43 protein-coding genes, 1 pseudogene and 1 riboswitch (2 of these 45 cut by a window edge) are annotated in these 57671 nt (G+C 67.4%); of the genes and pseudogenes, 19 read left to right on the forward strand and 25 right to left on the reverse strand.

Annotated elements, in window-relative coordinates:
* Together ACT6SE_RS15770 and ACT6SE_RS15775 are read right to left on the reverse strand one after the other, a co-directional pair.
* Window positions 1-2798 carry the 5' portion of an ATP-binding protein gene (locus ACT6SE_RS15770; protein ID WP_444811021.1) on the reverse strand. 730 nt of this gene lie to the left of the window's left edge, so the window shows 2798 of its 3528 coding nt (coding positions 1-2798); the start codon lies at window positions 2796-2798; its stop codon lies beyond the left edge, outside the window.
* A gap of 96 nt (window positions 2799-2894) precedes the next feature.
* A pseudogene (locus ACT6SE_RS15775) lies at window positions 2895-6438 on the reverse strand (ATP-binding protein).
* A gap of 164 nt (window positions 6439-6602) precedes the next feature.
* Between ACT6SE_RS15775 and ACT6SE_RS15780 the strand changes: the two are divergent.
* From ACT6SE_RS15780 to ACT6SE_RS15790, 3 genes are read left to right on the forward strand one after another with little or no spacing between them, the layout of a single operon-like run.
* Window positions 6603-7247, forward strand: coding sequence for a YceI family protein (locus ACT6SE_RS15780; protein WP_014648056.1), 645 nt, complete (start codon window positions 6603-6605; stop codon window positions 7245-7247).
* Window positions 7244-7816 carry a cytochrome b gene (locus ACT6SE_RS15785; RefSeq protein ID WP_032957065.1) on the forward strand — a complete coding sequence of 191 codons (573 nt, stop codon included), beginning with the start codon at window positions 7244-7246 and terminating at the stop codon, window positions 7814-7816. The genes ACT6SE_RS15780 and ACT6SE_RS15785 overlap by 4 nt, the downstream gene beginning before the upstream one ends.
* A gap of 3 nt (window positions 7817-7819) precedes the next feature.
* Window positions 7820-8392 (forward strand): YceI family protein, encoded by a 573-nt coding sequence (locus ACT6SE_RS15790; protein ID WP_014648058.1) that lies wholly within the window; start codon window positions 7820-7822, stop codon window positions 8390-8392.
* A gap of 118 nt (window positions 8393-8510) precedes the next feature.
* On the opposite strand, the gene ACT6SE_RS15795 is transcribed toward ACT6SE_RS15790, so the two are convergent.
* On the reverse strand, window positions 8511-8741 hold the full coding sequence (locus ACT6SE_RS15795) for a glutaredoxin family protein (RefSeq protein WP_014648059.1): 231 nt from the start codon (window positions 8739-8741) through the stop codon (window positions 8511-8513).
* 99 nt (window positions 8742-8840) lie between these two features.
* Here ACT6SE_RS15795 and ACT6SE_RS15800 point away from each other — a divergent pair, with 99 nt between their 5' ends.
* Together ACT6SE_RS15800 and ACT6SE_RS15805 are read left to right on the forward strand one after the other, a co-directional pair.
* Complete coding sequence (locus ACT6SE_RS15800) at window positions 8841-10223, forward strand: L-serine ammonia-lyase (protein ID WP_006464040.1); 1383 nt, start codon at window positions 8841-8843, stop codon at window positions 10221-10223.
* Window positions 10224-10426: 203 nt separating this feature from the next.
* Window positions 10427-11422: an alpha/beta fold hydrolase gene (locus tag ACT6SE_RS15805; protein WP_046432015.1), complete on the forward strand. Its 996-nt coding sequence runs from the start codon at window positions 10427-10429 to the stop codon at window positions 11420-11422.
* A 110-nt stretch (window positions 11423-11532) separates the two neighbouring features.
* Here ACT6SE_RS15805 and ACT6SE_RS15810 read toward each other — a convergent pair whose 3' ends face one another.
* Genes ACT6SE_RS15810 through metX form a run of 3 tightly spaced genes read right to left on the reverse strand, consistent with a single transcriptional unit; the run spans window position 11533 to window position 14860 of the window.
* On the reverse strand, window positions 11533-12600 hold the full coding sequence (locus ACT6SE_RS15810) for a homoserine dehydrogenase (RefSeq protein WP_046432017.1): 1068 nt from the start codon (window positions 12598-12600) through the stop codon (window positions 11533-11535).
* Complete coding sequence (locus tag ACT6SE_RS15815) at window positions 12597-13832, reverse strand: O-succinylhomoserine (thiol)-lyase (protein WP_046432019.1); 1236 nt, start codon at window positions 13830-13832, stop codon at window positions 12597-12599. The genes ACT6SE_RS15810 and ACT6SE_RS15815 overlap by 4 nt, the downstream gene beginning before the upstream one ends.
* Entirely contained in the window at window positions 13829-14860 is a 1032-nt protein-coding gene (gene metX / locus ACT6SE_RS15820) for a homoserine O-succinyltransferase MetX (RefSeq protein ID WP_014648063.1), read from the reverse strand. The genes ACT6SE_RS15815 and metX overlap by 4 nt, the downstream gene beginning before the upstream one ends.
* A 77-nt stretch (window positions 14861-14937) precedes the next feature.
* Window positions 14938-15056: riboswitch (SAM riboswitch) on the reverse strand.
* A 148-nt stretch (window positions 15057-15204) separates the two neighbouring features.
* On the opposite strand from metX, the gene ACT6SE_RS15825 reads away from it, so the two are divergent.
* The 4 genes from ACT6SE_RS15825 (at window position 15205) to ACT6SE_RS15840 (ending at window position 20615) form a co-directional block, all read left to right on the forward strand.
* A complete protein-coding gene (locus tag ACT6SE_RS15825; RefSeq protein WP_046432023.1) occupies window positions 15205-16089 on the forward strand; it encodes a M23 family metallopeptidase in 885 nt (294 codons plus the stop codon).
* A gap of 66 nt (window positions 16090-16155) precedes the next feature.
* On the forward strand, window positions 16156-17760 hold the full coding sequence (locus ACT6SE_RS15830) for a peptide chain release factor 3 (protein ID WP_014648065.1): 1605 nt from the start codon (window positions 16156-16158) through the stop codon (window positions 17758-17760).
* Window positions 17761-17920: 160 nt separating this feature from the next.
* Window positions 17921-18559, forward strand: a complete 639-nt coding sequence (trhA, locus tag ACT6SE_RS15835) for a PAQR family membrane homeostasis protein TrhA (protein ID WP_005410682.1) — start codon at window positions 17921-17923, stop codon at window positions 18557-18559.
* An 82-nt stretch (window positions 18560-18641) separates the two neighbouring features.
* A complete protein-coding gene (locus ACT6SE_RS15840; protein WP_032955910.1) occupies window positions 18642-20615 on the forward strand; it encodes an AsmA family protein in 1974 nt (657 codons plus the stop codon).
* Between the two features lie 483 nt (window positions 20616-21098).
* Here the strand turns inward: ACT6SE_RS15840 and ACT6SE_RS15845 are convergent, their stop codons facing one another.
* From ACT6SE_RS15845 to mtgA, 3 genes are all read right to left on the reverse strand, one after another.
* Window positions 21099-21530 (reverse strand): CBS domain-containing protein, encoded by a 432-nt coding sequence (locus ACT6SE_RS15845; protein ID WP_012511858.1) that lies wholly within the window; start codon window positions 21528-21530, stop codon window positions 21099-21101.
* Window positions 21490-22509, reverse strand: a complete 1020-nt coding sequence (locus ACT6SE_RS15850) for a glycosyltransferase family 2 protein (RefSeq protein WP_046432038.1) — start codon at window positions 22507-22509, stop codon at window positions 21490-21492. The genes ACT6SE_RS15845 and ACT6SE_RS15850 overlap by 41 nt, the downstream gene beginning before the upstream one ends.
* A gap of 64 nt (window positions 22510-22573) precedes the next feature.
* The gene (gene mtgA, locus ACT6SE_RS15855; protein WP_032957384.1) at window positions 22574-23323 is read right to left on the reverse strand and encodes a monofunctional biosynthetic peptidoglycan transglycosylase; all 750 of its coding nucleotides are present in this window, start codon (window positions 23321-23323) and stop codon (window positions 22574-22576) included.
* Between the two features lie 77 nt (window positions 23324-23400).
* Between mtgA and hslO the strand changes: the two genes are divergently transcribed.
* The 3 genes from hslO to ACT6SE_RS15870 all read left to right on the forward strand — a co-directional run bounded on the left by hslO (window position 23401) and on the right by ACT6SE_RS15870 (window position 28519).
* Window positions 23401-24294 (forward strand): Hsp33 family molecular chaperone HslO, encoded by an 894-nt coding sequence (gene hslO / locus ACT6SE_RS15860; RefSeq protein ID WP_014648070.1) that lies wholly within the window; start codon window positions 23401-23403, stop codon window positions 24292-24294.
* Between the two features lie 116 nt (window positions 24295-24410).
* Window positions 24411-25259 carry an XOO1806 family protein gene (locus ACT6SE_RS15865; protein ID WP_014648071.1) on the forward strand — a complete coding sequence of 283 codons (849 nt, stop codon included), beginning with the start codon at window positions 24411-24413 and terminating at the stop codon, window positions 25257-25259.
* A 383-nt stretch (window positions 25260-25642) separates the two neighbouring features.
* Window positions 25643-28519, forward strand: a complete 2877-nt coding sequence (locus tag ACT6SE_RS15870; protein WP_014648072.1) for a TonB-dependent receptor plug domain-containing protein — start codon at window positions 25643-25645, stop codon at window positions 28517-28519.
* A gap of 141 nt (window positions 28520-28660) precedes the next feature.
* Here the strand turns inward: ACT6SE_RS15870 and ACT6SE_RS15875 are convergent, their stop codons facing one another.
* Window positions 28661-29263, reverse strand: coding sequence for a TetR/AcrR family transcriptional regulator (locus ACT6SE_RS15875; protein WP_046432031.1), 603 nt, complete (start codon window positions 29261-29263; stop codon window positions 28661-28663).
* A 153-nt stretch (window positions 29264-29416) separates the two neighbouring features.
* Here ACT6SE_RS15875 and ACT6SE_RS15880 point away from each other — a divergent pair, with 153 nt between their 5' ends.
* The 3 genes from ACT6SE_RS15880 to ACT6SE_RS15890 all read left to right on the forward strand — a co-directional run bounded on the left by ACT6SE_RS15880 (window position 29417) and on the right by ACT6SE_RS15890 (window position 33351).
* Entirely contained in the window at window positions 29417-30334 is a 918-nt protein-coding gene (locus ACT6SE_RS15880) for an alpha/beta fold hydrolase (RefSeq protein ID WP_014648073.1), read from the forward strand.
* Window positions 30331-32808 (forward strand): acyl-CoA dehydrogenase, encoded by a 2478-nt coding sequence (locus ACT6SE_RS15885; RefSeq protein WP_444811022.1) that lies wholly within the window; start codon window positions 30331-30333, stop codon window positions 32806-32808. The genes ACT6SE_RS15880 and ACT6SE_RS15885 overlap by 4 nt, the downstream gene beginning before the upstream one ends.
* Window positions 32809-32883: 75 nt before the next feature.
* Window positions 32884-33351 (forward strand): hotdog fold domain-containing protein, encoded by a 468-nt coding sequence (locus tag ACT6SE_RS15890; RefSeq protein ID WP_014648075.1) that lies wholly within the window; start codon window positions 32884-32886, stop codon window positions 33349-33351.
* A gap of 479 nt (window positions 33352-33830) precedes the next feature.
* Here ACT6SE_RS15890 and ACT6SE_RS15895 read toward each other — a convergent pair whose 3' ends face one another.
* Complete coding sequence (locus ACT6SE_RS15895) at window positions 33831-34181, reverse strand: DUF1304 domain-containing protein (protein WP_032960857.1); 351 nt, start codon at window positions 34179-34181, stop codon at window positions 33831-33833.
* A gap of 76 nt (window positions 34182-34257) precedes the next feature.
* Window positions 34258-35586, reverse strand: coding sequence for an NTP/NDP exchange transporter (locus ACT6SE_RS15900; RefSeq protein WP_046432042.1), 1329 nt, complete (start codon window positions 35584-35586; stop codon window positions 34258-34260).
* Between the two features lie 284 nt (window positions 35587-35870).
* Between ACT6SE_RS15900 and ACT6SE_RS15905 the strand changes: the two genes are divergently transcribed.
* Window positions 35871-37271: a serine hydrolase domain-containing protein gene (locus ACT6SE_RS15905; protein WP_032960851.1), complete on the forward strand. Its 1401-nt coding sequence runs from the start codon at window positions 35871-35873 to the stop codon at window positions 37269-37271.
* 102 nt (window positions 37272-37373) lie between these two features.
* Here ACT6SE_RS15905 and ACT6SE_RS15910 read toward each other — a convergent pair whose 3' ends face one another.
* The gene (locus ACT6SE_RS15910; RefSeq protein ID WP_046432045.1) at window positions 37374-38132 is read right to left on the reverse strand and encodes an SDR family NAD(P)-dependent oxidoreductase; all 759 of its coding nucleotides are present in this window, start codon (window positions 38130-38132) and stop codon (window positions 37374-37376) included.
* A 114-nt stretch (window positions 38133-38246) separates the two neighbouring features.
* Here ACT6SE_RS15910 and ACT6SE_RS15915 point away from each other — a divergent pair, with 114 nt between their 5' ends.
* Window positions 38247-39140, forward strand: a complete 894-nt coding sequence (locus ACT6SE_RS15915; protein ID WP_014648080.1) for a LysR family transcriptional regulator — start codon at window positions 38247-38249, stop codon at window positions 39138-39140.
* Between the two features lie 124 nt (window positions 39141-39264).
* On the opposite strand, the gene ACT6SE_RS15920 is transcribed toward ACT6SE_RS15915, so the two are convergent.
* From ACT6SE_RS15920 to nudE, 8 genes are all read right to left on the reverse strand, one after another.
* A complete protein-coding gene (locus ACT6SE_RS15920) occupies window positions 39265-39759 on the reverse strand; it encodes a hypothetical protein (protein WP_014648081.1) in 495 nt (164 codons plus the stop codon).
* 775 nt (window positions 39760-40534) lie between these two features.
* Window positions 40535-40930, reverse strand: coding sequence for a glycine cleavage system protein GcvH (gcvH, locus tag ACT6SE_RS15925; RefSeq protein ID WP_014648082.1), 396 nt, complete (start codon window positions 40928-40930; stop codon window positions 40535-40537).
* A 93-nt stretch (window positions 40931-41023) separates the two neighbouring features.
* Entirely contained in the window at window positions 41024-42136 is a 1113-nt protein-coding gene (gcvT, locus tag ACT6SE_RS15930) for a glycine cleavage system aminomethyltransferase GcvT (RefSeq protein ID WP_046432050.1), read from the reverse strand.
* 157 nt (window positions 42137-42293) lie between these two features.
* Window positions 42294-42596, reverse strand: a complete 303-nt coding sequence (locus ACT6SE_RS15935) for a DUF962 domain-containing protein (protein WP_014648084.1) — start codon at window positions 42594-42596, stop codon at window positions 42294-42296.
* A 218-nt stretch (window positions 42597-42814) separates the two neighbouring features.
* Entirely contained in the window at window positions 42815-43144 is a 330-nt protein-coding gene (locus tag ACT6SE_RS15940; RefSeq protein WP_046432052.1) for a YnfA family protein, read from the reverse strand.
* Window positions 43141-43980, reverse strand: a complete 840-nt coding sequence (mazG, locus tag ACT6SE_RS15945) for a nucleoside triphosphate pyrophosphohydrolase (RefSeq protein ID WP_014648086.1) — start codon at window positions 43978-43980, stop codon at window positions 43141-43143. The genes ACT6SE_RS15940 and mazG overlap by 4 nt, the downstream gene beginning before the upstream one ends.
* A 13-nt stretch (window positions 43981-43993) precedes the next feature.
* Window positions 43994-44797, reverse strand: a complete 804-nt coding sequence (gene cysQ, locus ACT6SE_RS15950) for a 3'(2'),5'-bisphosphate nucleotidase CysQ (RefSeq protein ID WP_014038179.1) — start codon at window positions 44795-44797, stop codon at window positions 43994-43996.
* Window positions 44794-45357: an ADP compounds hydrolase NudE gene (gene nudE / locus ACT6SE_RS15955; RefSeq protein WP_005418435.1), complete on the reverse strand. Its 564-nt coding sequence runs from the start codon at window positions 45355-45357 to the stop codon at window positions 44794-44796. Before nudE ends, cysQ begins: the two co-directional genes overlap by 4 nt.
* Window positions 45358-45434: 77 nt before the next feature.
* On the opposite strand from nudE, the gene bioA reads away from it, so the two are divergent.
* Window positions 45435-46826, forward strand: coding sequence for an adenosylmethionine--8-amino-7-oxononanoate transaminase (gene bioA, locus ACT6SE_RS15960; RefSeq protein WP_014648087.1), 1392 nt, complete (start codon window positions 45435-45437; stop codon window positions 46824-46826).
* Window positions 46817-47554: a 16S rRNA (uracil(1498)-N(3))-methyltransferase gene (locus ACT6SE_RS15965; RefSeq protein WP_046432053.1), complete on the forward strand. Its 738-nt coding sequence runs from the start codon at window positions 46817-46819 to the stop codon at window positions 47552-47554. The genes bioA and ACT6SE_RS15965 overlap by 10 nt, the downstream gene beginning before the upstream one ends.
* Window positions 47555-47657: 103 nt before the next feature.
* Here ACT6SE_RS15965 and ACT6SE_RS15970 read toward each other — a convergent pair whose 3' ends face one another.
* The 4 genes from ACT6SE_RS15970 to ACT6SE_RS15985 form a co-directional block, all read right to left on the reverse strand.
* Window positions 47658-48122, reverse strand: a complete 465-nt coding sequence (locus ACT6SE_RS15970; RefSeq protein WP_014648089.1) for a chemotaxis protein CheW — start codon at window positions 48120-48122, stop codon at window positions 47658-47660.
* Window positions 48119-49456 carry a chemotaxis protein CheB gene (locus tag ACT6SE_RS15975; RefSeq protein WP_444811023.1) on the reverse strand — a complete coding sequence of 446 codons (1338 nt, stop codon included), beginning with the start codon at window positions 49454-49456 and terminating at the stop codon, window positions 48119-48121. Before ACT6SE_RS15975 ends, ACT6SE_RS15970 begins: the two co-directional genes overlap by 4 nt.
* Complete coding sequence (locus tag ACT6SE_RS15980) at window positions 49443-56174, reverse strand: Hpt domain-containing protein (protein WP_444811024.1); 6732 nt, start codon at window positions 56172-56174, stop codon at window positions 49443-49445. Before ACT6SE_RS15980 ends, ACT6SE_RS15975 begins: the two co-directional genes overlap by 14 nt.
* 100 nt (window positions 56175-56274) lie before the next feature.
* Window positions 56275-57671, reverse strand: partial view of a methyl-accepting chemotaxis protein gene (locus ACT6SE_RS15985; protein WP_014038185.1) — the 3' portion only. It continues 640 nt past the right edge of the window; only the last 1397 of its 2037 coding nucleotides appear in the window; its start codon lies beyond the right edge, outside the window; its stop codon occupies window positions 56275-56277.

The raw sequence follows: 57671 nt of genomic DNA on the forward strand, positions 1-57671 counted from the left end.
AGGTTCAGCAGGATCTGCCGCACGCGCATGGCATCACCGGTCGCCTGCAGGCCCGGCGGCAGCTGGTTGTCCAGGACGAAGCGCAGGCCCTTCTGTGCAGCCAGCGGGCCCATCAGCGCCGCCAGATCCTGCAGCAGGCCATTCAACGCAAACGACTGCGACTGCAGCTCCAGGCGCCCGGACTCGATCCGCGCCAGGTCCAGCGCATCGTTGACCAGATGCAGCAGGTGCTCGCCCGCATGCCGGATCGACTGCGTGTAGCCGCGCTGCTGCGGGTCCAGTGGCGAAGCCAGCAGCAGCTCGCTCATGCCCAGCACGCCGGTCATCGGCGTACGGATCTCATGGCCAAGGTTGGCCAGGAAGCGGGTCTTGGCCGCCGAGGCCTGCTCGGCCAGTTCCTGCTTGTGCAGCGCCAGCTGGTAGGCGTGGCGCCGCTGCAGGCGGCGTCGGTACAACCAGGCGAACCAGCTGGTCAGCAGCAACCCGACCGACGCCAGCACCAGCAGGCCGGACAGGCTGCGCCACCACGGCGGCTGCACGCGGAACTCCAGGCTCTGCACCCGCGACCACACATGGTCGGCCGAGCGTGCCTGCACTTCCAGCCGGTAGCTGCCCGGCGCCAGGCGCGAGAACAGGCGCTCACCCGCCGGACCGACTTCAACCCAATCCGGGTCGTAGCCGGCCAGGCGATAACGGTAGGTATTGGACGCCGAGTCGGCGAAGGACAGCAATCGCGCGACGATGCGCAGGTCGCGATCGCCATCGGCGATCTGCAACGGCGCATCGTGGGTCATGTCCAGCACCTGTTCGTTGCGGCGCACTTCCACCCGCTCGATCACCAGTGGCGCGCGACGTACCGAAGGCCGTACCTGCTCCGGGTCGAACACCACCGCGCCTGCCGCCGTTCCGGCCACCAGGTGGCCATCGGCCGCTGCGATCAGGGTGTGCTCGCGGAATTCCTGGCTTGGCAGGCCGTCGTGCACGCCGTACAGGCGCACGCTCTGCCCATCGGCACTGACACGTACCAGGCCGCGTGCGCTGGTCGCCCAAGCCACGCCCTGCGCATCCACCACCAGGCCAGAGGCGGAGATCGCCGGACAGCCCTGTTCGGCACCGACCACCGCCTGCCGTTCCAGCCGCCCCTGGCTCCAGCGGTATCGCGACAGGCGCCCGTCCTCGGACAACCAGACCTGGCCGTCACGGCCCACATGCAACGCATGGATGGCCGTTGCCGGCGCACCCGGCACCGGCTGGAAGCGTTCGCTTTCCGGCAGCCACTGCAGCAGGCCACGGCTGCTGGCCAGCCAGATATGGTCCTGCGGACCGCATTCCACATCGAGGTTGAGCTGGCCCTGCTGCAGGCCGCGCTGGCCATTGTCCAGCTGGCGCCGCAGGCGTCCGTCGAGATCACGTTGCTGCAGGCCCGCGGGAAGCATCAACCAGAGGCTGTCGCCGTCGCAGGTCATCATCGCTTCGATGACCCCTTCCATCGCCGCATCGGTACCGGCATCACGGCCCCAACGACGCAGTTCGCGCCGTTGCGGGTCGTAGCGCACCAGTGCATCGGTCGATCCGATCCAGACCTGGCCACGCCGGTCCTCGCGCACCGAGGTCAGCCAGTGCATGCCGTTGACCCAGGTGCGGTGCTGCTCGATCCTGCCGGTCTTCGGATCGAAGCGGTCCAGCGCGCCATGGCTGCCCACGGTCCAGACACCGCCATTGCTGGACGGGCTGGTGCCCAGCACGAGCGCATTGCGCAGCGAGCTGGGGTCGTCCTCCAGCCGCGACAGCACCGAGAACTGCCACCAGCGTGGCAGCAGGTGCCACAACCCGGCATTGGTGCTGGCCAGCCAGATGCCACCTTCGCGGTCCTCATAGGCACCGGTCCAGTTCGGCCGCACCGGACCGCGTGCGATCGCGCTGTACAGCGGCACGGTCTGGTACTGGCCGTCGACCGCACGTCCCAGCCCGGTGCGCGTATCCAGCCAATGCCCGCCCTGCTCGTCGCGCAGCATCATGCCCAGCACCTGCTCGCCTGGCGGCAGCTTCCACGGTGGTGCCTCGAAGCGGCCATCCGGGCGGCGCACGGTGGCCCCGGCCATCGTGCTGATCCACAGGCTGCCATCGGGCTCGGCGGTCAACCCGTTGATCAGCAGGCTGGGAATGATGTCCGTACCGACACGCTCGAAGTCGGTCCCGGTCCAGCGTGCCACGCCATGCTTGGTGCCGATCCACAGGCTGCCATCGGCCAGCGTGGCCAGGTAGGGCACCGACGACGAAGGCAGGCTGCGCGGATTGTTCGGCTCGGGCAGGAAGCGCTGCAGGCGGTCCTGGCTGTCCAGGCGGTACAGGCCGCCTTCGTGGGTACCGAACCAGATCGAGCCATCAGGCGTGCTGGCCAGGCTCCAGACCGTGTTGGTGCCCATCAACGGCTGGCTGCTGCGGTCGTAGAAGTGCAGCTGCCGGCGGTCGGCCGACATGCGCACCAGGCCAGCGTTCTCGGTGCCTATCCACAACTGGTTGCGGGCATCGACCAGCACCGTCCAGATGCGGTTGTCACGCAGTCCATCCTCGGAACGCCACACGCGGTAGGTGCGGCCGTCATAGCGGGCCAGGCCATCGTTGGTCGCGATCCACAGGTAGCCGTACCGGTCCTCGGCCATGCGGTTGACGGTATTGGACGGCAGGCCATCGAACACCGTCACCTGCCGCGGGCTCGGAGGCACCGGCTGTGCCGCAGCGGGCAACGCGCCGCACAGGAGGACCAGCAGCAGCATCGCCGCCCGCAGATACACCACCGATTGCCTCCTCACGCTGGTCCTGATGATTCCCGCGCTGCGGGCGTCGGCATGGTAAACCGAAAGTCGCGCCGTTCACGCCCGGCGCCGGCACAGTCACGCAGTCGCCTGCCGTTTCGCACGCGCCTGGGCGATGGCCGCCACCAGCAGGTCGCCGGTCACCGGCTTGCGCAGGAAGCCATCGAAGCCGGCGGCCAGCACCTGGGTTTCGGCGTAGGCATCGGAACGGGCGGTCACTGCCACCAGCGGCAGTTCATAGCCCATGGTGCGCAGCTGGCGGGCGATGGCCGTACCGTCCAGCGCGGGCAGATCGAGATCGAGCAGGCCGACGTCGAAACCATCGGTGGCGATCTCCGACAGCGCACCCAGGCCATGCAGCACGTGGACCACCTCATGCCCGCGCACCCGCAGCAGGCCGGCGATGACCTCGGCCACCGTGGCGTCGTCCTCGACCAGCAGGATGCGCAGCGGCGGCAGTTCCGGCAGGGCCGCCACCTCGCCCGCGGTGCCGGCGGCCTGGCGCGTCCAGGGCAGGGGCAGGCGCACGCGGAACCGCGCACCCTTGCCAGGCTGGCTGTCCACTTCGATACGCCCCCCCATCGCCACCGCCAGTTCCTGGCAGATCGCCAGTCCCAGGCCACTGCCGCCGTAGCGCGACGCGGTGCGCGGACCGTCGGCCTGTTCAAAACGATGGAACAGGCGCTGCTGCTGCTCGGCATTGATGCCCGGGCCACTGTCATGCACTTCGAAACACAGGCCGCCCTTCTCTTCCAGGCGCACGGCCAGGCCGACGTGGCCGCGCTCGGTGAACTTGATGGCGTTGCCGAGCAGGTTCAGCAGGATCTGGCGCACGCGCATCTCGTCTCCGCTGACACTGACCGGCCCTGCCGGGTTTTCACCGCGCCGGAATTCCAGCTGGCGCTGCTGCGCCATCGGCTGCATCAGGCCCTGCACCTGGTCAAGCAGTTCCTCCAGGTCGAACGGACGCAGATCCAGCTCAAGCCGCCCGGCTTCGATGCGGGCCAGGTCCAGCGCATCGTTGACCAGCCGCAGCAGATGGCTGCCGGCCTGCTGGATCGACCCCGCGTAGCCACGCTGCACCGGATCCAGCGGAGTCGCGAGCAGCAGTTCGCTCATGCCCAGCACGCCGGTCATCGGCGTGCGTACTTCGTGGCCCAGCGTGGCCAGGAAACGGCTCTTGGCCTGCGAGGCCTGCTCGGCCAGCTGCTGCTTGTGCACCGTCAGCTGCCATTGCTGGCGACGGCGCAGCCGCGCGCGGACCGACCAGACCAGGACCACCAGCAGCAGCGACCCCAGCAGGATGTAGCCGAAGATCGCCATGCCGCTGCGCCACCACGGCGGCAGCACCTTCACCTGCAACTGCTGCGAAGGCGTCCACGCGCCCCGGGCGGTCGCTGCCTGCACCTCGATGACGTAGCTGCCGGTCGGCAGCCGCGACAGGGTGCGCTGGCCATCGCCCCCCCTGCTCCACCCAGTCCTGGTCATAGCCCTGCACGCGGAAGCGGTAACGGTTGCCCTGCGGGCTGGCATAGGACAGCAGCCGCGCATCGATCTGCAGATCGCGGTCATCCGGTCCCAGCAACAGGGTGCCGGTGAGCGGCAACGGTTGCCAGCCGCGCGCGTCGTCGCGGCGTACGCGCACTTCGGCGATCACCAGCGATGAAGAAGGCAGCACCGTGTCGTCGGCATTCACATCGAAGGCAACCAACCCGGTCTGGGTGACGGCCAGCACGCGACCATCTGCATTCACTGCCGGTGGCCGGCCGGTGAACTCCGCATCGGACAGTCCATCGCGCTCGTTGAACTGCTGCAGGCGCCGCGTTTTCGGGTCCCAACGCAGCAGGCCGCGCGGCGTCGTCGCCCACAGCTGGCCGTTGCCGGCCAGCGCCAGCCCGCCCATGGTGACCGGCGGCACGCCTGCACTGCCGTCGATGCGCTGGATGAGGCGCAGGCTCAGGCCATCCCACTGGTAGCGCTCGAACGCGCCTTGGCGCGCCAGCCACAACTGTTGCGGATCGATCCACACCAGGTCGTAGATGGGCCCGCGCGAAACGCCCGGTACTGCCTCGAAGCGTCCAGCCTGCTCGCGCCAGATGCCCATGTCACCCATCACCCAGGGCCGGCCATGGGCGTCGAAGCGGATCTGCTCGATCGGCGCATCGGCGGTCCCGCGGAAATGCTCCAGCGGATAACGGTGCAGCAGCCGGCCCTCTGCATCGCGCTGCTGCAGGTCCAGGCCCATCACCGACACCCACACCGTGCCATCAGGCGCCTGCCGCATCAGGTCGATGCGCTGGCGCAGGTCGGCACTGCCATCGATCCGCAGATCGCGCAGCGCGCCGGTAGCCGGATCGTAGACGGTGATGCGGCCGCCGCGTCCCAGCCACAGGCGCCCATCCGGGCGCGGCAGCACCGACCACACCACGCCGCTGCCGAGCTGCCGGTCGCTGGCCAGCAGGCGCAGGGTGCCCTGCGCATCGAGCTGGTACACCCCTCGCGCCGAGCCGACGTAGTAGTTCTTCCCATCGCTGGCCGCGCTCAACAGGTACTGGCTGTCCAGCGGCTTGCCGTCGAGCTGGTTCCAGATCGAGAAGCGCCGCCAGTCCGGTGGCAGATAGGCCAGGCCCTGGGTCAGCAGCGCCACCCACAATCCGCCCTCGTGGTCCTGCAGCAGATCGAGCACACCGCTGTGCGCGGTCAGGAAGCCGCTGCCGCGGTCGCCCTCCAGCCGGCGCAGCGCCGCCGCATCCCCCCGCAACAGGCCATCGGAGGTGCCAGCCCAGTAGCCCCCCTGGCGATCGGCCAGGACCAGGGCCGAGCGCAGCTGGGCGCTGTCGGCCCATCGCGGACGACTGACCCGGTCCTGCCCATCGATGCGGTACAGGCCATCGTTCTGGCTGCCGACCCAGATCGAACCCTCCGCATCCCGGCTCAACCGGAGCACGCTCAGCGTGCTCAGTTCCCGCGCGGCCACCGGCTCGAATCCGCTGCCGTTCCAACGCGCCACGCCCGCTTCGGTGCCCAGCCACAGGCGGCCCTGCGCATCGACCAGGCTGGTGAAGATGCTGTTGCTGGGCAGGCCCCCCGGCTGCGCCGGGTCATGGGTGTAGAGGCGCACGCTGCCGTCCTCGCCAAGCCGGCAGACGCCATGGTTGTTGGTCCCGATCCACAAGGCGTCGTCGACATAGGCCAGCGCCCAGAACTGCCCCTGGCAGGTGGAATTGACCGTGTCGAAGGTCCGGAAGCGCTCGCGGTCGGCATCCAGGCGGGCCACGCCCTTGCCGTTGATGCCCACCCAGACCCGGTCCAGCGGATCGATCAGCAGGGTCTCGATCTCGTTGCCGGGCAGCGAGCCCGGCTGTTCCGGATCGTGCTCCCAGACCCGCAGGCTGTTGCCGTCATAACGGGCGAGTCCACCATCGGTGGCGGCCCAGATGTGGCCCTGGCGATCCTCGGCCAGCGCCACCACCATGCGTGACGGCAAGCCTTCGGCGGCACCGAAGCGGCGCAGGCGCGGTGTTTCTGCCATGTCCAGGGTCGCAGCCGCCGTGGCCATCGCCATCAGCAGCAGTCCCATACCTGCGATGCCACGGCACCACCGGCGCCAGCCGCTCGTCATCCTGAACCCCCTGTCCTGGGCCGATTGTCACACAGGGCCGGGTTCATGGCTGCAACAGGCTGTTTCCAGCGGCGGCACCACCACGAACTGTTGCAGCCATGCACGCAACGTTGGCAGGGGGCTGTGCGTATGATCACAGCGTCACCTTCCGGAGCCCGCCATCGATGCGTCCCTGCCTGGCCCTGCTGCCGATGCTGCTCGCCACCGCCCCTGCCTGGGCGGCCGCCGACACCTATCGCCTCGATCCGGTGCACACGCGGGTGCTGTTCTCCATCGATCACGCGGGCTACTCGCAGGCCATGGGCACCGTGTCCGGCAGCGAGGGCCGCGTGCTGTTCGATCCCGACAACTGGCGCGACGCCACCCTGGAAGTGGACATTCCGGTGTCGCGTCTGGACCTTGGCGACGCCAAGTGGAACCAGGCCACGCTGGCCCGCAGCCTGCTCGATGGCGAGCGATTCCCCAGCGCACGCTTCGTCTCCAGCCGGGTCGAACCGATCGACGCCAAGCGTGCGCATGTGATCGGCACGCTGACCCTGCGCGGGGTCAGCCAGGAAGTCACCCTGGACGTGACCCTCAACGCGCTCAAGCGCTACCCGCTCCCTCCATTCCGACGCACCGCCGGGTTTTCCGCCAGCACGACGCTGAGCCGGCGCGCGTTCGGCATCACCGCCTGGCCGGGGGTCATCGGTGATGCGGTACAGGTGCGGATCGAGGCCGAAGCCACCCTCGACCGCAGCGACGCCCCGGGAACTCCCGCTCCCGTTCCACACTCCGACCACACGACGGCCCCCAAGGACCCTTCATGACCGCCAAGAACACCCCCGCCGCGTGGGGAAGTGTCAGCCAGCTCCTGCACTGGTTGATCGCACTGCTGATCCTCGCCCTGGGCGTGGTCGGCCTGACCATGGGCGAACTGCCCAAGACGCCCAAGTACTTCTGGGTCTACACCGCGCACAAGTCGATCGGCATCACCGTGCTGGCGCTGGTGCTGTTCCGTCTCGGCTGGCGCCTGTATGCCGGTGCGCCGAAGCCGGTGCCGGGCGTGCCCAGCTGGCAGGAACGCATCGCCAGTGCCACCCACGTGCTGCTGTACGTGCTGATGTTTGCCATTCCGCTGTCGGGCTGGCTGTACGACTCGGCCAGTGGCCTGCGCCCGTTCCGTTGGTTCGGCCTGGTCGACGTGCCCAAGCTGAGCGGCCCCGACCCGCAGGTCGTCGCGGTGTCCCATGCCCTCCACGAATACGGCTTCTGGCTGTTGATCGCGGTGGTGCTGGCCCATGCCGGCGCTGCCTTCTACCACCACCTGTTCCAGCGCGATGCAACGCTGTCTCGCATGTTGCCGCGCGGCTGGCTCGCCTCCCCTCAGAAGGACTGACCGATGAACCTGAAACTGACCACTCCGGCCGCCGTGGCCGCCGCCCTGGCCGGCATGCTGGCCACCGCCCCGGCGCTCGCTGCCGAGTATGCGCAGGCCCCCGGTGCCGGCTCGATCCTGGTGTTCGCCAGCAAGTACGACGGCGAAGTGTTCACCGGCAGCTTCCCGGGCTTCGCCACCAAGCTCAGCTTCGACCCGGCCAACCCGGCTGCCGGTTCGCTGGATGTAGTGATTCCGCTGGCAGGCGCCAGGAGCGGCAACAGCGACCGTGACTCGACCCTGCAGGGCGCCGACTTCTTCAATGTCGGCAAGTTCGCCACCGCGCGTTACACCGCCAAGGGCTTCCGCGCCGTGGGCAACGACCAGTTCGCCGCCGATGGCACCCTGGAACTGCGCGGCGTCAGCAAGCCGGTCACCCTGACCTTCACCTGGAAGCCGGGCACCCAGCCGGTACTGACCGGCAAGGCCACGGTCAAGCGCCTGGACTTCGGCGTCGGCGGCGGTGACTGGGCCGATACCAAGACCATTCCGGACGACACCGCGATCAGCACGATCGTGAAGTTCGACGCGAAATAAGACCATCCGGTGATGCCGTGCCCGTGGCCGGCATCACCGGGCATCGCAACGCATCCGGTAGTGCCGGCCGCTGGCCGGCATCACCGGGAACAGAGGGGTTGCCGGCCAGCGGCCGGCACTACTGATCGACGGCCAACCAGGCCTGCACCGTGGCCGCATCGAACGGCCAGTCCAGCTCGCGCTCGCCGCGCTCGTCGCGCAGCACCGGCACCCGCGTGCCATAGCGCGCTTCCAGCGCCGGCTGGTCATCCAGGAACACCGATTCGAACTCCGGCGCCCGCGCCTTGGCCAGCTCGGCCAGGGCCAGGTCGCACAGGTGGCAATCGTCACGCTGGATCAGGGTCAGCACCAGTCAGGCTCCCGTGGCGGAAATGCTGCGCCGCAGCCATCGGATGGCCCGGCAAGCCGCTAGAATAGCCGCTTGTCCGGTACCCGCAGTTTGGCATCCATGGCTGTCAGCACGTTCGACGTTTTCAAGATCGGCATTGGCCCGAGCTCCTCGCACACCGTCGGACCGATGAAGGCCGCCGAGCGATTCATCCATCGCTGGCTGCTCGACCCGGGCCGCCTGCACGAGGTCGCGCGCATCCGCGCCGATGTCTACGGCTCGCTGGCCTTGACCGGCCGCGGCCATGGCACCGACAAGGCGATCCTGCTGGGCCTGGAAGGCCAACGGCCTAACCTGATCGACCCGGACATCATTCCGGCCACCCTGGAGCGCATCCGCAGCAGCAAGCGCATCCAGCTGATGGGCCAGCACGAGATCGCCTTCGACGAGAAGCGCGATCTCGGCATGAACAAGCGCCAGAAGCTGCCCTACCACACCAACGGCATGCGCTTCACCGCGTACAACGCCGACGACGAAGTGATCGCGACCCGCGATTACTACTCGGTCGGTGGTGGCTTCGTGGTCAACCAGGACGACGCGGCCGATGACCGCATCGTGCCCGATGAAACCCCGCTGCCCTACCCGTTCAAGAGCGGCGACGAGCTGCTGGCACAGACCGCGCGCAGCGGCCTGAGCATCGCCCAGCTGATGTTCGAGAACGAAAAGTGCTGGCGCAGCGAAGACGAGATCCGCGCCCAGCTGCGCGAGATCTGGAGCGCGATGCAGTCGTGCGTCACCCGCGGCATCCGCGAGGAGGGCGTGCTGCCGGGTGGCCTGAAGGTCGGCCGTCGTGCACCGGCGCTGTACCGCGAGCTGTCGTCGAAGCCGGAAGCGGCGATGCGCGATCCGCTGACGACGCTGGACTGGGTCAACCTGTACGCACTGGCAGTGAACGAAGAGAACGCTGCCGGTGGCCGCGTGGTGACCGCACCGACCAACGGTGCGGCCGGCGTACTGCCGGCGGTGCTGCATTACTTCGACCGCTTCTGCCCCGGCGCCAACGAACAGCGCGTGTTCGATTTCCTGCTGACCTCGGCGGCGATCGGCATCCTGTACAAGGAAAACGCTTCGATTTCCGGTGCCGAAGTGGGCTGCCAGGGCGAAGTGGGCGTGGCCTGCTCGATGGCGGCCGGTGGCCTGGTCGCGGCGCTGGGGGGCAACCCGAGCCAGATCGAGAACGCCGCGGAAATCGGCATGGAACACAACCTGGGCCTGACCTGCGACCCGATCGGCGGCCTGGTGCAGATTCCCTGCATCGAGCGCAATGCAATGGGCGCGGTGAAGGCGATCAATGCCTCGCGCATGGCGATGCGTGGCGACGGCAAGCACAAGGTGTCGCTGGACAAGGTCATCAAGACCATGCGCGATACCGGCCGCGACATGCAGGACAAGTACAAGGAAACCAGCCGCGGTGGCCTGGCGGTGAACGTCATCGAGTGCTGAGGGCGACCGGCTCCGGCGCGATGGCGACGGGCCACAGGTAGAGTCGACTGTCAGTCGACCATCGCGCGCAGCGCGGGATTTCCGCGGCCTGAGGGAAGAGCAGTCGACCAACAGTCGACTCTACCCGGTCACCCTTGCCCGTACGGGCGACACCGTCACCGCGTTCCGGTTAGGCTCGGGGCTTCCCCACCCCGGATTGCCCCATGCGCGTGATCGCTGCCGCCCTGCTTGCCTGCCTTCCGCTGGCCGCCCTGGCCGCCCCCACCTACGGGCCTCGGCTGGAGGGTTTCGACTACGGCTATCCGGTGAAGACCTTCGCGCTGGAATCGCAGCGGCAGCCGCTGGAGATGGCCTACCTGGACATCGCGCCGAAGAAGGCACCCATCGGCGTGGTGGTGCTGCTGCACGGCAAGAACTTCTGTGCCGCCACCTGGAAGGAATCGATCAAGCCACTGGTCGCCGCCGGCTATCGGGTGATCGCCCCGGACCAGGTGGGCTTCTGCAAATCCAGCAAGCCCGAGCGTTACCAGTATTCGTTCGCGCAGCTGGCCGCCAACACCCATGCCCTGCTGCAACAGCTGCAACTGGGTGACGTCCCGGTGCACCTGGTCGGTCATTCGATGGGCGGCATGCTGGCGGTGCGCTACGCGCTGATGTTCCCGCAGGACCTGCGCAGCCTGTCGCTGGTCAATCCGATCGGGCTGGAAGACTGGAAGGCGCTGGGCGTCCCCTGGCGCAGCGTCGACGCGTGGTACGCCGGCGAAATGAACACCAGCTATGACAGCATCCGCCGCTACCAGCTGGAGGTGTACTACGACGGCAAATGGAAACCGGCCTACGAACCGTGGGCGCGGATGCAGTCGGGCATGTACGAAGGCCCGGGCAAGCAGGCCGTTGCATGGAGCCAGGCGCTGGCCTCGGACATGGTGTTCAACCAGCCGGTGGTCTACGAACTGAAGCACCTGCAGGTGCCGACCACGCTGTTCATCGGCCAGAAGGACCGCACCGCGATCGGGCGCGACCTGGCGCCGCCTGCGGTGAAGGCGACGCTGGGCAATTATCCGGTGCTGGGCAAAGCAGCGGCCGCAGCGATTCCCGGCGCGACGCTGGTCGAGTTCGCCGAACTGGGCCATTCGCCGCAGGTGCAGGACCCCAAGCAGTTCAACAGCGCGTTGTTGAAGGCCCTGAAGTCCCGCTGACCGGCAGGCGTGCCCTCTGTAGAGCCGAGCCCACGCTCGGCTCATGCGGCAGGACCGGGGTTCTGTCAGGAGCAGCCGAGCGTGGGCTCGGCGCTACAGGAACAATGCGATCAACCCACGATCCGCAGCACGTCATCCAGCAACGCAGCCGCAGTGACTTCCGCGCCGGCACCCGGTCCCTGGATCAACAAGGGTTGGTGGCGGTAGCGATCGCTGTGGATGGCCACGCGGTTGTCGGTGCCGGCACCCTGCGCCAGCGGATGATCGGCCGGCAGTTCGCGCAGGCCCACCTGCGCACCTTCGCTGTCAATACGGCCAACGAAACGCAGCACGCGGCCGTTGTCACGTGCCTGCTGCCAACGCGCCTGCAGCGGCGCATCCAGCTGCTCCAAGGCAGCCACGGCATCCTCCAGCGGCAACGCTGCCAGCGCTTCAGGCACCAGTGAATCCACCTGTACCTGCGACGCATCCAGCGCCAGCCCGCTGCTGCGCGCCAGGATCAGCAGCTTGCGGCGCACGTCCTCGCCGGACAGGTCCAGACGCGGGTCTGGCTCGGTATAACCGGCCGCCAGCGCCTCGCGCACCGCCGCCGAGAACGGCGACTGGCCGTCATAGCGATGGAACAGCCACGCCAGCGAGCCGGACAGCACGCCCTCGATGGCATGGATGTGATCGCCACCGGCCACCAGCGCGCGCAGGCTGCTCAACAGCGGCAGCCCGGCACCAACGGTCGCACTGTCGCCATAACGCGCGCCACTGTCGGCACAGCTTTCGGCAATGGCCTGCGCGCGGGCGAGCTGCGCGCCCCGGCCCAGCTTGTTGGCGGTCACCACATGCACGCCGCGCGCCAGCCATTGCACGTGACGGGCGGCCACGTCTTCACTGGCCGTGGCATCGACCACCACGTCGCCACGCTCCAGCCCTTCGGCGCTCGCCCATGGTGGCGAACTGTGGCCATCGCGGGGGGCTCGACGTGCCAGTTCCAAGGGCAGCGCCAGGTCGCGATCGATCTCCAGCGCGGTGCGCGAGTTGGCCAGCCATTGCACGCTGGGCAGTTCCAACCCGCGTGCCTGCAGCGCCTGGTAGCGCTGTACGAAGGCCGAACCGACCGTGCCCGTACCGAGCAGCGCCAGGCGTCCCGCCCCCAGCGCAGGAATGTCAGCGGCGAGTGCGCTCATGCGTCCACCACCTGTTTGCGGCGGGCGGCCGCATCGATCACCGCTTCGGCGCGCTGCAGCGCGGCGCCGAGATCGGCCAGCAGGTCACGCTCGGCCTCGATGCCGACCGACAGGCGCAGCAGCCCTTCGCTGATGCCGGCGGCTGCACGCGCTTCGGCGGTCATCGCCGCATGAGTCATCGTGGCCGGATGTGCGATCAGGCTTTCGACGCCGCCCAGCGATTCGGCCAGGGTGAAACAGCGTAGCCCGTCCACAAATGCACGCACCGCCGCATGCGGATCATCACCGGCGCAGTGCGCCAGTTCGAATGACAGCATCGCGCCGAAGCCATTCTGCTGGCGCGCGGCGATGGCGTGGCCCGGGTGATCGGCCAGGCCCGGGTAGTACACCGCGCCGACCGCCGGATGCTGGTCCAGCAGGGCAACGATCGACGCCGTGTTTTCCTGGTGCACGCGCAGGCGCGCATCCAGCGTGCGCAGGCCGCGCAGGGTCAGGAAGGCATCGAACGGCGAACCGGTCAGGCCCAGCGCGTTGCCCCACCACACCAGCTGCTCGTGCAGCGCCGGATCGCGCGCGACCACCGCCCCACCCACCACATCGCTGTGGCCATTGATGTACTTGGTGGTGGAATGCAGCACCAGGTCCGCACCAAACGACAGCGGCTGCTGCAGCGCCGGTGACAGGAAGGTGTTGTCGACCACCACGAGGGCACCGGCCTTGTGCGCGGCATCGATGACGAAGCGCAGGTCGGTGATGCGCAGCAGCGGGTTGGACGGGGTTTCCACCAGCACCAGCTTTGGCTGCGTGGCCAGCGCCTGCGCCAGCGCTCGCGGATCGGTCAGGTCGGCGGTGACCAGTTCGAAGTGCCCCTTCTTTGCCAACGCGTTGAACAGCCGCCAGCTGCCGCCGTAGGCATCGTGCGGCACCACCAGGGTGTCGCCCGGCTGCAGCAGCGCGTTCAGCACCAGGTTGATCGCGCCCATGCCGGTCGCGGTGATGACGCCGCCGGCGCCGCCTTCCAGTTCGGCCAGCGCTTCACCCAGCAGGTCGCGGGTCGGGTTGCCACTGCGCGTGTAATCGTACTGGCGCTTGTTGCCGAAGCCTTCAAAACTGAAGTTCGACGACAGCACGATCGGCGGCGTGACCGCGCCATGCGCGGTGTCCCGATCGATGCCGGCACGGACGGCGGCAGTGGTACGACTACAGGACGGCTCGTTGGCGTGCAGGCTCATGCGGACTCTCCAGAAGTGCGGAAGGCGGTGGCGAGGATCGCATCGATGCGATCGGTTTCTTTGAGGAAGGCATCGTGGCCATAGGGCGAGCGCAGCACGCGCAGGCTGCCGCGCGGGCCCAGCCCTTCGACCAGGCCGACCAGGTCGGCCAGCGGCACCAGGCGGTCGCCCTCCACGGCCACCACCACGGTCGGCGGCAGGATCGCGGTGGGATCGACGCGGTGCAGGTCGATTGATTCGGACAGGCGCAGGTAAGCGGTCACCGGCGTGCGCGCGACATACTGCGCACCGGCCGCGTCGAGATAGTCTTCGGCAGCCACGCGCACGCGGCCATTGATGACCTCCGGCGCAGCATCAAAGCGCTCGCCGAACTCTTCCGGGGTGCGGTAGCTGAGCATGGCGAACTGCCGGGCCAGGGCCAGGCCGTGGTCTTCGCCGCACTGCAGCTGGCCCAGCGCGACCGCGCGGCGCTGCAATGCGCGCCAAGCGGCGGCATACGGATGCGGTCGGTGCGCACCGCTGGCCAGCACCAGCTGGCGCACGCGGGCACGATGACGGATCGCGAACTGCTGGCCGACCAGCGCGCCATACGAATAGCCAACGAAGGCCTTCAGCGTGCGGATGCCGAGATGGTCCAGCAGCAGCGCCAAGGCATCGGCCTGGTCGGCGGTATCGATCGGCACATCCAGTGCACCGTCGGCGCCGATGAAGTCGAAGGCCAGCACGCGCAGCTGCTGCGGATCCAGCGCGCGGCCGCTGCCCACCAGGTCTTCGGCCCAGCCCTTCTCGCGGAACTGCGTGTTGGACGCCACGTGGCGATGGGCGGAAATGCCGCCGGCCAGCACCACCACCGGTGCATTGGCCGGACCGACCCACTCATAGCGCAGGCGCACCGGGCTGGGGCCGGCGTGGCGCATCGACAGCACCGCCGCGAACTCACCGCGCTCGGCATGCACGCGGTCTTCGACCGGCACGCTGACGGGGACAAAGGGTTCGGGGCGAATGGCGGTACTGGCGGCGAAGCTCATGGCGGGATCCGGTTGGGGAATCGGCCATCGAGCCTTCGCGGGGCCCGCGTTCGAGATGCACGTGTGGTGCATGGTTCGAACCATCTTTCGGTGGACGCCACGGTCCCCGCAGGATTTGGCACCTACGCAGACGCTTGCGCGCCTGCGGGCTGCCCCGGCTTCAAAGGGCCTGTCCCTCTGCCGGTCTCGATGGTGGGGCCACGATGCCAGCCCTTTCCGGCACTGTCAATCCCTTCATGCGGATAAAGCGATGAATATTCTTGGGACAGCTATGCGAAGGCCGTCCCGGTCGCCCTGTTCAGGATCGGGTACAGTCCGGGCGGTCCATTCCGCTGGAAACGCCGATGTCGCGCCTGCCCCTGTCCTGCCTGCTGCTGCCTCTGCTGGCGAGCGCGACCGCACACGCCGGCGACTGGCGCCAGGGCTGGGGACTGGCTCCCCCTTCCGCCCCGGCCACCCGCGCAGGCAGTGCCGAGGGCGCCGCCCCCATGGCCCAATTGCGCCTGCAGCCGGTCGGTACGCAATGGCAGGCCCGGATCGACAACGGGCTGGCAGGGCCGCTGCAGATCCAGCTGCGCGCCGCCCCCGGGCACCCGGTCGAAGGCCTCCCGGTCGAGTCGCTGATCCAGGGCGACAGCAGCCTGGTAGTCGGCCACCTGCCCGCCCCGATCGATGGCCGCATGCTGGATCTGCGCCTGCAGTCGGTGCCGGGCAACCCGGCCGCACAGGCCGAAGATGTCGCCTACCGCCTGCCATTCGATGCGGCGCGCCTGCGCGTGGACCAGGCGCCGCAGGGACGATTCAGCCATGACGACGAGGAGAACCGCGACGCGGTCGACTTCGCACTGCCGGAGGGCACCCTGGTGCTGGCCGCGCGCGAGGGTACGGTGATGCAGATCCAGGATGGCTTCCGTGGCAACGGCCAGGACCGCGAACGCGATGGTGCCCGCGCCAACTTCATCCGCGTGCTGCACAGCGACGGCAGCATGGCACTGTACGGCCACCTGCAGGCCGGCGGCATGCGCGTGCGTCGTGGCCAGGCGATAGGGGCCGGACAGCCGATCGGCCTGTCTGGCAACAGCGGCTACAGCAGTGCCCCGCACCTGCACTTCGTGGTGCAGGTCAATCGCGGCATGGGCCTGCGCTCGGTGCCGGTGCGCATCTTCGCCGAGCAGGGCCAGCTGCAGTTCGCCCGCCAGGGCGAGGCCGAAGGCGGTACCGGGCGCTGACCGCCCCCGGCCGGTATAATCGGGCGCTTATCTCTTTGAAAAGCGCCCCGGGCGGGCGCCACTGCCATGTCCGAAGTCGCCAACGAAGCGTCGCGTCGCCGCACCTTCGCCATCATTTCCCACCCTGACGCCGGAAAGACCACGCTGACCGAAAAGCTGCTGCTGTTCGGGGGCGCGATCCAGATGGCCGGTTCGGTCAAGGGCCGCAAGGCTGCCCGCCACGCCACCTCCGACTGGATGGCGCTGGAAAAGGAGCGCGGCATCTCCGTCACCTCCTCGGTGATGCAGTTCCCGTATGAAGGCAAGATCGTCAACCTGCTCGACACCCCCGGCCACGCCGACTTCGGCGAAGACACCTACCGCGTGCTGACCGCGGTGGACTCGGCGCTGATGGTGATCGACGTGGCCAAGGGCGTGGAAGAGCGCACCATCAAGCTGATGGAAGTGTGCCGCCTGCGCGACACCCCGATCATGACCTTCATCAACAAGCTCGACCGCGAGGGCAAGGACCCGATCGAGCTGCTGGATGAAGTGGAAACCGTGCTCGGCATCCAGTGCGCGCCGGTCACCTGGCCGATCGGCATGGGCCAGCGCCTGAAGGGCGTGGTCCACCTGCTGACCGGCGAAGTGCACCTGTACGAACCGGGCCGCAACTTCACCCGCCAGGACTCGACCATTTTCCCGTCCATCGATGCTCCCGGCCTGGCCGAGAAGATCGGTGCACAGATGCTGGCCGACCTGCGCGACGAGCTGGAACTGGTGCAGGGCGCCAGCCACCCGTTCGACCTGCAGGCCTACCGCGAGGGCAAGCAGACGCCGGTGTTCTTCGGCTCGGGCGTCAACAACTTCGGCGTGCAGCCGCTGCTGGACTTCTTCGTCGAACACGCACCCGCACCGCAGGCGCGCTCCACCACCGGCCGCGAGATCGCCCCGGAAGAAAACAAGCTGACCGGCTTCGTGTTCAAGATCCAGGCCAACATGGACCCGCAGCACCGCGACCGCGTGGCCTTCATGCGGGTCTGCTCGGGCCGCTTCAGCGCCGGCATGAAGACCTTCCACGTGCGTACCGGCAAGGAAATGAAGCTGGCCAACGCGCTGACCTTCATGGCCAGCGACCGTGAGATCGCCGCCGAGGCGTGGCCGGGCGATGTGATCGGCATCCACAACCACGGCACCATCTCCATTGGCGATACCTTCACCGAAGGCGAAGCGGTCACCTTCACCGGGATCCCCAACTTCGCCCCGGAACTGTTCCGCCGCGCCCGCCTGCGCGATCCGCTCAAGCTCAAGCAGCTGCAGAAGGGCCTGGCCCAGCTGTCCGAGGAAGGCGCGACCCAGTTCTTCCGCCCGCTCACCAGCAACGACCTGATCCTGGGTGCCGTCGGCGTGCTGCAGTTCGACGTGGCCGCCTACCGCCTGAAGGACGAGTACGGCGTGGAAGCCACCTTCGAGCCGGTGAGCGTGACCACTGCGCGCTGGGTCCACTGCAGCAACGAGAAGAAGCTGGAAGAGTTCCGCGAGAAGAACGCGCTGAACCTGGCGCTGGATGCCGCCGGGCACCTGGTCTACCTGGCGCCGACCCGGGTCAACCTGCAGCTGGCCCAGGAACGCTCGCCGGACGTGCGCTTCTCGGCCACCCGCGAAGCGGCGCATACCGTTTCGGCAGGCTGATGCCACGGGGTCGGATCCCTTTCCGGCAGGAAAGGGCTCTGACCCCAGCCAACGCAAGGCAGGCATTCACCCACCATACGGTGACAGGCGTGCACGCATCGCCCATCGCGGCGATGATAGGGGGGTGCGGGTCCCCCTCCCCGCGAACAATGCCTACGCCATGTCCACGACGTCCATTGCTTCGATCCGTGAAGAAATCGCCAGCGCCCTGACCCATGGCCTGGGCGCGGTATTCGCCCTGGCAGCCAGCGCGGTGTTGATCACCCTGGCGGCGATCTACGGCGACGGCTGGCAGCTGGCCAGCGCGATCGTATTCGGTATCGCGCTGTTGCTGCTGTACACCGCCTCCACGCTGTACCACGCCATCCAGCATCCGGTCGCCAAGGGCCGGTTGAAGGTGTTCGACCATTGCGCGATCTATGTGCTGATCGCGGGCACCTATACCCCGTTCACCCTGATCGGCCTGCGCGGTCCGTGGGGCTGGGGCCTGTTCACCGCGATCTGGGCGCTGGCGCTGGGCGGCGTGGTGTTCAAGCTGTTCTACACCGGCCGCTTCAAGGTGCTCTCAACGGTGATCTACATCGCCATGGGCTGGCTGGTGGTCGTGGCGATCAAGCCGATGTGGGCCTCGATCGATGGCGGCACCCTCACCTGGCTGTTCGCCGGCGGCCTGTCGTACACGCTGGGGACCTATTTCTACCACCGTGAATCGATCCCGTACTCGCATGCCATCTGGCACCTGTTCGTGATCGGCGGCAGCGTCTGCCACTTCGTCGCGGTCACCATGCAGGTGCTGTAACGGCCGCTCGACGGCAGCGCGTGCACACCATGCACATGGTCGCTTCGCGCCCTGTCCACGAAGAGGGGGCAACCATGGCAGCGTGAATGCTGCCGCCTCCCCTGCCGCAAAGCGCACGCCCCGCTGGCGCCTCCGCCGCCCCGGCCCACGAGGCCGGCGCTGGCTCACGATCCTGATCTTCCTGCTGGCGGCGATCCTGGTACTGATCGCGTTGTGGGACTGGAACTGGTTCAAGGGGCCGGTGGAGCGCGCGGTGCAGGCACGCACCGGCCGCGTGCTGCACATCGGGAACCTTGATGTCGACCTCGGCCGCACCAGCACGATCCGCGCCGATGCGGTCACCTTCGCCAATGCCAGCTGGGCGAAACAACCCGATATGGCCAGCGCCGACCGCGTCGAGATCGACGTGCGGGTCTGGCCCCTGCTGCGCGGCAGCGTGCAGCTGCCCGAAGTGCGCCTGACCCGGCCGGACGTGCTGCTGGAAACCGCCCCGCGCAAGGGCGAACCGGGCAACTGGGATTTCCTCGGTGACAGCGCCGGCGGGACCAGCCCCCAGCTCAAACGGCTGCGCGTCGATGACGGTCGCCTGCAGTTCCTCGATGCGCTCGGCCGCACCGATATCCGCGTGGACGTGCGCAGCGGCCAGCCGAAACAGGCCGACGCGGCGCCACCGCTGCTGGTGCAGGGCAAGGGACGCTGGCAGGGCAATCCATTCACCCTGCGCGGTGGTACTGAATCACCGCTGGAGCTGACCGACAGCGGCCACCCGTTCCGCATCCACCTCGACGGTCGCGCTGGCGCCACCCACGCCGTCGCCAGCGGCACATTGACCAATCCCTTCCAGCTGCGCGTGTTCGACCTGCAGTTCGCGCTCAGCGGCCAGGACCTGGCCGACCTCTACCCCTTGCTCGGCATCGCCATTCCGCCGTCCCCGCCCTACGCGTTGAATGGTCGGCTCAAGCGTGACCACGACCTCTGGCGTTACGAGCAGTTCACCGGCAAGGTCGGCGACAGCGACCTCGGTGGCAACCTGCAGTTCGAAGTGGGAGGCGCGCGCCCGCGACTGACCGCCACGCTGGAATCCAGACGCCTGGACTTCGATGACCTGGCCGGCTTCGTCGGTGCGCCACCGAAGACCGGCGGCGGCGAAACCGCCAATGCAGAGCAGAAGGCCGAGGCCGCACGGCTCGCCGCGCGAGCGCGTGTGTTGCCGGACACGCCCTACAACCTCGGCAAGCTGCGTGCGATGGATGCCGACGTGCGTTGGAAAGCCCACCGCATCAACGCGCCGTCATTGCCATTGGACGACATGGATGCACACCTGTTGCTGGATGACGGTGTGCTGCGGCTGGACCCACTGAACTTCGGCGTCGCCGGCGGCGACATCCGCAGCACGATCCGCATGGACGCGCGCCAGCCGCAGATCAGTACCGCGCTGAAGGCCAGTGTGCGCGGCGTGCAGCTTGGCCAGTTGTTCCCCGACGCCAAGCTGGCCGAACAGGCCAAGGGCGGCATCGGCGGCGAGGTGGACCTGAGTGGCCGCGGCAATTCGATCGCCGCGATGCTCGGCAGCAGCAGCGGCAAGGTCGGCCTGGCAATGGGCCGTGGCCATGTCGGCAACCTGGTGATGGAACTGGCCGGCCTGGACATCACCGAGTCGCTGAAATTCCTGGTGACCGGCGACAAGCAGATTCCCCTGCGTTGCGCCTTCGCCGACTTCGGCGTGCGCGACGGCCTGATGACCAGCCAGGCGCTGGCGGTGGATACCACCGACACGATCCTCATCGGCGAAGGCACGGTCAGCCTGCGCGACGAGAGCCTGGACCTGCTGTTGAAGCCACGCCCGAAGGACAAGAGCATCCTGGTGCTGCGCTCGCCACTGCACATCGCCGGCACTTTCAAGGACCCGTCGTTCCGCCCGGACTTCAAGGCGCTGGGCATCCGCGGCGCGGTGGCCCTGGCACTAGGCAGCATCGCCCCGCCGGCGGCATTGCTGGCAACCATCGAACTGGGGCCGGGCAAGGATGCCGACTGCGGGGGGCAGTATGCGAAGTAGGGTTACAGCGTTGTTCGCGGCGCCTGCATTGATGGTGGCTTGAGGGGGACGGGTGACGCAGGCAGGACACGCCGCAAGTACGTCCCTGTAGGCTCGATGGCGCCATCCATGGCGCCAACGGTCCTGCCTGCGTCACCCGTCCCCCTCCTGACAGTTTCCTGCGCGCGCGGAACGAGAGCGGAAATTCAAAGTCAAAAAAAAAAGCAAAGTCAAAAGCTGTTGCCAACCAAGGTTGGCGGCTACCAAAGGCGAGGCACCGCGCATGTACGCACCGCGCTCGCGGAAATGTTTCCAGAGGCGGAGGGCATGGGCGTGCAGGACCGTTGGCGCCATGGATGGCGCCATCGAGCCTACAGGGACGTACTTGCGGCGTGTCCTGCACGCCCATGCCCTCCGCCTCTCCGACGTATCAGGAAGGCGCCGCTTCTGCTTCTGCACTTGCTGTTGGCGGGCCGGCGGGCCGCAGGCCCGCCAGCGAACACCTCACCCCGCCACGATGTACTGCTGCAGCTGGTCCAGCTCGCGCCGCTGCGCATCAATCACCGACTTCACCAGGTCGCCGATGGAGATCACCCCCAGCACCTGCGCGCCCTCCACCACCGGCAGATGGCGGATGCGGTAGTCGGTCACCAGTTGCAGGCAATGCTCCACCTGCTCACCGGGCGACACCGTCACCACCTGCGCCGTCATGATCTCCGCCACCGCGGTATCGCGCGATGAACGATCACGCAGCACGATCTTGCGTGCGTAGTCACGCTCGGACAGGATCCCGACCAGCCGCGGCCCGTCCATCACCAGTACCGCACCGATGCCCTTTTCCGCCATCAACCGGATCGCATCGATCACCGCCGCGTCCGGCGCGACCGCATGTACTTCAGGAGACTTGCCATCCAACAGTTGTCGTACCGTCGTCATCTGCCTGCCCTCCGAGGGTGGGTTGCAGGGCCGAGTCTGCCACGGCGGATGCTAGCCACGCGTCAACCAGGTACAACGGCCGCTGCTTGGACTCTTCGTACAGCCGCCCCAGGTACTCTCCCACCAGCCCCAGCGCGATCAACTGCACTCCCCCCAGGAACAGGATCACCGCCATCATCGTCGGCCAACCCGCCACCCGGTCGCCATACAGCGCCGCCTTCACGATCACCCACAGGCCGAACACAAACGCGACTGCGGCGGTTGCCAGTCCCAGGTAGGTGGCAGCCCGCAGCGGAACAGTCGAGAAGCCGGTGATGCCTTCGAGGGCGAAATTCCACAGCCGCCACAGGCTGAATTTGCTGGTGCCGGCCACGCGCGCGTGGCGGTGATAGGGCACGGCAATCCGCTTGAAGCCTACCCAGCTGAAAAGCCCCTTCATGAAACGGTGGCGCTCACGCATCCCGCGCAGGGCGCTCAGCGCGCGCGGGGACAGCAGGCGGAAATCTCCGGTATCGGCCGGAATCGGCGTACGCGACAGGCGACCCATCACCCGGTAGAACATCGCTGCCGTGGCGCGCTTGATCCAGGACTCGCCATCGCGGGCCATGCGCGTGCCGTAGACGTTGTCATGGCCCTCCCGCCAGCGCGCGACGAATTGCGGCACCAGCTCCGGCGGGTCCTGGCCGTCGGCATCGAGGATCATCGCTGCCCCCTCGTGCACCAGATCCAGGCCCGCGGTCAGCGCCGCCTCCTTGCCGAAGTTGCGCGACAGCTTCAGCGCCGAGACGCGCGCATCAGCCTGGGCCAACCCCGCGATCACCTCCCATGTGCGGTCATGACTGCCGTCATCCACATAGAGGATGTGGCCGTCGATGTCGGGCATGCCGTCCAGCACCGCGCACAGCCGTGGATGCAGCAGCGGTAATGCCAGGGCCTCGTTGTAGGCGGCGATGACAAAAGTGAGCCGTTCGCGGGTCATGCCCGGATTGTACATTGCCGGCCAGGCGCACGACCCGTCGCCCGCCGCTCACGCCACGCCTGCCTCAGTCCTCCGACAAGTATGACGCGCCTCCCAGCTGGCGCGCCTGGCGCTGGATCCATGCGGCGCGCCGCTGCACATACGGCCCCGGTGCGGCCGCGTTGTAGCGTCGCGGTGCCGGCAGTACCGCCGCCAGTCGCGCACTCTCGGCCGGGCTCAACCGGGCCGCGTCCTTGCCCCAGTATTTCTGGGCTGCCGCCTGCGCACCGTACACACCATCACCGAACTCGGCGATGTTGGCGTACATCTCCAGGATGCGCTCCTTCGGCCACAGCGCCTCGATCAGCACCGTGTACCAGACTTCCAGGCCCTTGCGGATCCAGCTGCGGCCCTGCCACAGGAACAGGTTCTTGGCCACCTGCTGGCTGATCGTGCTGGCGCCACGCAGGCGCCCTCCCCTGGCGTTATGGTCGCGGGCCTTTTCGATGGCCTGCAGATCGAAGCCATTGTGGTCGGGGAAGCGCTGGTCCTCGGCCGCCACCAGCGAGATCGGCAGGCTCGGTGCCATCTGGTCGAGGTCGCGCCATTGGTAATGCAGCCGATAGGACCAGTCGGCCTCGCCCAGCGCCTCGCCATAACGCCACAGCATCACCGTGGACACCGGCGGGTCGATGAAGCGCAGCACCAGCACCTGCAGGCAGCTGAAGGCGGCCAGCAGCACCGGCAGCCACAGCAGCCGCTTCCAGCGCCAGCGTCGCCGGCGCGGTGCGGCCACCTCCGCCACTACCTTGTGCTGCTCTCCCGCTGCCCCCATTACTGGTGCATCCTTCTTCTATCTGGTTGTCGGCGCATTATCCGGCAACCGCCCCCGTTTACGCGCGATGTGAGCCGATGACCGCCAACTCCGATTCCCTGATCCGTTTCCTGCTCCCCGACGCCGGCGTCCGCGGCGTGCATGTGCACCTGCAGGCCACCTGGCAGGAAATCCTGTCCCACGCCGTGTACCCGGACGCCGCTGCCGAGCTGCTCGGCGAGGCCTGTGTCGCCTCGGCCCTGTTCACCGGCCACACCAAGATCGACGGCCGCCTGTCAGTGCAGCTGCGCAGCAGCACTGCCCTGCGCACCCTGTTCGCCGAATGCACCGCGGGCGGCACCCTGCGTGGCATCGCCCAGCTCAGCGAAGGCGCCGACGCGCCGCGTGACCTGTCCAGCCTCGGCGATGACGCCATCCTCGCCATCACCATCGAGAACCCCGGCCTGGACCCGCGCGAGCCGCAGCGCTACCAGAGCCTGGTCGCGCTGACCGCGCCGGAACTGGACGAGGCCTTCGAGGACTACTTCCGCCAGTCGGAGCAGCTGCCCACCCGCCTGCTGCTGGCGGCCGACCGCAACGGTGCCGCCGGCCTGCTGCTGCAGAAACTGCCGGGCGACGAAGGCGACGAAGATGGCTGGGCGCGCGCCAGCGCCCTGTTCGAGACCCTGGGCAAGGCCGAACTGCTGGCGACCCCGGCCGAGCAGCTGCTGCACCGCCTGTTCCACGAGGAGCGGCCGGAGCTGCTGGGTGAAAAGCCGCTCTCCTTCGCCTGCTCCTGCTCGCGCGAGCGGGTGGCCGGCATGCTGCAGTCGCTGGGGGAAGAGGAGGCCCGAGCGGCCGCCGAGGACACTGGCGCCGTCGAGGTGCGTTGCGAATTCTGCGGACGCGAGTATCACTTTCCATTGACGGAGTTCGGCATACTGTTCCACGGCGCCCAGGGGGCTGTACCGGCGCCTGAACGACTTCAGTGAACGGCAGTCTTGTACCTGGGGAGGATCAAGGCTTGTTAAGAATTCATAAACACCCTAGGATCGAGTTCCCGTCCCCACGGGAACTTCCGTTGTCTGTCCCTGTCTGAACTGGTCCGATGCGTACCTTCCTGCGTCTACCGCTGGCCCTGCTGATCGCCCTTGGCGCGATCACGGGCGTGCATGCGCAGAGCAAGGACACCCGCACCGTGCTGCCGGTTTGGAACAAGGGCAGCGGCAAGGTCGAGGCGCTGCTGTACCTTGAGCCGACCGGCGAACAGGCGGCCGGCGCCCGCTGGCATTTCGGCCGCAACTCGCTGGACGCGGCCTTTGGCCTGTCCTCCGGCGATTCGCTGGGCCTGCTCTGCAACAGCAGCAGCGGCACCAGCATCAGCGGTCTGGCCAGCCATTGCATGCTGGCCAGCCTGGGCGACGAGGATGATCTGAACAGCCGTCGTTTCAGCGGTACCGCCGCGCTGAACCGCGGCAACAGCCGCCTGGGCATCACCGCCGGCACTGGCCGTGAAACCCTGCCCGCCTGGTTGTCGGGCCCGAACAAGACGCCCTCGCTGCGTGCCGAGCAGAACGATCTGACCGTGTTCGCGCAGAAGAACATCGGTCGCGAAGGCTTCGTCTCCATTGCCGGTACCTACGCCAAGGCGCGCCTGGTTCCGCTGGCCGACGCCTCGCCGGCCATCGTCGATCGCTGGGACAGCAAGAGCCTGAGCATCGGCGCCGGTTACGGCAACTTCACCGGCAGCATCATCGGCCGCGTGGTCGACGTCCCGGGCAAGCCCGGCAAGTGGGAAGGGCTGGGCATCGGCCTGACCTGGCGTACCCCGTGGTCCGGCCAGCTCACCGTCGGCGCCGAGAATGTGATCAGCCGCGGCAAGAATCCGTTCTCCCCGCGCAATGAAAGCAACGACGACGGCACCGTGCCGTATGTGCGTTACGAACAGGATCTCTGATCCCGGTAAACAGGCTCAGCAACGATATTCCCAAAGGCGCCGAAAGGCGCCTTTTGCATGTGCAAGCCTGCCGCGCACTTGCGTAACCGGTATCGCCGCTGGGCAATGAAACGCTGCGCACCGACATAGTGAGATACATTTCAATCGAAACTTTTTTCATCATTCTGCGTTAACAAACGAGGCAGAGCGCTCTGACCATGCCGGTAAACTATTGAGTGGCATGGGAAAAGCGCATCTTTACCAAAATCACAGGCTTGATTAACACAGCTTTAATTCTTGGCGAACGCCCGTTACTATCGGGTCAGCCTCGCGATTTGGGAGCGCTTTTTCGCTCCCCCGCCGGGCATTAACCCCAGCCAAGATTTCTTGGAGAGAGAGAGCCAATGAAACTCAAGTCCAGCCAGCTGCGTGACGCAGTTGTGATCGCGCTTGTCGCCGGTGCCACCACCGCGACGGCGCACGCCCAGGAAGCCACCAACCTCGACCGCATCGAGGTCACCGGTTCGCGCATCCGTCAGGTCGATACCGAAACCGCCCAGCCCGTTCTGAGCATCAGCCGCGCTTCAATCGAGAAGAGCGGTTTCAAGACGGTCGCCGACGTCCTGCAGAACATCGCCGCAGCCGGCAGCCCGGCCATCAGCCGTTCCGAGCCGCTGTCCTCCGGTGAAGCCGTCGGTGGCTTCTACATCGACCTGCGCAACCTCGGCGCCGAACGCACCCTGGTGCTGGTCGACGGCAAGCGCCTCGGCGCCAGCGTCAGCGGCCTGCAGGACGTGTCGCAGATTCCGTCGGCCATCGTCGAGCGCATCGACGTCCTGAAGGACGGCGCGTCGTCGATCTACGGCTCCGACGCGATCGCCGGTGTGATCAACATCATCACCCGCAAGAACTTCCAGGGCCTGGAAGCCAACGCCTACGTCGGCCAGTACGGCGAAGGCGACGGCCAGAAGACCAGCTACGACTTCGTGGCCGGCTTCACCGGTGACCGCGGTTCGATCACCATCGGCGCCGAGTACGCCGAAGAAAAGGAAGTGTGGGCCAAGGATCGCTGGTTCAGCCGTTATCCGCGCACCACCTTCCACCCGGCCCAGAACTGGAGCCCGGTCAGCCAGTGGGGCACCATCATCGATCCGGATACCGATGACTGGCTGGTGCTGAACCGCGGTGGCGACTACCGCGACGTCAACCAGTACCACGACCAGGACTTCGCCGGCATCACCGGTGACACCAGCAACTCCAATACGCAGATGCACCTGCTGACGCCGACCAAGCGTCGCTCGGTGTTCGCCAACGTCCAGTACGACCTGACCGACAACATCCGCTTCGTCTCCGACCTGCTGTACACCCGTCGTGAGTCGCAGGCCCAGGTCGCAGGCTATCCGTTGCAGTCTGCGTCGTATGAGCGCCTGGGTGCCAAGTGGGATGCCGACAGCTACTACAACCCCTTCGGCAAGGACATGGGCTTCATGCGCCGTGGCTGGGAAGTGCCGCGCCTGTCGACCAACAAGCTGACCACCTTCCGCTTCACCGGCGCCCTGCAGGGCAGCTTCCAGTTCAATGACAAGTACTTCGACTGGGAAGCCGGCTACATCTACCAGAACTCGGAGAACCAGCAGAGCCAGACCGGCAACTACAACGTGCTGGCGGTCAATGCCGCCACCGGCCCGTCGTTCTACAACCCGGCCACCGGCCGCGTCGAGTGCGGCACGGCAGCAGGCCTGGTCGATGGCTCCAACCCGATCTATGGCCCGGGCGCCGGCGGCTGCCTGCCGTGGAACCCGGCCATTCCGTACGGCCGTACCGGTGACGGTGGCCTGACCGGCAACCCGGATCTGCAGCAGTTCCTGTTCCCGACCACCAAGAACACCGGTGAAGTCACCACCAAGACCTACTACGCGAACATCGCCGGCAGCCTGTTCACCCTGCCCGCCGGCGACCTGGGCTTCGCGCTGGGTTACGAGTACCGCGAGGACAAGGGTTCGTACAATCCGGACGCCCTGTCGCAGACCGGCTACTCGACCGACCTGGCCGCCGGCCCGACCGGTGGTGGTTACGACGTCAACGAAGTCTATCTGGAGCTGAATGTTCCGATCCTGGCCGACCTGCCGGGTGCCAAGGAACTGAGCTTCAACGCCGCGACGCGCTACTCGAAGTACAGCACCTTCGGCAACACCACCAACAACAAGTTCGGCCTGAAGTGGAAGCCGATCGACCAGCTGCTGGTGCGTGCGACCTACGCCGAAGGCTTCCGTGCGCCGACCATCGACAATCTGTACGGTGGCAGCTCGCAGACCTTCGCGTACTTCACCGATCCGTGCGATACCGACTTCGGTTCGACCGGCCAGCCGGGCGTCGCTGCCCGTTGCGCCGCGGCCATCGGCCCGACCGCCAGCACCTTCCGCCAGCTGCGCCAGGGCTACGTGCCGGCCAGCGGTCCGGATGAGCAGACGCCGGACCCGTTCAACGCCGTCTCCAACCCGAACCTGACTCCGGAAAAGTCCAAGTCCAAGACCGTTGGCCTGGTGTGGAGCCCGACCTTCGCCCAGGGCCTGAACATGAGCCTGGACTGGTGGAACATCAAGATCACCAACACGATCGTCACCGACAGCCCGGATGACCAGCTGAACGACTGCTACGTGCTTGGCATCGCCGAGCGCTGCAACTCGTTCACCCGTGATCCGAACCGTCACAACGTGATCAACCTGACCTACGCACCGCGTAACGCCGGTTACCAGGAAACCGAAGGCTTCGACTTCGACGTGGCGTACCGCTTCGAGACCGACAGCTGGGGTACCTTCAACGCCAACCTGCAGAACAGCTACGTCACCAAGAACGTGCTGAAGACCACCAATGCGCAGCAGGTGCCGGTGTCGATCCTCAACGGCTTCGGCAGCAACTTCCGCCTGCGTTCGAACCTGGTGCTGGGCTGGGAGCGTGGCGACTGGGGCGTGACCTGGGGCACCCGTTACTTCTCCAGCGTCAAGGAGCGTTGCTACTACAGCGACGAGTGCAGCCTGCCGGACTTCGGTTCGCCGGATCCGGTGCGCGACCAGCCGATGAACAAGCGTGGTTCGACCATGTTCCACGACGTCCAGGTTTCCTGGAACGCACCGTGGAATGCGACCATCGCCGTCGGCGCACGTAACGTGTTCGACCACTACGGCCCGCAGATGTACTCGGCACCGAACTCGCAGTTCTCCTACTACGGTGGCTACGACATCGGTCGCTTCATGTACATGCAGTACAAGCAGAAGTTCTGATCGGCACTCTGATCAGCTGATGCAGCAACGGCCCCGCAAGGGGCCGTTGTTCTTTGTGCGCCATGGACGGAGGCTGGCCGGCGCGCAACAAAAAAGGCCGCGGTGTCGCCGCGGCCTTCCTTCGACATCATTCTCGGGCGCTCATCCGTTCGGAATCAGCGTCTCGATCAGATGCTCGACGTACGCTTCGAAATCCTCGCGCGCCTGCTTGGGCTGCTGCAGCTGCAACGACAACTGCAGGAAGCCGACATACGCGGCGTAGGCAAGGCGTGCCCGATGACGCGCATCGGTCGAGCTGAGGCCGGCCTGGCGGAACGAGGCGACCAGATAATCGAGGCGGCGCTGCGAGACGCGGTCGATCACCGGCCGCACCATCGGATGATCCAGTGCCTTCAGCAGCTCGCTGTAGATGATGTGCGGCTGCACTTCATGCGCCACCATCTGGAACAGCTGGCGCAGGCGCACGCGCGGATCCGGTACGTCTTCCAGGCTGCCGAACACCTGTTCCTGTTCGAACAGTTCCCAGCGTTCCAGCGCCGCCTGCAGCAATGCATCGCGCGAAGGGAAATGCCAGTAGAAACTGCCCTTGGTGACGCCGAGCCGCCGTGCCAGCGGCTCCACCGCGACGGCGCCGACACCTTGTTCAGCAATCAGATCGAGGGCCGCCTGGGCCCAGTCTTCGGCACTCAGGCGGCTGTTGCGGCCGGCGCGCGGTTCGCCGGCGGAAGTGTCAGGTTGATTCATGGGCTGATTTAACCATACGCCGGGGTTCGTTGCAGTACGCGGTTGCGGTCGAAACCGTCGCAGCCTCCCAGGCGAGGTCCATTCAGGGGACTTCCGCAGCGCACCATACCGTGCAGTATTGACTTCCCCCCGAACCGATCCATACTAGCAAGTATGGTTACGTCCCCACCTCCCGCTGCGTTCCATGACCTGCGCCTGGACGCCGCCCATGGCGCCCGCCTGGCAGCCACCGCCAGCGACCATGGCCGGCGCGGCCGGGTGCTGTTCGCGCATGGCTTCGGCCAGACCCGCCACGCCTGGAATGCCACTGCCCGCGCACTGAATGCCGCCGGTCTGCAGACGCTGGCCTACGACGCCCGCGGCCACGGCGATTCGGACTGGAATGCCGCCAACCTGCCCTATCACGGCGAACAGTTCGCCGATGACCTGATCGTGCTGGCCGGCGAGCAGCCGCGCCCGCCGGTACTGGTTGCCGCATCGATGGGCGGGCTGTTCGGCCTGCTGGCCGAGTCGCGCTGGCCCGGCCTGTTCTCGGCGATGGTGCTGGTCGACATCACCCCGCGCTGGGATACCGCCGGCGTCGAGCGCATCCTCGCCTTCATGACCGCCCATCCCGACGGCTTCGCTTCGCTGGCCCAGGCCGCCGACGTGATCTCGGCGTACATGCCGCACCGTCCGCGCAAATCCGAGCAGTCGCTGCGTGCGCTGCTGCGCGAGGACGGCCGCGGCCGCTGGCGCTGGCACTGGGATCCGCGCCTGGTGGCCGAACTGGCCCGCGACAGCGAACAGCACCAGGACGCACTGGCCGAGGCCGCGCGCCAGGTGAAGTGCCCGCTGCTGCTGGTCAGCGGCGGACGCAGCGACCTGGTCACGCCGCAGACCGTGGCCGAGTTCCTGGCGTTGGCGCCGCATGCGCGCCATGTGCAGCTGCCGCAGGCCACCCATATGGTCGCCGGCGATGACAACGACGCCTTTACCGCTACTGTGTTGGACTATCTGGACGTGTTGCCCGCAGCGGACGCTGCGGCTTCGTCCGCCACAAACGAGCACGTCACCGGAGCACGCTCATGAGCATCGTTCTTCCCTTCCTCGCCCTGCTGCTGGCAGGCGCGTTCGTCGCCTACCACCGCATGCGGCTGGTTACCTGGACGCTGATCAGCGTGGCCCTGCTGGCCGCCTGCTGGTTCATTCCCTACGTCAACCAGACCGCCACGATCGTCGCGGCCGCCGTGTTGGCCGTCATCGCCGTGCCGCTGCTGCTGCCGTTCATCCGCAAGCCGCTGCTGACCGGCCCGATGATGAAGGTGTTCCGCAAGGTGCTGCCGCCGCTGTCGCAGACCGAGCGCATCGCACTGGAAACCGGTTCGGTCGGTTTCGAGGGCGAACTGTTCACCGGTGATCCGGACTGGAACATCCTGCTCAACTATCCCAAGCCGCAGCTGACCGCCGAGGAACAGGCCTTCCTCGATGGCCCGGTGGAAGAGCTGTGCGCGATGGTCAACGACTGGGAAATCACCCACGTCCATGCGGACCTGCCGCCGGAACTGTGGGCCTTCATCAAGAAGAACAAGTTCTTCGGCATGATCATCCCGAAGGAATATGGCGGGCTGGGCTTCTCCGCACTGGCCCACCACAAGGTGATCCAGAAGCTGGCGTCGGTGTCTTCGGTGGTCAGCTCCACCGTCGGCGTGCCCAACTCGCTGGGCCCGGGTGAACTGCTGGTGCATTACGGCACCCAGGAACAGAAGGACCAGTACCTGCCGCGCCTGGCCGATGGTCGCGAAGTGCCCTGCTTCGGCCTGACCGGTCCGTTCGCCGGCTCCGACGCCACCTCGATCCCGGACTACGGCATCGTCTGCAGGGGCGAGTGGAACGGCGAGCAGGTGCTCGGCGTCAAGCTCACCTTCGACAAGCGCTACATCACCCTGGCCCCGGTCGCTTCGCTGATCGGCCTGGCGTTCCGCATGTACGACCCGGATGGCCTGATCGGCGATACCCGCGACATCGGCATCACCCTGGGCCTGCTGCCACGCGACACCGCCGGCGTTGAAATCGGCCGTCGCCACTTCCCGCTGAACTCGACGTTCCAGAACGGCCCGATCCGCGGCAAGGACGTGTTCATTCCGCTGACCCAGCTGATCGGTGGCGCGGCCATGGCCGGCAAGGGCTGGAACATGCTCAACGAGTGCCTGGCCGTGGGCCGCTCGATCACCCTGCCGTCCACCGCCAGTGGTGGTGCCAAGGCCGGTGCCGCGGTGACCGGCGCCTATGCGTGCATCCGCAAGCAGTTCGGCCTGTCGGTCGGCCGCTTCGAGGGCGTGGAAGAAGCGCTGGCCCGCATCGGCGGCAAGGCGTACAAGATCAGTGCGCTGTCGCAGGCCACCGCCGCCGCGGTTGACCGTGGCGACGTGCCGTCGGTGCCGTCGGCGATCGCCAAGTACCACTGCACCACCATGAGTCGCGAAGTGATCTCGGACATGATGGACGTGATCGGCGGCAAGGGCATCATCCTGGGGCCGCGCAACTTCGCTGGCCGCAGCTGGCAGGCCGCGCCGATCGCGATCACCGTGGAGGGCGCCAACATCATGACCCGCAGCCTGCTGATCTTCGGCCAGGGTGCCATCCTGTGCCACCCGTGGGTGCTGAAGGAAATGAAGGCCGCGCAGGATCCGGATACCCGCGCCGGCCTGCAGGACTTCGACCGCAGCCTGTTCGGTCACATCCGCTTCGGCATCTCCAATGCCGTGCGTTCGTTCTGGTTCGGCCTGACCGGCGCGCGCTTCGGTGCCGCCCCGGGCGACGCCTATACCCGCCGCTACTTCCGCAAGCTGGACCGCTACTCGGCCAACCTGGCGCTGATGGCCGACATCTCGATGATGACCCTCGGCGGCAAGCTGAAGTTCAAGGAATCGCTGTCCGGCCGCCTGGGCGATGTGCTGAGCCACGTCTACATGACCAGCGCCATGCTCAAGCGCTACCACGACGAAGGCGCACCGCAGGCCGACCAGCCGCTGCTGGCCTGGGCCTTCCATGACAGCGTGCACAAGATCGAAGAGTCGCTGTCGGCCGCACTGCGCAACTTCCCGATCCGTCCGATCGGCTGGCTGATGTGGGCACTGATCTTCCCGCTGGGCCGTCGTGCCGAGGCTCCGGGCGATCGCCTGAGCCGTCGTGTCGCCGCCCTGCTGATGGCGCCGAATGAAGCCCGCGACCGTCTGGCCAGTGGCGTGTTCCTGACCCCGTGCGAGAACAACCCGGGCGGCCGTATCAACAGCTACCTGAGCAAGGCGATCATGGCCGAGCCGGTGGAGCGCAAGTTCCTGAAGGCGCTGAAGAGCAAGGGCATCGAGGCGCTGGACTTCAAGGCGCAGCTGGACGAAGCCGTGGCCGAGGGCGTGATCACCCAGGATGAGCGCAGCCTGCTGGAAGAGCTGCGCACGCTGACCCTGGACACCATCACCGTGGACGACTTCGACACCCACGAACTGCGCGCGGCCAGCTACTACGACCGCCAGCACAAGGACCCGCATTCGCAGGCAGCCTGATCGCCCGCGACACGCGTTGCTTCGACGGCGGGCCTCGGCCCGCCGTCGCTTTATCCGCCGACCGGAATACCCACCATGTCCACGCCCCTGCTCTCGCTTTACCACCGGCTGCAGCGCTGGCCCGCCGGCACCTGGCTGTTCTCGCGCGCGGTGTGCTTCAAGGCGCCCTACTTCGCCAGCATCGCGCCACGCATCACCCGCCTGGAACACGGCCGCTGCGAAGGCACGCTGGCCGACCGCCGCAGGGTGCGCAACCACATCGGCACGGTGCACGCGATCGCGATGTGCAACCTGGCCGAACTGACCGCCGGGTTGATGGTCGATGCATCGCTGCCGAAGGGCATGCGCTGGATCCCGAAGGGGATGCAGGTGCAGTACCTGGCCAAGGCACGTGGCACGCTGCAGGCGGTGGCGTTGCCAGCACAGCCGATTGTCGTCGCGGCCGAGGGCTATGCGCTGCCGGTGACGGTGAGCGTGCGCGACCGTGCGGGCACGGAGGTGTTCAGCGCGGTGATCGACATGTGGTTGTCGCCGGCGAAGTAGGTCCCCGCGAACGGCGCAGCCCCTCGTGGGTGGACGGTTGATCGCGGAAAGCCCTGGTTAGGCTGGGGACGGTGGGTTCGCGGGGGACGCCGTGAACCCATCCCTGGGGGCTTGGCCGCGGCATCCATGCCGCGGACACCCCCGCGAACCCACCGCCCCCAGCCTCGGACGCATCTCTGCGGCGTCCACCCACGCAAGAGAAAAAAGAAGGGCAGAAGCAAAAGCAAAAGCGGCCCACCGGCCGCTTTTTGCTGTTGCTGTTGCTCTTGAACTTCTTTTTCTTCTCCGTGGGCTGGCCGCGCCCTGAAACTGTCAGGGGTGTGGCGGGTGGGCCGTTCAGGGGCGTTGGCGCCATGGATGGCGCCATCGAGCTTACATGGACGTACTTGCAGCGTCCCCTGCACGGCCCACCCGCCACACCCAACACATGACCCGCTCCACGCGACCAACCCACGAGGGGCTGCGCCGTTGGCTGGAAACTACGCCAGCGCGCGAAACACCAACGCCAGGATCGCCGGCATCGCCTGGATCATGAAAATACGGCGGCTCACGCTGTACGCGCCATAGCACCCCGCCACCACCACGCAGGCCAGCGAGAACGTCACCAGCACCGGCTGATCGATCACCAGCCCCACCACGATGCCTGCCGCCAGGAAGCCGTTGTACAGGCCCTGGTTGGCCGCCAGCACGCGCGTGGCCCCGGCCTTCTCCGGTGTGTTGCGGAAGGTCTTCAGGCCCAGCGGGCGGGTCCACAGGAACATCTCCAGCACCAGGAAATAGACGTGCAGCAGTGCGACCAGCAAGGTCAGGGCGAGTGCGATCCAGTACATGTGCGGTTCCTTGGACAGGGAAGGAGAATGGGGTCAGCGCCCTTTCCTCACGGGAAAGGGCTCTGACCCCGGCAAATCAACGGTCGCGCGGCAGCTTCTTTTCTTCGCGCAGCACGCCGAATGCAGCCAGGGTCATGAAGCCGGCCACCAGCACGCCGCCGATGAACACCACGTGCGAACCGAACAGGGTCAGTGCCTTGTGGATCCAGGTGAACCCCAGGTCCGCGCCGCGGTACACCACGGTGTCGATCGCCGCGCCGGCCTTGTAGCGCCACTGCCGGTCCACGCGCGTGTAGATGGTCTCGCGCGCCGGCTTGGCCAGTGCGAATTCGCTGGCGCGGGTCATCACCTGCACCACCGCGACCATCAACGGCATCGGCGAGGCTGCCAGCACCGAGAAGCCGATCAGGATCGCGAAACCGGGAATCAGCAGCGCCGGCGCGATGCCGTGGCGCGACAGCAGCCAGCGGGTCAGGCCCACCTGCATCAGCAGCGCCAGCGCGTTCACCGCCAGGTCGATGCGCGAGAAGAACGCGGTACTGGCCGCCGGGTCGGTAAACGCCGCGCGCACGATGCTGGCCTGCTGGTTGTACAGCAGCGTGCCGACGCCCACGCCGAACACCACCATCACCGCCAACCAGCGCAGCAGCGGCTCGCGCACGATCAGTTTCAGGCCGTCCAGCACGCTGCCGCCCATCGGTTGCTCGCCGGACACCAGTTGCTGCTCGCGTTCGCGCAGCACCGCCCAATGCCGCAGCCGCCAGATGCACAACAGGCACACGACCAGGAATGCTGCCGAGACCAGCATCAGGTTGGCGATGCCCACGCGCTGCGCCAGCGCGCTGGTGATCAACGGGCCGAGGAACGCGCCAACGGTGCCGGCCGCACCGATGTAGCCGTAGTAGGCACGCGCCTGTGCGTTGGAGAACACGTCGGCCATGAAGCTCCAGAACACCGCCACCGCGAACAGGTTGAAGACCATCACCCAGAGGAAGAAGGCCATGCCCCGCCCTGGCACGTGACTGTCGAACAGTGCGTAGAACCCCAGCAGGGTGACGATGAAGAAGCCGTACACCACGGGAAGGAACACACGGCGCGGGAAGCGGCTGACCAGCCAGCCGTACACCGGCTGCAGCACCAGCATGATCACGAACACGCAGGAGAACAGGAACTGCAGGACGAAGTCCTTCAACACGATGCCATGGCTGGCGAACCAGGTGATCAGCACGGGCGGGAACACCGTTTCCAGGTCCGCCGAGGCGGCCATGGCCTCACGCACCGGGCGCAGCACGTAGTAGCCGCTGAGCAGGCAGAAGAAGTACAGGAACGACCACCACAGCGCCGGCGACTCGCGCAGCGCCGCCGCCAGGCCCTGCAGCGGCCCCTTGCCCGATGCAGCGCTCATGCAGCGCCCCTCGCCCACAGACGGCGGTTGGACAGCAGCATGGCAGGCTCCGGGGCGGTGAAGCGCGTACGTTAGCCAATGCACTGCAACATCGCCAGCGTGACGCGCCCTCGCGCCTGCGGACGGACGCGACGACCGGCCTGGACGACACGTTCCGATACACACTTTCGGGGCGTCAAAATTCCAACTTTTTCAACAAGATGCGCATTCATCTTCGCTTTGTTTGTGCACAGGGGAAAAGCGGCGCTAGAATCGCCATCAGCAGTCGCGCACGGGTCCAACCGATGAAAAAGAACAGCCTGCGTCGTCCGATCCGTTCGGCGGCCACCGGTTTGCTGGGCATGTTGATGCCCGTTGCCTTGTCCACCACCGCGCAGACACCGCCGGCGTTGCCGCCGATGCCGACCAACATCGAATCCGCGACGGCTGCCACCGTCGCCCACACCCAGCCTGCGGCCTACCGCACCGGTCTGGTGCCGCGCGTCCAGGCGCCGGCGGCTGGCTTCAACGTCGCCAACATCGAATCGATGGCGCAGCAGCTGACCTATGGCGAGCGCGTGCCAGGCATGGCGGTGGCGATCGTGCAGGGCGGCCGCATTCTCAGCGCGCGTGGCTATGGCGTCACCGACGTCAACAACCCGCTGCCGGTCGATGCGCACACCGTGTTCCGCCTGGCCTCGCTGTCCAAGGCCTTCGCCGGCACCATGGCCGGCCTGCTGGTCAACGACGGCACGCTGCGCTGGGACAGCAAGGTCACCGACTACGTGCCGGGCTTCCGCCTCAATTCGCCCGAAGCCACCGACCGCCTGACCGTGGCCGACGTGCTCAGCCATCGCGTCGGCCTGCCGTACAACGCCTACGACCGCGACATCGAAGGCAACGCCGAGTACTACGCGCTGACCCAGAAGCTGGCCAACACCAGCCTGAAATGCCTGCCGGGCGACTGCTACGCCTACCAGAATGTGGCCTTCAGCCTGATCGGCGACGTGGTCTATGCGGCCTCGGGCAGCTTCTACGAGCAGTCGGTCGAGCGCCGCATCTTCAAGCCGCTGGGCATGAATGATGCCAGCCTCGGCCTGGCCGGCATCCAGGCCAGCTCGCGCTGGGCGCGTCCGCACGTGCGCAGCCGCAACGGCTGGGTCTCGCTGACGCCCAAGCCCACCTATTACCGCGTCGCTCCGGCGGCTGGCGTCAACGCCAGCGCCAGCGACATGGCGCAGTGGCTGCTGGCCCACACCGGCCATCGCCCCGACGTGCTGCCGGCACCGCTGCTGGCCACCCTGCATTCAAGCCTCATCAACACGCCGGGCGAGATGCGTTCGGGCTGGCGCCGTGAGCGCCTGCACTCGGCGGGCTACGCATTGGGTTGGCGTACCTTCGACTACGCCGGCCACGACGTGGTGTTCCATGCAGGTGCCGTGCAGGGCTATCGCGGCCTGGTCGCGCTGGTGCCGGAACGTGACCTCGGCATCGCCATCCTCTGGAATGGCGAAAGCGGCCTGCCCAGCGGCCTGCTGCCGACCGTGCTCGACTCGGCGCTCGGCCTGCCGGCGCAGCGCTGGCTGGATGTGGACACCGACTTCGGCAGCGACAACCTGATGGCCGAGGGCGCAAGCCCGGCGCAGCAGGACAAGCGCAAGGGCAAGGGCGCCTCGGGCAACCGCGCGGTGGCTTCGCCGCGCTGACCAGGCGGGCTCGACCGTGTGTGCGAAGGGCGGCCCATCGGTCGCCCTTTTTGTTGGCCGTTGCAGCGTCGAGCCCATGCTCGGCTCTGCAGTTCCGCAGCGCTAGTGCGCGAAGTAGTGCATGCCGCCGTCCACTGGAATCACCGCACCGGTGATGTAACCCGCCAGCGGCGAGGCCAGGAACGCCACCAGCGGCGCCACTTCCTCCGGTTCACCAAAGCGTCCGATCGGGATGTTGCGGGCAATGAACGCGCGTCTGCTTTCCTCGGTGGGGTGCAGGCGGTCCAGGATCTGCGCGCTGTTGATGCGCCCCGGTGCAATCGCGTTCACCGTGATGCCCTGCCCCGCCACCTCCGACGACAGGCCCTTGCTCCACAGGTGCAATGCCGCCTTCGCCGCGGTGGCGGCGTTCACCGCGCGCGGTTCCATCGAACCGCTGAAATTGATCACCCGTCCCCATGCCTGCGCCTGCATGCCGGGCAACAGCGCCTGGGTCAGCCGTCGTGCGGCGGAGAAGTTCAGGGCGATCGCTTCCTCCCAGATATCGTCATCGGCATCGACCGTGGTCGGCCGGGAACCGCCTGCGGCATTGACCAGGATGTCGACACGCTGCAATGCCTCACGGGATGCGTCCGCGATGTACCGGAGGTCGCCGGCAACCGTGACATCGCCGGCCACGATGACCGGTGCGGCGCTGCCTTCGGCTTCGATCCGCGCCGCCAGCGCCTGCAACGGTGCCCGCTGCCGCGACGTGATGGCAACGCGCACGCCCTGGGCCGCCAGCTGCCTGGCGACGGCGGCACCGATGCCGCTGGCCGCGCCCGTCACCAACGCGGTACGGCCAGCAAGATTCAAGTCCATGGTGTTCTCCTGTCAGCGTGGCCGGCGAATCCGGTCCGTGCACGACATGCTGTTTGATCACCCCTGATTGATAAACTCCACGCAGGTTTCAGCATTCAACACCCGGGGTGTCAGATGAACCTGCTGGAGAGCATGCAGGTCTACGTGCTGATCGTGGACAAGGGCAGCCTCAGTGCGGCAGCCGCGGCGATGGATATCTCGGCAACGATGGCCGGCAAGCACCTGCGCGCATTGGAAGCCCGGCTGGGCATGCAGCTGTTGAGCCGTACCACCCGGCGCCAGCACATGACACCGTTCGGCGAGGACTACTACGCGCGCTGCAAGGAGATCCTGCGCCTGGTGGAGGAAACCGACGCGCAGGCGCAGCACCAGCAGCTCTCACCGGCGGGCACGCTGCGCATCAGCGCACCGGTGATCTTCGGTACACACGCGCTGGTACCGGCGCTGGCCGAGTACATGGCCCGTCATCCGGATGTCCGGGTCGAAGCCACGCTGACCGATCGTGTGGTCGACCTAGCCGAAGAGGGCTTCGAGGCGGCACTGCGCATCGGCACGCTGGCCGACAGCAGCGTGCTGGTGGCCCGAGCACTGGCCCCCTATCGCTTGATGATGTGCGCATCGCCGGCGTATCTGGCCAGGCACGGCACGCCACGCAGCGTGCACGCACTTGCCGGCCATCAATGCCTGTCGTTCGAACCGAGTGCGCTTGCCCAGTGGCTGCAGCACGACGCTGGCGAGCTCGACCACGTGCCCGACGGCCGACTGCAGATCAACAATGGCGAAGCGCTGCGTTCGGCGGCGCTGCACGGCCTTGGCATCGTCCTGCAATCGACGCTGCTGCTGGCCGCCGATGTCGAGGCGGGGCGTCTGGTGCAGCTGTTCCCGGAATACGGTCAGGCCGGTCGGCCGATGCACGTGGTCTATGCGCACGACCGTTACCACTCCACCCGCCTGCGCAGCTTCCTCGACTTCCTGATGGAGCGCTTTCCAGCGGCGCCGCACGGCTAGCGCCGACCGTCAGCAAAGCGGTCGAGCCTGGCTCGACTCGACGCTACAAGTGGCCCATAAAAAAACCCCCTCCCCGCTGGGCAGCCAGGGAAGGGGGTTTCAGGATGCGGCTATCGGGAAGTACTTAGATCAGCGGCGCCGGGGTTGCCGGCAGAGCGACCGGAGCGGCCTTCTTCTTGCGGGCGGCCGGCTTGCGCTTGGCAACCTTCTTCGCTGCCTTCTTCGGGGCAGCCTTCTTGGTGGCCTTCTTCGCGGTCTTCTTCACTGCCTTCTTGGCGGTCTTCTTGACGGCCTTCTTGGCAGTGGCCTTCTTCGCGACCTTCTTGGCCGGCTTGCGCGCCGCGGCCTTCTTGGCAGTCTTCTTGGTGGCCTTCTTGGCTACCTTCTTGGTGGCCTTCTTGGCAGCGGACTTCTTGGCTACCTTCTTCGCCGCCTTCTTCACTGCCTTCTTCGCAGTGGTCTTCTTGGCGACCTTCTTCGCAGCCTTCTTCACTGCCTTCTTGGCGGTTGCCTTCTTCGCGACCTTCTTCACTGCCTTCTTGGCAGCGGCCTTCTTCGCGACCTTCTTCACCGCTTTCTTGGCGGCGGGCTTCTTCTTCGCAGCTTTCTTGGTTGCCATGGGATGGCTCCTCGTCAGTGATAGGGAGTTGAAACGCCCAGTTGGATCAAACCCGCGGATGCTGCGTGCGGGGACCGCCGGCGCGTCAGGCGCGCCGTTACGGATGCGGCAATGCCCGCCTCGATCGGCGGAGCGGGCATCGGAACGGGAGTTGCCTTGCATTTCTCCGGGGGAAGCGGGGCCATGTCCACCGTCATCAGGGTCGCGGTGGTCTTGAAGGGGCTGCTTCGCATCGGACGATTGATTCTGCGCACTCGGTTGGGCAGGCAAGGTCTGCTGAGGCGAAACCTAATCACGGTTTTTTTTACTGTCAACAACCCCCGCGAAAAATTTTCACATCCGCGCCTTCCCGGGCGCCGCCGGCGCCACCACTCTGCACGGCCTGCAACGACGGTGGAAGCGGCGCGCACGCACGTTGCCTGCATCGATGCCAATGCAGGCGTTGATCAAAAAACACTTGAAATAAGCACTCCGCGTAGACAGGCGCAGGCAAGGCACAACGGCGTACGCGCATCGTCGGTGGTCACCGGCACCGCCGCCAACGCCAGCACAACGGCGCCGCAACGGGGGGCGAAAAGTTTTCACATTCGAACGCTTCGGCGCGGGGCTGAAACGCGGATTTGCGCAAAACTGCGCACGCCCATCGGCACCGTTCGCCTGTCGGCTGATGCCACGCCGAGGGTGCACAGCGAACCCCGCGTCATGAGTCCGACGCGGTCGCCAAAACAAAAACGGCCACCCGAAGGTGGCCGTTCCAGAATCCGGAAACGACGACTCAGTGGTCGTCGTTCTCCAGGGCTTCGGCGTACGCGTCCGGGTCCAGCAGCTCGTTGACCTCTTCGGCGTTGGTCAGTTCGATCACGAACATCCAGCCTTCGCCGTAGGCATCTTCGTTGATGGTTTCCGGCTTGTCGGACAGGGCCGAGTTGACCTCGACGACCTTGCCGCTGATCGGGCTGTAGACGTCCGAGGCGGCCTTCACCGACTCGACGACGGCGATCTGTTCGCCGGCCTTGGCGTCGGCGCCGACTTCCGGCAGTTCGACGTAGACCAGGTCACCCAGCAGGCCCTGGGCGTGGTCGGAAATACCGACGGTGACGCGGCCATTGCCTTCGACACGGGCCCACTCATGGGACTTGAGGAACTTGAGGTCGCCGGGGATCTCGCTCATGGGACTGCTCCAGAGATATGCAGGGGTGGAAAAAACGGGGCTAGTGTAACCAACCGGCCGCCACTGCTGTCAGTGACGACCGGCACGTTCGGATCAGGCGTCGGCGAGCACGCCGGGCTGGGCCTGGCCTTCGCGCACGAACGGGAACTTGACCACGCGCACCGGCACCTGCCGGCCGCGGATGTCGACGGTGACCTCGCCGAGTTCACCGGCCGGCACGCGGGCGAAGGCGATGCCCTTGGCCAGGGTCGGCGAGAAGGTGCCGGACAGGATCTCGCCCTGGCCGCCAGCGGTGGTCACCGCCTGGCCGTGGCGCAGCACGCCCTTCTCGTCCATCACCAGGCCGATCATCTGGCGCGCGGTGCCGGCGGCCTTCTGCGCCTCCAGCACGTCGCGGCCGATGAAGTCGCGGCCTTCGTCCAGCGACACGGTCCAGGCCAGTGCCGCTTCATACGGGCTGATCTCTTCGTCCATGTCCTGGCCGTACAGGTTCATGCCGGCCTCCAGGCGCAGGGTGTCGCGCGCACCGAGGCCGGCCGGCTTCACGCCTGCCGCCAGCAGGCGGTTCCAGAAGGCGACCACGGCATCCTGCGGCAGCAGGATCTCGAAACCGTCTTCACCGGTGTAGCCGGTGCGGGCGACAAACAACTCGACGCCGTCGTCGGACTGCGCCTGCAGGGCGGCGAAGCGGCCCAGCTTGGTCAGTGCTGCACGGTCGGCTTCGCGGGCCAGGCCGATCACGATGTCGCGCGCCTGCGGGCCCTGCACGGCGAGGATGGCCAGGTCCGGGCGCTGCTCGACGGAAACACCGAACGGTCCCGCCTGCTCACGCAGCCAGGCCAGGTCCTTTTCGCGGGTGGAGGCATTGACCACCATGCGGAAGAAATCGTCGCCCAGGTAGTAGACGATCAGGTCGTCGATGACGCCGCCGCGCGGATTCAGCATGCACGAGTACAGGGCCTTGCCAGTCACCTTCAGTTTGTCGATCGAATTGGCCAGCAGGCGGCGCAGGAACGGCTTGACCTGGTCACCGCGCAGGTCGACCACGGTCATGTGGCTGACGTCGAACACGCCGGCTTCGCGACGCACCAGGTGGTGTTCGTCCAGCTGCGAGCCGTAGTGGATGGGCATGTCCCAACCCCCGAAATCGACCATCTTGGCGCCAAGGGCGCGGTGGGTATCGTTGAGCAGCGTCTTCTGGGTCATGACCGGTCCGGCAGCAGAGGAAACAGGAATTCCCATTATCCCAGATCGGTCGCCCGCAGGCGTGCCGCAGCGCAGCGGTTCGTGGAAGCGGAAGCGCGGCCCGCCGCGCCCTTTCCCTTTCGGGCGAGGCAATGGCTGCGCTCCCCGCAACCGCCTGTTACAGGCGCACCCGCCCACGCAGGATGTCGACGAACATCACCCAGTCACCCATGAATGAATACAGCGGATGCCGGAAGGTGGCCGGGCGATTCTTCTCGAAGAAGAAGTGGCCGACCCAGGCGAATCCATAACCGCAGAACAGCGCGGCCAGCAGGAGCGTCGGCTGGCCGCGCAACACGGCAGCCGCAGCCAGCAGCAGCACCCCGCAGCTGCCGATGAAATGCAGGCGCCGCGAGACCGGGTGGCGGTGCTCGCTGAGATAGAACGGATAGAACTCGCGGAAGCTGGCGAAGCGGGACATGCGCGTGCTCCGGGGGCCGTGGTCACTGCCATCATGCGCCTTACCGGGATGCAGCGCTGCGCGCTTGCGGGGCATGGCCCGGCGGCCGTTGTAGAGCCGAGCCATGCTCGGCTGCCTTGGCCTTTGTAGCGCCAAGCTTGCTCGACTGCTCCCCGGAGAAGCAGCCGAGCATGGCTCGGCTCTACAAAAGGGTGGGCGCGGTCGAGCCTGGCTCGACGCTACACCGGGGGCGAGCGCGGACCGAACATGATCACCGCCATGCCGGCCAGGCACAGGGCTGCACCGAACAGGTCCCAGCGGCTGGGGCGGATGCCGTCGACCAGCCACAACCAGAACAGCGCGGTGCCGATGTACACGCCACCGTAGGCGGCATAGACCCGTCCACTGGCAGTCGGGTGCAGGGTCAGCAGCCAGGCGAACAGGGCCAGGCTGGCCGCGGCCGGCAGCAGCAACCAGACGCTGCCTCCCTTGCGCAGCCACAACCATGGCAGGTAACAGCCGACGATCTCGGCCAGCGCGGTCAGCAGGAACAGGCCAAGCGTCTTCACGCTTTTTCTGCTGCCTTGGCGTGCTGCCACAGCGCTTCCTGCGCATCCAGGTCCAGTGCCGCCAACGCCTCCCCCTGCGCCTCGGCCTGCGCTTCCATCGCGCGGAAGCGCCGCTCGAACTTGTGGTTGGCCCCGCGCAGTGCGGCGCCCAGATCGATATCGGCGTGCCGGGCCAGGTTGGCGCAGACGAACAGCAGGTCGCCCAGTTCTTCCTGCAGGCGCGCCTTGTTGCCCGCGATATCGCCGCGCTCGAATTCCTCTCGCAGCTCCTGCAGCTCCTCGGCCGCCTTGTCCAGCACAGGCAGCGGGCCCGGCCAGTCGAAACCGACCCTGGCCGCGCGCGACTGGAGCTTCACGGCGCGCTGCCATTCCGGCAGGCCACGCGAGATACCGGCCAGTGCGGAGGTGTCCTGCTCGCCCTTGGCGGCACGCTCGGCGCGCTTGATCGCGTCCCAGTTGCGCATCACCCCGTCGGCATCGTCGACGCTGACATCGGCAAACACATGCGGGTGACGGCGCTGCATCTTGTCGCTGATCGCACGTGCGACATCGGCGAAGGCAAATGCCCCCTGCTCCTCGGCCATGCGTGCGTGGAACACCACCTGCAGCAGCAGGTCGCCGAGCTCGTCGCAGAGATCGTCGAGGTCGCCGCGGTCGATCGCATCGGCCACCTCGTAGGCTTCCTCGATGGTGTACGGGGCAATGGTCGAGAAGTCCTGCTCCAGGTCCCATGGGCAACCTCCCTGCGGGTCGCGCAGGCGCGCCATGATGACCAGCAGGCGTTCCAGTTGATGGCTTGCCTCGCTGCCGGTGGCAGGGGTGTCGTGCGCGCTCATGCGGCCTCCAGGTTCAGTCGGACAACCAGTCGCGCCACGGCAGGCTGGTATCACCAAGGGCAATGAAATCGCCGTTCAACAGCGTTTCGCGGCGGTTGTAACGGAACGGCTTGCCGGTCGCGGCCGACAGCACCGCGCCACCCGCCGCATGCAGCACGCACTGGCCGGCGGCGGTATCCCATTCAGAGGTCGGGCCGAGCCGCGGATAGACATCCAGGCCGCCTTCGGCGATCCGGCAGAATTTCAGCGACGATCCCTGCGCGATGGTCTCGATGCGGCCCATGCGCGCCAGCAGCGCCTCGGTTTCCGGCGAACGGTGCGATCGGCTGGCGGCGACGCGCAGCGGAGCAGTGGCCGGCGTGCGGGTGCGCAGCACGGTGTCGTGCAGACCCTGCCGCCGATAGGCCAGTTCCCCGCGCATGGCATGCCAGACAATGCCGGTGACCGGCGCCAGCACCACGCCGAATGCCGGTGCGCCCTGGTAGATCAAGGCAATGTTGACGCTGAACTCACCGTTGCGCTTGACGAACTCGCGGGTGCCGTCGAGCGGGTCCACCAGCCAGTAGGCGCCCCAGTGGCGGCGCTGCTCCCAGCCCACCTGCGCCGATTCCTCGGACAGGATCGGCAGGTCCGGGGTCAGCTGGCGCAGGCCCAGTTCAATGACCTGGTTGGCGGCCAGGTCAGCTGCGGTGACCGGGCTGTTGTCGTCCTTGATCTGCACGTCGAAGCCATCGGCATACACCTGCATGATGGCCTGTCCGGCTTCCTGGGCGATGGCGATGGCGGTCTCGCGCAGGTCCGTCGTCAGCTTGATCATCGCGTTCCCTGCAGCCACTGGCGGGCAATGAACAGCGCCGCCAGCGAGCGTCCCTCTGAGAAGTCCTCGCGCAGCATCAGCTGGTCCAGTTCGGCCAGCTTCCACGGCACCACTTCCAGCTCCTCCGGCTCGTCGCCGGCCAGTTTTTCCGGGTACAGGTCGCGCGCCACCACCAGCCACGACTGGTGGCTCATGTAGGTCGGGGCCAGGGTCATCGCGCGCAGCACGTCGACCCGGCGCGCACCATAACCGGCCTCTTCCTTCAGTTCGCGGTCGGCCGCCTGCTCGGGCGTCTCGCCGGCATCGATCCGGCCCTTCACCAGCCCCAGTTCGTAACGGTGCATGCCAGCGGCGTATTCACGTACCAGCAGCACGGTCTCGTCGTCGAGCATCGGCACCACCACCACCGCACCGTGCCCACGGCTGACCAGGCGCTCGAAGCGGCGGCGTTCGCCGTTGGAGAACTCCAGGTCCAGGTGCTGGCGCTGGAAGGGGCCGTTCTCCTCATCGGTGATTCGATGGATGATCGGCAAGCGACGGCCGGCACGGTCATCGTTCATGCGGAATCTCCGCGGCGACCGGCGGCTGCGCCGGGGCCGATAGAATGTGCAGGCAGCAACATGTTCATGAGCCCGAAATGCTAGCAGACCCAACCCCCTCCCCGCTGGCCCGCCACTGGCGGCAGCGCGACCTGCAGGTGCTGTGGCACCCGTGCACGCAGATGCGTGAGCATCCGGACACCCTGCCGCTGGTACCGATTGCCCGTGGCGAAGGCGCATGGCTGATCGACCACGACGGCAACCGCTATCTGGACGCGGTCAGCAGCTGGTGGACCAATCTGTTCGGTCATGCCGAACCGCGCATCGGTGGTGCCATCGCTGCCCAGGCCGGGCAGCTGGAACAGGTGATGCTCGCCGGTTTCGGCCACGAGCCGGCGATCACCCTGGCCGAACGCCTGCTGGCACTGGCGCCACGCCAGGCCGGCCGCGAACCGCTGGCCAAGGTGTTCTACGCCGACAACGGGTCCGCCGGCGTGGAAGTGGCGCTGAAGATGGCCTTCCAGTACTTCCAGAACCGCGGAGAGCCCCGGCGCACGCGCTTCATCGCGCTCGAGAACGGCTACCACGGCGAAACCCTGGGCGCGCTGGCGCTGGGTGACATTCCGCTGTACCGCCGCGTCTATGCGCCGCTGCTGGCCGAGGGCCTGTTCGCGCCGTCGCCCGATGCCTACCTGGCCGAACCGGGCCAGAGCGCGGCCGATCGCGCACGGCAGGCGGCCGATGGCCTGGCCACGCTGTTCGACCAGCACCCGGGCGAGGTCTGCGCGGTGATCCTGGAACCGCGCCTGCAGTGTGCCGGCGGCATGCGCATGCATGACCCGGTCTACCTGCAGCGCGTGCGCGAACTGTGCGATGCCCATGGCGCGTTCATGATCGCCGACGAGATCGCCACCGGCTTCGGCCGCACCGGCACCCTGTTCGCCTGCGAGCAGGCCGGGGTGATGCCGGACCTGATGTGCCTGTCCAAGGGCCTGACCGGCGGCTTCCTGCCCCTGGCCGCCGTACTGGCGACGCAGGCGCTGTATGACGCCTTCCTCGACGACTCGCGCGAGCGCGCCTTCCTGCATTCGCACAGTTACACCGGCAACCCGCTGGCCTGCGCCGCGGCACTGGCGACGCTGGACGTCTTCCGCGACGACGATGTGATCGCGCGCAACCGGGGCATCGCCTCGGTGATGGGCACGCTGGCGGCACCGTTTGCCGACCACCCGCACGTGGCCGACGTGCGCCAGGCCGGCATGGTGGTGGCGTTCGAGCTGTCGCGCGACGGCAACAAGCGCACGCCGTTCGACCCGGGCCTGCGGCTGGGCCTGCAGGCCTACAAGGCCGCCCTCAAGCGCGGTGTGGTGCTGCGCCCGCTGGGCGACGTGCTGTACTGGATGCCACCCTACTGCGTGGACGACGAACAACTGGAGCTGCTGGCGCACACCACGCTGGCGGCCATCGACGAGGCGATTGCATGCGCGTGACCCGCTGCCCCATCGACCTGGCGCTGCACAGCGGCCAGACCGTGACCCTGCCGGAAGACACCGCCAACCACCTGGTGCGGGTGATGCGCCTGCGCGAAGGCGATACCTGCGTGCTGTTCAACGGCGATGGCCACGACTACAGCGCGACGCTGACCGTGGCCGGCAAGCGCGAGGTGCAGGTCCTCATCGACGCCGTGCAGGCCATCGACAACGAATCCCCGCTGGCGATCACCCTGCTGCAGGGCATCGCCCGTGGCGAGAAGATGGACCTGATCCTGCAGAAGGCCACCGAGCTGGGCGTGGTCGCGATCATTCCGGTCAACGCCGAGCGCACCGAGGTGAAGCTGGACGCGGCACGGGCGGAGAAGCGCGTGGCGCACTGGAACAACGTGGTGACCTCGGCCTGCGGCCAGTCCGGGCGCGCGCGCATTCCGCCGGTAGGATCGCCGCTGTCGCTGGCGCAGGCTGCGGCGGCGCTGCCAGCCGATTCGCTGCGGCTGACCCTGGATCCGCAGGGAGCACATCGCCTGTCGACGCTGGAAGCCGCTCCCGCTGGCGGCATCGTGATTGCAATCGGCCCGGAAGGCGGCTGGTCGCCACGCGATCGCGATCAACTGGCCGCGGCAGGATTCCAGGGGCTGCAACTGGGGTCGCGGATCCTGCGCACGGAAACGGCCGGACTGGCCGCGATCGCGGCGTTGCAGGCGCGCTTGGGCGATCTGGGGTGAGGCTGATTCGTGGTAGTGCCGGCCCGCTGGCCGGCATCCACGGGATCATGGGGTTGCCGGCCAGCGGCCGGCACTACCGGCGACCCGACCGGCGGATTACCGATCAGGCCGCCAGCGAATCCAGCGCCGCTTCCAGTGCATCCAGGTTCGGCAGCAGCGCGCTCTGCTCACCCAGCAGCACGCGCATGTGCACGATCTGCGGCAGGGTTTCTTCGGAGGCGTCGGCCAGCAGGCCGTCGCGCGGCACCGAGATCAGCTGCGGGAAGTTCTGCGTCAGCAGCGCGTAGTACGGGCGCTGCGCGTTGCCGCTGAGGGACTTCAGTACCACCACCTTGTTGTGGCCGGCCACCGTCTCTTCGCCCAGCCCGGAAAGGCGTGCGAACGACACCAGCGGCACCTGCCAGCCGTGCCAGCCGATCTCGCCAACCAGCCAGCGCGGCGCATCGGAGACCGGCTGCACCGGTACGCGCGACATCATTTCGGCCACGGTGGCATTGGGCAGCAGTACGCGCTCGTTGCCGGCCTGGATCAGGACGCCGCGGATTTCGTCGTTGCTGGCGTAGCTCATGGTGCCTCTCCGTTGTCGTCCTGCTCACCCCAGCGCGCGGCAATTGCCTGCGCCAGCTCCTGCGGTTCACCGGCCACCATGCCGGCAGCAACCACGGCGGTGGCCGCAGCCGGGTCGTAGCAGCCCTCGCCTACCTGCCCGGCCACCCACGCACCGGCGGCCGCCAGGTCCAGCGCCGGGCCGACATGGGCCAGGTCGGCACCGCTGAGCAGCACCAGCGCAGTGTGTGCGGCCGGCAATGCAGCGAGCGAAATACCGGTGGCATCGCTCTGGAAATGCAGGCCATCGCTGGCCGCGCGCACGCCGATATCATCAGCCAGCACGTGGACCTCGCCCGGCGCGGCGCGCTGGCCGGCCTCGGCCAGCTGCACCGGCAACGGCGAAACACGCGACATCTGCTTGACCAGGTTGCCGTAGCGGCCACCGTCCAGGCGCATGTGCACCAGGACCGGCACGCTCAACGACGCGGGCAGTGCGCCGAGCAGGCGACGCAACGCATCCGGGCCACCGATGCCGGCCAGCACCAGCACTGATGCGGCGCGCGCACCGGCCGGGGCGGCGGCAGCCAGATCGACCAGGGTCAAATGATCGGTATCGAAGGAGGGCTGCGGCGCAGCGGCCGGCGCCGCCACTTCTGCCGGTGCCGGCGCTTCGATCGATTCCTCGACCAGCGACCAGGCGGTGTGATCGAAGGAGATCGGCGGTGCCGCAGGCGCCGCCGGTTCGGCCGGCGCTTGCGGCGGCGAAGGCGGATCCCGTGGTTCGGGCACGTCCGGCTGCAGTGCCGCCAGGGCCTGCTCCAGCGCGATCGGTTCGTGCAGGTGTGCCGGCGGCGAATACAGACCGTCGGCCGGAACGTCATCGGCCCAGCTCAGCGCCTGCGCCAGATGCGGCTGCAGGGCTTCTTCCTGCGGCGCCGGCGCGGGCACCGGATGGCCGGGCTCCAGCTGCAGGCTGGGCTCTTCCTCGGCACCCGGCGGCAACACCTGCTGGTGGCCGTGCAGCTTGGCGGCCAGATGGCGCCCCCAACGCTGCGCCTCCCAGCCGTCGCGGCGCGCGGCCAGCTCGGCCTCATCGAACACCAGGGTCAGCCCCGGTGCCGAGAGCACGGCGTCCAGCCGTTCCAGTGCGTCCTCGATGGCCGCTTCCAGCGCGATCACCACGAACTGCGGATCCGCAGCCTGCAGGACCTGTGGCTCCAGGCCGTTCGGGTCATCTTCCAGGACCAGCTGCACATCTGCATGCGACAGCGCCTCGCGCAGGCGTTCGCGCGCCGCACCGGGGCGGGCCAGCAGGGCGACGGCCGGGGCCGGATGGGTTTCACTCACGGACACGGGCGATCCCCAGCAGGTCGTACACGTTACGCATCAGGTCCAGTTCCTGGTACGGCTTGCCCAGGTAACGCTGGACACCGATCTCGAAGGCGCGCTGGCGGTGCTTGTCGCCGCTGCGCGAGGTGATCATCACGATCGGCACATCCTTGTAGCGCGGGTCGGCGCGCATCGCCGTGGCCAGCTCGTAGCCGTCCATGCGCGGCATCTCGATATCCAGCAGCATCAGGTCCGGCACGCGCTCTTCCAGCCGCTCCAGTGCTTCCACGCCATCGCGGGCGACGCTGACTTCGAAGTTGTGCCGTTCGAGGATGCGTCCGGTCACTTTGCGCATGGTCAGCGAGTCATCGACCACCATCACCAGCGGCACCTGGCGTTCGTCGCGCGGTGCATTGGCCAGCACCGGTGCGGTCGGATTGGCGAGGAAACGGCGCACCAGCGGCGCGACGTCCAGGATCACCACCACGCGGCCATCGCCGGTGATGGTGGCACCGTAGATGCCCGGTACCGATGCGATCTGCAGGCCGACCGGCTTGACCACGATTTCGCGGTTGCCCAGCACCTGGTCGATCGCCACGGCAGCGCGCAGGTCACCGGCACGCACCAGCAGCAGCGGCACCTGGTCCTGGCCATCGGCGCGTGCCGGGGCCTGCCCGACCAGGCTGCCGAGGTCATACAGCGGATAGTCTTCGCCGCTGTAGCGGTAGCTGCTGTCGGCGGCCTCGAAGCGTTCGCGTGACAGGCGGCCGATACCACTGACCGAGGCCACCGGCACGGCGAAGGTGGTTTCACCGATCTGCACGAACACCGCCTGGGTGACGGCCAGCGTCTGCGGCAGGCGCAAGGTGAAGCGCACGCCCTGGCCACGCACCGACTGGATGTCGACCGAGCCGCCGAGCTGGCGCACTTCGTTGCGCACCACGTCCATGCCCACGCCACGACCCGCCAGCTGGCTGACCTGGTCGGCGGTGGAGAAACCGGAGGCGAAGATCAGGTTGTCCAGTTCCTGCTCGCTGGGCTGCGCATCGGCGGCCAACAGGCCACGATCGATGGCGCGGCGGCGGATCGCTTCGCGGTCCAGGCCAGCACCGTCATCGGCCACTTCCAGCACGATTTCCGAGCCTTCACGGTGCAGGCGGATGGCGACTTCGCCCTCCTCCGGCTTGCCGGCGGCGCGACGCTGTTCCGGCGCCTCCAGGCCGTGGGCCACGGAGTTGCGCAGCATGTGTTCGAGCGGCGCGACCATGCGATCGAGGACATTGCGGTCCAGTTCGCCGTGGGTGCCCTCCAGGGTCAGGTGCACCTGCTTGCCGGTATCCATTCCGGACTGGCGGACCACGCGGCGCAGGCGCGGCACCAGGCCATCGAACGGCACCATGCGCGCGCGCATCAGGCCATCCTGCAGCTCGGAGCTGACGCGCGACTGCTGTTGCAGCAACGAATCGTACTGGCGTGACAGATCGTCGAGCACGCCCTGCAGGCCCCCGAGATCGGCCGCCGACTCGTTCAGTGCACGGCTGAGCTGCTGCAGCGTGGAGAAGCGGTCCAGTTCCAGCGGATCGAACTTCTGATCGGCCTGGTCCTGCTCACGCTGGTAGCGGGCGACGATCTGCGCCTCGGTTTCCAGGTCGAGTCGGCGCAGCTGGTCGCGCAGTCGCGCATTGGTGCGCTCCAGCTCGCCCATCGCGCCGCGGAAGGCACCCAGCTGCTGTTCCAGGCGCGAGCGGTAGATCGCCACTTCACCGGCATGGTTGACCAGGCGGTCGAGCAGATCCGCGCGCACGCGCACCTGTTCCTGCTGCGGGCGCGCCAGCGGATCTTCATCGATCACGCCTTCGGCCGGCAGCGGTGCCGACAACGGCGCATCGAGCAGTGCCGGCGCAGGGCCGGCGACCGCTGCCGACGCGGTTTCTGCAACGCTCGCCACGTCCGCTGCGCCTGCGGCAGCCGCTGCTGCTGCGGCAATATCGGTGGTGGTACGCACTTCGAACGCATCGACCAGATCCTGCGCCGGTTCCACCACGCGGTGGTTACCGGTGCGGGTCAGCAGCTGGTGCAGGCGATCGAATCCGCGCTCCAGCAACTGCACATCGCGGCGTTCGATCTCGGTGCGACCGGCGGCGACCGCCTCCAGCAACGATTCGATGCTGTGGCCGAGATCACCGATGGCGTTGATGCCGGCCATGCGTGCGCCACCCTTCAGGGTGTGCAGGTCACGCTGCAGGCCGGCCAGCACCTCTCGGTCCTGCGGTGCATCACGCAGCTCGCTGATCAGGCCATCGCAGTGGTCGAGCAGGTCCTTGCCTTCCTCGACGAAGATGTCGACCAGCTCGCGATCGTAGACGCTGAAGTCGAGCGTATCGGTGCTGTCTTCCGGCACCGGCATGGCAAGGATGTCAGGTGTCACGGTTTCAGGCACGTCGGCTTCGGGCGCGCTGGCTGCCACGGCATCCGATACCGCAACCGCATCGACGTCGGCGGCTTCGGCGTGGACCTCCGCCTGGCCCGGCGCGTCTTCCAGTTCGAAGAAGCGAACCGGTTCGGCGGTGGCCTGCGCTGCGGCCTCCGCGATCTCCTCATTCACCGTCGCCGGGGACGGCTGATCGGCGCTCTCTCCTTCACCGATCGCCGCCTCCCCGCCGACGTCCGCATCCTCGGCAAAGGCTTCCGCCTCGCCCGGCGCGAGTTCGCTGGCCTGCAGGCCGAGCACGGGCCATTGCCCGTCGTCGGCCAGGGGCTGCTCTTCGTCGATCACGTGCAGGCCGGCCTCGAGCGCGGCTTCCAGCGAGACCGGTTCTGCAAACCCCGGCGCAGCCATTTCATCCTGCAGGCTCGACAGCTCGCTGTCGAGTGGCAGTGCAGCAGGCATTTCGAACGCCGTGGCATCAGCGACGTGCGCGTGATCGGCCGAGGGCGCATTCAGGTCAGATGCGACGGCTTCGACAGCGGCCGGAGTCTCTTCGGCGTCGCGGTCGTCAACCGGCAGCGCACTGGCATCCAGGTACGGCGACAGATCATCCACGACGGTCAAACCGGCATCGTCGGACAACCGCAGCACGCCTTCGGCCTCCGCCTCGACACCGGCTACGGCAACGGCTGGAACGTCGTCGGCCACCTGGATCGATTCGACCACCGGCAGCGACGCATCCTCCTCACCCGGTACGGACGGCCATCCGGCATCGAAGTAGCGCGAAAGATCATCGCTGGCCGTCAGCTCACCGACCTCCAGCCCGGCCTCGATCGCCACGTCGGCGACCGGGGCTTCGGCAGTATCGGCACGTGCTTCCGCGTCCTGCTCCGGTGCGGCAAACGAATGCGGCACCGCATCGGATTCAAGCGCGACGGCTGTCGATGCATCCGCGTCCAGTTCCACCGGCGGTTCGTCATCCAGCGCCAGATCGTCTTCTTCGTCTTCCAGGCCCACCATCGGCCAGCGCGCTTCCGGCAACGCGCCAGCCAGCGCCTGCAGGCGCTGCGCGAGTACCTGTTGCGGCGCGATGCGCGGCTGTTCGGCCTGCAACGCTTCCATGGTGGCGGTGATCGCCTGCGCAGTCGCATCCAGGGCGGCTACGCCTTCATCACCCGGGACCACCTCGGCGGCCAGTGCGCGCTTGATGTAGGACTCCGCGCCGCCGGTCACCGCCGTGATCTCGGGCACTTCGGTCATCGCGAAGGCGCCGTTCATGGTGTGCACCGCGCGCAGCAGTGCATCGCTGACCGGTTGCGGCGCCTGCTGCGCCGAACGCAGCCAGTCCTGCAGGGTGGCCTGGTGGACTTCCACCTCGGCCTCGAGAATCTCGCGCAGCACGCTGTCGATGTTGGCCGGCGTACCGGCCACTTCGGCCTCCACGTCGGTATCGGCCGGCGCCGAGGCGGCAGCCTCCGCGTCGAGAATGCGGCTGATCTCGTCTTCGCCGTCAGCTTCAGCAACCGGTACAACCGGCGCAGCCGCACCCGGCAGCGGTACGTAGTAGGTTTCCTCGCCTGCGCCGACACGATCGGCAATGGCCTGCATGGCCTGCAGGTCGACGCTGATGCGCTGGCCGTGGCGCAGCGCTGCGTTCAGCTGTGGCAGCGCCGCATGTGCGTTGTCGACCATCGCCAGCACCGCCGGCGAGGCGGCGCGGCTGCCATCCAGCACGCGGTTGAGCATGCCTTCGATCTTCCACGCGAACTCGCCCAGGGTACGTGCGCCAACCAGGCGGCCACTGCCCTTGAGGGTATGGAAGATGCGGCGGATCGGGCGCAGCCGGTCCATGTTGTCCGGCTGCATGCGCCACGCCGGCAGCAGCGTGCCCAGATTGGCGAGCTCGTCGTCGAACTCTTCCAGGAACACCTCGCGGATGTCCTCGTCGATGTTCTCGGCGTCGTCGTCGAAGCCGGCGTCGAAGCCCGTAGTCGCGTCGGCATTGGCGTCGGCGCCGGTCGCAACGACCGCCTCCGGTGCCGTCGCGGTGGGCATCGCCTGCGGATTGAAGCCGGCAGCGGCTGCACTCAGCTCGGCGAAGAACTGGGCATCGGCTTCGCTGAAATCGATCGGCGCGATGGTGTCGATATCGATCACCGACACGGCCGGCGCCGACGTTTCCGCTGCCGGGGCGGGCGCTTCGATCGACGGCGGCGTGATCGACGATGCCGGCAGGTCATCCGGAGCCTCGTCCACCCTGACCTCCGCCGCAGGCGATGCATCGGCCAGCGACGGCGCCACGGCATCGACGATCTCCAGCGACGGATGCAACCCGGCGTCCTCGTCCAGCGACAACGTTTCCATCGCATGCAGCGACAGCACGTCGTCAGCGTTGTCCAATGCATCGGCGTCGAAGCGGAACACCACGTCGTCGGCCTCGGCAACCGCGCCCTGTTCGGCCGCTACCGGATCGAACACCGGCGCAGCATCGAATTCGGTCACGGGCGAAACCATGCTGTCCGTCGTCTCTTCGATCGCAGGCGCTGCGCTTTCCTCGAGCACCTGCGGCGCCTCGGACAGCGACCACTGCGGTGCATCGGCGTGATCGCTGTCGGCCAGTTCGAAGCTGACGGGATCGAAACTGGCGAACGTCGGCGCGCGTTCGTCGCCGGCGGGCGCGGCCGCCTCGGCTTCGGGGTAGAACGGCGCCAGCTCCCACTGTGGGACATCAGGCGCAGGTGCGCTGGACGCGGCGAAGACCAGCGATGCCTCGGCATCATCCTGTGTTGGCAGCGGCGAGGCGCCAGCATCCAACGGGCTGGCGGCCACGACGCCCTCGGTGCCCAGCGCGCCGAACATCAGGCTGTTGTCGGGCACCCTCGGTGCCGGTGTGGCCGGCGGCGGATCGAAGGTGAAGTCCGGCAGCGATACCGGCACGTCGCCGGCCGCGGGCGCAGCAGGCTGCACCGGTACCTCGATGCGCTCGGGCTGCAGCGGCTCGACCTGCACCGGCAGCGGCTCACGTTCGATCGCAAACGCTGCCGGCGCTTCCGGTGCGGCGGCGTTGCGTTCGGGCAGCGGCCAGTAGCGCAGTGCCTCGAGGCTGCTGCGGGTGATTTCGAGGATGTCTTCGCGGCCCGGGCGACGATCGCGCAGGGCTTCCAGGTAGTACTCCAGGCTGGCCATGGCATCGGCCAGGGTGTCCAGCTGGCGGCCGCTGGGCACGCGCTGGCGGCCGATCAGCTCGGCCTCGATGCACTGCTGCACGCCACGCAGGTAATCGGCGGCGGTACCCAGGTCGAGCATGCGCAGCGCGCCGGACACATCGCCCAGCAGGCGCGGTACATCCTGCAGCTCGGCATGGTTCCAGCTGGTTTCGATGAAGGCGACGAAATGCTCGCGGGCGGCAGCGAAGTTGGCGATGGCTTCATGGGCCAGCACTTCCACCGTGCGCCGGTTCTCCACCGCGCTCGGATCGTCCTCGCCACTGCCGCCGGCGCCCAGATGGGCAACCTGGTCGTCCAGCGAGGCATCGACGTACAGCAGCGCACCGGCGATATCCAGCAGCAGGTTCTCGTCGATCTGCTGGCGCCCCTCGACCACGCCACGCAGCGCGTCGCGCTGCTGCACGACCACGCCGCGGGCCACGCCCAGGCCCATCATGCCCAGCGTGTCGGCCACGGCGCCCAGTTCGTTGGCCTGGGTCTGCAGCTGTTCCGGTGCACCGCCGGTGCGCAGGTGCAGGTCAAGCGCATCCTTGATGCGCAGCAGTTCTTCCTTCACTGCGCTGCCGACGGTATCGAGCAGCTCGCGGTTGCGCCCGCTCAGGCTGCCCCGGGCATGGTCCAGCTCGGCCTCGGTGGCGGTGATGCTGTCCGGCGCAAAGGCCAGCAGCACGCTGTCGTTGACGCCTTCTTCGCCACGCGACGCGCGGATCTCGTTGAGCAGCGGCATCAGCACGATCGGAATGTCGCGATGGCCGTTCTGCAGGCGCTCCAGATAGTCCGGCAGCAGCACGCTGCCACGCATCAGGGTCGCACAGGCTTCATCCCGGTCGGCCACCTGGCCGGCGCCGATGGCATTGGCCAGCTGCTCGAGCTCTTCGGCCACCATCGCCGGGGCATACAGTTCAACCATGCGCAGGGTGCCCTGCACCTGGTGCAGGTAGCCGGCGCAGATGCGCATGCGGCTGGCATCACTCGGGTCTTCCGCGTAGTACTCGACCTCGTTGCGCACCTGGCGCAGGGTCTCGTCCAGCTCGGGCTTGACCCAGCCCAGCGCTGCGTGGCTCATCGCATCGCGCAGACTGCTCATGGACGCGCTCCGTTCGCCGCCGCGCGGTGGCCGCGCGGATTCTGGCGTGGGGAATGGAAATGCTTCATCGACTGGTTCCTTGCTCGCCGCCCTGCCCGCGTCACGCCGGCAGCTTGAAGTCGGCGACCGAACGGCGCAGGTCCGCCGCCAGCTGCGCGAGGTGGCCGATCGACTCTGCGGTCTGCCCGGCACCCTGCGAGGTCTGGCCGGTGATCTGCCGGATCACGCCCATGGTGCGGGTGATGTCCGAGGCCGCGGCCGACTGCTGCTGGGCGGCGATGGAGATGTTCTTGATGAGGGTATTGAGGGCGTTGGACACGCGCTCGATCTCGGTCAGCGCGGTACCGGCGTCCTCGGCCAGGCGCGCACCGGACACCACTTCGGCCGTGGTCTGCTCCATCGAGGTGACCGCTTCGTTGGTATCGGCCTGAATGGCCTGGACCAGGTTTTCGATGCGTCGGGTCGCACCCGAGGTACGTTCTGCCAGGCGCTGCACTTCGTCGGCCACGACCGCGAAACCGCGGCCCGCTTCACCCGCCGACGCCGCCTGCACCGCCGCGTTCAGCGCCAGGATGTTGGTCTGCTCGGAAATGTCATTGATCAGTTCCACGATCGAGCCGATTTCCTGCGACGACTCGCCCAGGCGCTTGATGCGCTTGGAGGTTTCCTGGATCTGGTCGCGGATCTGGTCCATGCCCTGGATGGTCTCGCGCACCACGCCGGCGCCTTCGGCGGCGATCACCACCGAGCGCTGTGCCACGTCGGCCGACTCGGCCGAGTTGCGCGACACCTGCTCGATGCTCGCTGCGATTTCACCGATGCGGTCCGAGGCGGAGGTGATCTGGTTGGCCTGGTGGCCCGCCGCCTCTGCCAGCTGCATCGCGGTGGCCTGGGTTTCCTGGGTGGACATCGCGACCTTGGCCGAGGTGTCGTTGATGGTGGTCACCAGGTGGCGCAGCTCGTCCACCGCATAGTTGATCGCGTCGGCGATCGCGCCGGTCATGTCCTCGGTCACCGAGGCCTTCACCGTCAGGTCACCCTCACCGAGCGAGGAGATTTCGTCCAGCAGCCGCATGATCGCCTGCTGGTTGCGGCTGTTGAATTCCACCTGGGTCTGGTAACGCAGTTCCTGCTCGCGCGAGCGGCTGCGCACGTTGGTGGAGACGAAGCCGATGATCGCGATCAGCGACAGCGCGCCGGACACCACGCCGATCCAGAAGTTGGGGAACAGGCGGGTGTCGGACACCGAGCCGAACGAGGAGAACGCATCGAACAGCTTGCGGCTGTCGTCCAGCATGTGGGCCGAGCCCTGGCCCAGCGCGGTCGCCGCCGACTGCGCCGCGAACAGCTGGCGCGAGCTGGCCAGGATCGCGTCGGCGTCCTGCTTCATCGCTTCCCACTTCTGCTGCGACTGCTCCAGTGCGGCCACGGCGGCAGCACCGCGCACGGCGGTGATGCCCAGTTCCTCGTTGCCGTTGCGCAGGCCGTCGAGCACCT

It is taken from the genome of Stenotrophomonas sp. LC732 (assembly GCF_052446685.1).
Classification (GTDB): domain Bacteria; phylum Pseudomonadota; class Gammaproteobacteria; order Xanthomonadales; family Xanthomonadaceae; genus Stenotrophomonas; species Stenotrophomonas muris.

Coding starts and splice junctions, on each gene's coding strand:
- ACT6SE_RS15880 (WP_014648073.1), top strand. CDS start 29,417: ATGGTTACGTCCCCACCTCCCGCTGCGTTCCATGACCTGCGCCTGGAC.
- ACT6SE_RS15920 (WP_014648081.1), bottom strand. CDS start 39,759: ATGGCAACCAAGAAAGCTGCGAAGAAGAAGCCCGCCGCCAAGAAAGCG.
- ACT6SE_RS15900 (WP_046432042.1), bottom strand. CDS start 35,586: ATGAGCGCTGCATCGGGCAAGGGGCCGCTGCAGGGCCTGGCGGCGGCG.
- ACT6SE_RS15970 (WP_014648089.1), bottom strand. CDS start 48,122: ATGAGCTACGCCAGCAACGACGAAATCCGCGGCGTCCTGATCCAGGCC.
- ACT6SE_RS15905 (WP_032960851.1), top strand. CDS start 35,871: ATGAAAAAGAACAGCCTGCGTCGTCCGATCCGTTCGGCGGCCACCGGT.
- ACT6SE_RS15845 (WP_012511858.1), bottom strand. CDS start 21,530: ATGACGACGGTACGACAACTGTTGGATGGCAAGTCTCCTGAAGTACAT.
- mtgA (WP_032957384.1), bottom strand. CDS start 23,323: ATGGGGGCAGCGGGAGAGCAGCACAAGGTAGTGGCGGAGGTGGCCGCA.
- ACT6SE_RS15825 (WP_046432023.1), top strand. CDS start 15,205: ATGTCGCGCCTGCCCCTGTCCTGCCTGCTGCTGCCTCTGCTGGCGAGC.
- ACT6SE_RS15875 (WP_046432031.1), bottom strand. CDS start 29,263: ATGAATCAACCTGACACTTCCGCCGGCGAACCGCGCGCCGGCCGCAAC.
- ACT6SE_RS15810 (WP_046432017.1), bottom strand. CDS start 12,600: ATGAGCGCACTCGCCGCTGACATTCCTGCGCTGGGGGCGGGACGCCTG.
- ACT6SE_RS15890 (WP_014648075.1), top strand. CDS start 32,884: ATGTCCACGCCCCTGCTCTCGCTTTACCACCGGCTGCAGCGCTGGCCC.
- ACT6SE_RS15965 (WP_046432053.1), top strand. CDS start 46,817: ATGCGCGTGACCCGCTGCCCCATCGACCTGGCGCTGCACAGCGGCCAG.
- mazG (WP_014648086.1), bottom strand. CDS start 43,980: ATGAGCGCGCACGACACCCCTGCCACCGGCAGCGAGGCAAGCCATCAA.
- gcvT (WP_046432050.1), bottom strand. CDS start 42,136: ATGACCCAGAAGACGCTGCTCAACGATACCCACCGCGCCCTTGGCGCC.
- ACT6SE_RS15850 (WP_046432038.1), bottom strand. CDS start 22,509: ATGACCCGCGAACGGCTCACTTTTGTCATCGCCGCCTACAACGAGGCC.
- ACT6SE_RS15870 (WP_014648072.1), top strand. CDS start 25,643: ATGAAACTCAAGTCCAGCCAGCTGCGTGACGCAGTTGTGATCGCGCTT.
- ACT6SE_RS15895 (WP_032960857.1), bottom strand. CDS start 34,181: ATGTACTGGATCGCACTCGCCCTGACCTTGCTGGTCGCACTGCTGCAC.
- ACT6SE_RS15780 (WP_014648056.1), top strand. CDS start 6,603: ATGCGTCCCTGCCTGGCCCTGCTGCCGATGCTGCTCGCCACCGCCCCT.
- ACT6SE_RS15800 (WP_006464040.1), top strand. CDS start 8,841: ATGGCTGTCAGCACGTTCGACGTTTTCAAGATCGGCATTGGCCCGAGC.
- bioA (WP_014648087.1), top strand. CDS start 45,435: ATGCTAGCAGACCCAACCCCCTCCCCGCTGGCCCGCCACTGGCGGCAG.
- ACT6SE_RS15885 (WP_444811022.1), top strand. CDS start 30,331: ATGAGCATCGTTCTTCCCTTCCTCGCCCTGCTGCTGGCAGGCGCGTTC.
- hslO (WP_014648070.1), top strand. CDS start 23,401: ATGACCGCCAACTCCGATTCCCTGATCCGTTTCCTGCTCCCCGACGCC.
- gcvH (WP_014648082.1), bottom strand. CDS start 40,930: ATGAGCGAGATCCCCGGCGACCTCAAGTTCCTCAAGTCCCATGAGTGG.
- ACT6SE_RS15910 (WP_046432045.1), bottom strand. CDS start 38,132: ATGGACTTGAATCTTGCTGGCCGTACCGCGTTGGTGACGGGCGCGGCC.
- ACT6SE_RS15790 (WP_014648058.1), top strand. CDS start 7,820: ATGAACCTGAAACTGACCACTCCGGCCGCCGTGGCCGCCGCCCTGGCC.
- ACT6SE_RS15865 (WP_014648071.1), top strand. CDS start 24,411: ATGCGTACCTTCCTGCGTCTACCGCTGGCCCTGCTGATCGCCCTTGGC.
- ACT6SE_RS15785 (WP_032957065.1), top strand. CDS start 7,244: ATGACCGCCAAGAACACCCCCGCCGCGTGGGGAAGTGTCAGCCAGCTC.
- ACT6SE_RS15980 (WP_444811024.1), bottom strand. CDS start 56,174: ATGAGCAGTCTGCGCGATGCGATGAGCCACGCAGCGCTGGGCTGGGTC.
- metX (WP_014648063.1), bottom strand. CDS start 14,860: ATGAGCTTCGCCGCCAGTACCGCCATTCGCCCCGAACCCTTTGTCCCC.
- cysQ (WP_014038179.1), bottom strand. CDS start 44,797: ATGATCAAGCTGACGACGGACCTGCGCGAGACCGCCATCGCCATCGCC.
- ACT6SE_RS15915 (WP_014648080.1), top strand. CDS start 38,247: ATGAACCTGCTGGAGAGCATGCAGGTCTACGTGCTGATCGTGGACAAG.
- ACT6SE_RS15935 (WP_014648084.1), bottom strand. CDS start 42,596: ATGTCCCGCTTCGCCAGCTTCCGCGAGTTCTATCCGTTCTATCTCAGC.
- nudE (WP_005418435.1), bottom strand. CDS start 45,357: ATGAACGATGACCGTGCCGGCCGTCGCTTGCCGATCATCCATCGAATC.
- ACT6SE_RS15830 (WP_014648065.1), top strand. CDS start 16,156: ATGTCCGAAGTCGCCAACGAAGCGTCGCGTCGCCGCACCTTCGCCATC.
- ACT6SE_RS15805 (WP_046432015.1), top strand. CDS start 10,427: ATGCGCGTGATCGCTGCCGCCCTGCTTGCCTGCCTTCCGCTGGCCGCC.
- ACT6SE_RS15815 (WP_046432019.1), bottom strand. CDS start 13,832: ATGAGCCTGCACGCCAACGAGCCGTCCTGTAGTCGTACCACTGCCGCC.
- trhA (WP_005410682.1), top strand. CDS start 17,921: ATGTCCACGACGTCCATTGCTTCGATCCGTGAAGAAATCGCCAGCGCC.